Below are 57671 nucleotides of genomic sequence, written 5' to 3'. Positions count from 1 at the left end.
GTCCCTCGTTGTACGCGCGAACGAGAAGCAGAATCGCCGCTACGCAGGCCGCGGTGAGAGTACTCATGGCCGCTCGCCGGCGTTCAGAGAGCCAAGAGTGCACTCAGTACATTCCTCTCATGCGATGATCGCGATAGGGGAGTGGACGCGGATAGGGAGCAGTGGTGTCTGTGGCGAAGCCGTCGAATTCCGCGGCTCTCCCTGTGTCGACGATGCGTCAGGTCGATGCATTGCGGATCGGTGCATTGCAGATCGGTGCATTGCGCTCAGTGTAGGGAAAACGCGGTATCGGGATCGCCTGATAGTGATCGGATCGTCCCCCTGGTTTTGCTCAGTACGAACCGTCGGCCAGCGCCGCCGAGATATCCCGGGCGGCGATCGCGCCGGATTCCATGGCGCCTTCGATCCCCCCGACGTTCATCGGCGCGATATCGCCTCCGGCGAAGTGGAGCCGCCCGTGCGGCTCGCGCATCCGGGGAACGGCCGTGGTGAGGCACCCCGGCCGGTGATGGGCCCAGGCCCCCTGGGAGAACTCGTCCCCGACCCAGTCGTGGCCCGCGGTTTCGAGCACCTCGATACCAGGGACGAACGTCCGCAGCGCCGCCTGCACGCCCTCGCGGTCCGCCGCGCTGATGGCCGCGGCGTCGGACGCGAAGCACACGACGAGCGTGTCGCCGCCGTGCCGGTGCTCCACCCTGACCGTGTTGAGAGGGTTCTTGCCGACCGGCGCGAAGGCGCAGAAGGGCTCGACCTCGCCCCTGACCCTCGCCCAGAGCTTGGCCGACCGTACGGGGTGCTTCCGCTCGATCATGCCGCGCACGGGCTCGGCGAGCGCGGGGCTGATGCTGACGTCGGCCAGCGTGTTGAGGGGCAGCGCGACGACGGCGGAACGCGCGCGGACGCGCTCGCCGTCGCGAGTGGTCACGGTGACGCCGGAGCCCTCGTCCTCGATGGCGCTGACGGGCGTGGACAGGCGGAGCTCCGCCCTCGATTCGCCGAGGACGGCGTCGAGGAGCCGCTTGGTGCCGCCCTCGATCGGCCAGAAGCCCGCGGTTTCGAAGAACGCGCCCCAGTCGCCGAATTTCGAGGCCGCCCAGAAGACCATCTGCGCCAGGCCCTGCTCGCTGTGGGAATGGACCAGCGTGGACCAGCTTCCGTCGAGCACGTCCCGGTCGTACGCGGACAGGTTCAGCGAATCGAGCCGGTCCCCGATCGTCTCCTTCTCGATCTCGGAGTTGTCGACCGCGCGAACGTCGAAGGGGAGCGGGAAGCGCGCCCGCGCATCGGCGAAGCAGCGGGCGGCCAGGGGCGCGAGGGCACGCTGGTACTCCTCCAGGCTGCCGGCGTGCACGGCGCCGTCGGCCAGCCAGTACGCCTTCTCGATGCCGAGCGGCACGGCGGGCGGAATGTTGTGGCGCTGGAGCTCGCGCCACACGTGCGGCTGCGTCCAGTGCACATAGGTCCCGCCGAAGTCGACCTCCTGACCGAAGGCGGTGCCCGTGTACGTACGGCCGCCGGCCCTGTCACGCGCTTCGAGGAGGACCACCGAGTACCCCTCGACGCTGAGGTCCCGTGCCGCCGTGACTCCGGCGAAGCCGGCGCCGATCACCACGACATCACAACTGTTGGCCATGACCACTCCGTCCTGTCGTATTCGCCGCACGAGCCCGATGCCGAGCCCGATCCCGATGACGATGCCGATCCCGAGCCCGGTCCCGATGACGATGCCGATCTCGGTGCCTGGTATCGATGCCAGTATCGAACTCGAATCGAGTTCGAGTCTAGGTCGGGTTGACCGCCTGTCAACTCGCGTGACGCGGCTTCTTCAGGGGACGCTGCTACGATCTCGAATCGTGTTCGAGAAAAAATCGGCGGCTCAGGGGCCGACTCGCCGGGGCGTGGTGCAGCGGCGCGGGGTGGAGCGCAGACGGGCCATCGTCGATGCCGCGGAGGCCCTGCTCGCCGAGCGGGGCTACGAGGCCGCCACCCTCAAGGCGATCGGTGAGCGCGCGGGCATCCCCATCGCCTCCGTCTACCACTACTTCTCCGACCGGCATCAAGTCGACGCCGAGATCCTGCGCCGCCATGTGGACGAGCTCGGCAAGGTCTTCACCGCCGTACTGCACAGCTCCGCGCCAACCCCACGCACGCTGCGCGAGGCGGTCGACGCCCTCGTCGACCCCGTGCTGGCCCACTTCCGCCGGCATCCGAGCTGTACCGAGCTGTGGTTCGCGGGACGCCACGACATGCTCGTGGAACTGGTCCGCGCGTTCGACGAGGAGCAGGCGAGGAGGGCCTGGGAGTACCTCGTCGAGCGGAACCTCGTCGCCGCCGACACGCCCCGGCTCGTACTCCTGCTCGCCTTCGAGGTCGGCAACCGGTTCCTCGACGTGGCGTTCCGGCGCTCTCCGGCCGGTGACGACGCCGTGATCGATGAGGCGCGCGGATGCCTCGCCGCCTACCTGGGCACGTACGGCACGTAGCGCACGTACGGCACGTAGCGCACGTACCGCATGTAGCGACGTACGGCCGTCAGGAAGCGCGTGTCCGGAGTGTCAGGCGTCCGGCGTGGCCCCGCCCAAGCCCCCGGCCCCGCCCTCACCCTCGTCCCCGCCCCCGCCCTCACCCTCGTCCCCGCCCCCGGCCCCGTTCCCCGGGCCGGGAGCGATCAGAGTGATGGCGGCGTCGACGAGGGCTCGTATGCGCTCCGCGGTGAACCGTTCGGGTTCGAAGGGGTACATCACCATCCAGCCGTCGCCCATGGCGCTGACCTGGTCGGCGAGCAGGTCGGCGGGGATGTCGGCGCGGACGGTGCCTTGGGCCTGTCCGGCTGCGAGGAGTTCGGCGTGTGTCTCGCGGTATCGGGCGTAACGCCGCTCGATGACGGCGGCGAAGGCCGGCTCGTACCGGGCGTGGGCGAGGAGTTGGGACATCACGGACCAGAAGTCGGGGTCGCCGGTGACCAGGCGGAGCCACCGCTCCAGGATTCCCCGGAGGTCGGTCCGGTCGGGGTCCCGGTCCCGGTCGGCGGCGAGCATCGCGTCGTAGGTGTCGAAGCGGCTTTCGGCCAGCGCGGTGACGAGTTCCTGCTTGTTCGCGAAGTAGTAGGTCACCGATCCGGTCGTGCACCCCGCGCGCTGGGCCACCTTGCGCAGCGAGGCGTTGGCGTAGCCCTCCCGCGCGATCACCGACGCCGCCGCTTCCAGGAGTTCCGCTCGTTTCGCGGCGTGATCGCCCGTGGGGCGCCCGCGCCGTACGGCCTGCTCGCCGCTCCGGCCCCCGCCCCGTACGGTCTCCTCGCCGTTCCGGCCTCCGGGCCGTACGGCCTGCTCGGTCGCGCTGTCACCGCTGAGTCGCACTGGCCGAACCCCCTCTCCAGTGGCCGCGATTCTGCCACACCTTTTTCGTAACAGGTGTTGTGTAAAAGACAGTCGTCTTCTAGCGTGCTCCCATCTCCCATCTCCCATCTCCATCTCCCAACCTGAAGGTCTGAAGGAGAGTCACCGATGGATGAGTCAGTCCGGAAAGCATTCAGGGAAGACGGCGCCGTCCTCATCGAGAACTGCCTGGACGAGGCGGAATCGGGGTGGTGCCGCGAGGCGTTCGACTGGGCCGTGGCGAACCCGGGCCCCCACGCGACATCCATGTACGACGGGACCGAGCGGCGCTCGCACGTGGACAACGCCAACCCGCTCGCCAAGGAGCGGCTGGACGCGCTGATGCCGTCACTGCCCTTCGGCGAACTGTTCGCGGAGCTGTGGGGCTCCGAGCACGTCTGGTACTTCGCCGAGGAGGTCTTCCTCAAGTCCGGCGGCCGGAGCGCCCGAAGCTGCTGGCACCAGGACACCGCGTACCTGCCCTGGGCGGGCGAGCACTGGGGCAACGCGTGGATCAGCCTCCAGCACGTACCGAAGCGGAACTCGCTGGAGATCGTGCGGGGTTCGCACCGCGGCGTCCAGTACGACGGGACCACGTTCAAGCTCGACGACCCGACCGATCCGCTGCACGGCGGCGGCGTCCTGCCCCGCCTCCCGGACATCGATGCCGAGCTCGCGGCCGACCGCGGCGCCCACGACGTGGTCTCGTGGGCCATCGACCCCGGCGACGTACTCGTACTGCATCCCCGCTCGCTGCACGGCGGGGCCGGGGTCGACGCCGAGGCGCCGGAACGCCACACCCTGGTCCTGCGCTTCTTCGGCGACGACGCGACGTTCCGCCCCCTGCCGACTGTGAACGAGCGCTACGCCCGTAACGGCATCCTCTTCGTGGACGAGATGGCGAAGCTGGACCCAGGGGACCCCTTCCGTTCGCCCGTCTTCCGCCAACTCCTCTGACCGCACCGGCGAAAGGGATTCCGCGCCATGCAACGCCAACTCATCAACCCGCCCCGCACCCGGGCGCTCTACGACCGGCTGCACTTCTCGCAGGCGATCCGGGTCGGCGACCTGATCTGGGTCTCCGGCCAAGTGGGAATCGACCCCGACACCCTGCGGCCCGCCGTCGGCATGGCCGCCCAGGCCCGGCTCGCGTTCGACGGCGTACGGAACGTCCTGGAAGCCGCGGGGGCCGGCCTGGCCGACACCGTCGAGCTGACGACGTTCCACACCGATCTCCGGGGCGACATGGGGGAGTTCACCCAGGTCAAGGACGAGTGCTTCCCCGACCGGTACCCCGCCTGGACCGCGGTCGGCGTCACCCAACTGGCCCGCCCCGAACTGCTGGTCGAGATCCGGGTCGTCGCCATGGCCGGCAGCGGTGACGGCTGAACCGGCCTCCCCGCCCCGCCGCCCCCGTGCCCGTGCCGCACGCGACGCGGGCGCGGGGGCGGAGCGCGGACCGAGGGGCGGGACGGGCGTGACCACGGCCGCCGCTCCGGGATACGCGGCGGCCGAATATGGCGCGGTCAGCGTGCTCCTCGGCGCGGAACGCGGCGCCTACCCGTACGGAAACTCACTGCTCGTACGGGGCGCGGAGGCCACGCTGGTCGTCGATCCCTCGCTGTCGCTCGTGGCGGCGCCGCCGGCGGCCGACGCGGTCCTCGTCAGCCACGCGCACGAGGACCACATCGCGGGCCTCGGCGGTTACGACGTACCGGTCCATATCCACTCCGCCGACCTCGACGCCCTGCGTTCCCGCGAGGCGATGGTCGCCGGGTACGGGCTGTCGCGGGACGCGGCGGCCGAGGCCGACAGGGCGCTGCTGGACCACTTTCACGTGCGGGGGCGTCCGGACGCGACGGGGTTCGACGACGGCGCCGTGTTCGACCTCGGCGAGCGCACCGTGACCGTCGTGCACCTCCCCGGCCACACCGCGGGCCACAGCGGCTTCCTGATCGAACCGGACGGGTTCCTGTTCATCGCGGACATCGATCTCACGTCGTTCGGCCCGTACTACGGGGATGTCGGCAGCAGCCTCGCCGACTTCGAGGCGTCGATGCGCCGGTGCCGCGAGATCGACGCGCGCTGGTACGGAACGTTTCACCAGAAGGGCGTGATCGAGGGCGGCGCGGAGTTCCGGCGCCGGATCGACGCGTTCGCGGGCGTGGTGGAGAAGCGGGAAGCGGAACTCCTCGGATTCCTCCGCGAGCCACGGAGCGTCGAGGAAATCGTCGAGCACCGGCTGGTCTACCGCTCCCACATCGAAGGTCCGCAGGTGAGGCCCGTAGAGCGCAGGACGGCGGCGCAGCACCTGGACCGGTTGACGAGTGAGGGCCGGGTCGTCGAGGTGGAGGAGGGGCGGTTTCGTGCGACGTAGGCTCCGGGCTCCCCCATACGGCCCGGTCAGGACGCCCTCTGCCACGAGAACGTGCAGGCTGGAGCCACGTGGCCAGGCCGAGAGGGCGAGCATGACGTGGAAGAACGACACAGCCGGAACCCGGTGACGGAGCCCACCGGCAGCGCGGCGGCGCGGCTGCTGGCGCGCTGCGCGCTGCTGGCGGCGGTCGGCACCCTGGTGGTACTGCTGCTCGCGCTCACGGAGGGCGGGCTGCTGATCGTGGCGGCCGAACTCCTAGGGCTGATCGTCTGCGCCGTCGGTGTGTGGTGGTTCCTGGCGCACCGCGGTGCGGCGCGGCTGGTCGGCGCCCTCGTCGCGGTCGCCGCCCCCGCCGCCGTCGTGCTGCTCTACATCCACGACGGCCTGTGGCGGACGGCGCTGGTACTGGGCCTGTGCTGGGGCGCCACGCTGGCCTTCGGCCACGCGGCGCTGCGCGACTCGCTTCCGAAACGGTCGCACCGGGCGGCCGCCGCGCGCCGGCCGAAGCGGCCGGTCCTCATCATGAACCCGAAGTCCGGGGGCGGAAAGGTCGGCCGCTTCGGGCTCGTGGAACGGGCCGAGCGACTCGGCGCCCAGGTGATCCTCCTCGACCCCGCTGTCCAGAGCGATGTGGCCGAGCTGGCCCGCCGGGCCGTGGCCGAGGGCGCGGACCTGCTCGGCGTCGCGGGCGGCGACGGCACCCAGGCGCTGGTCGCGGCGGTCGCCGCCGAGCACGACCTGCCCTTCCTCGTGGTCTCCGCCGGCACCCGCAACCACTTCGCCATGGACCTCGGCCTCGACCGCGCCGACCCGTCCCGCTGCCTCGACGCGCTGACCGACGGCGAGGAGATCCGAGTCGACCTCGGCGACGTCGACGGCCGGGCCTTCGTCAACACCGTGTCGTTCGGTGTGTACGCCGACATCGTGCAGCGCCCCGAGTACCGCGACGCCAAGACCGGCACCGCGCTTACCCTCATGCCGGACCTGCTGACCGGCGAGGACGTGCGGTGGACCGAGGCGCGGCTCGACGGGGCCGCGATCTCGCCCCAGCAGGCGCTGCTGATCAGCAACAACCCGTATGCCTCTCCCGACGGCCTCAGCGGCGGCGACCGCCGCCCCCGCCTGGACACCGGCGAACTGGGCGTACTCGGCATCCGCGTGGAGGACGCGGCGCAGGCCGCGGACCTGGCCGTACGAGGCTCCCAGTCCATGGGACTGACCGTCACGACCGCCCAGTACGTCGAAGTGACTTCCTCCGAGGCCGCTGAGATCCCCGTGGCGGTGGACGGCGAATCGCTGCGGATGCCGACGCCGATCGTGTGCTCACTACGCCCGGCCGCTCTCCGCGTCCTCCTCCCACGCGACCGCCCGGACAACGCAGCCCCCGTACCACCCGTAACCCTGCGCCGCCTCATCGACCTCGCGTTCAACCGCCCGGCGCGAGCCCCCAGAGGAGGGAGGCACCGCGCCTGACAGGAGCGTCACCGATCCCGCCCCGAAGGGACCAGGATCCCCTGACGCGCACGCAAAAACTCCCGACCCGCGTATCCGCTGGTCGGGAGTGATTTCCGGAGTGCCCCCGGCAGGATTCGAACCTGCGCACACGGCTCCGGAGGCCGTTGCTCTATCCCCTGAGCTACGGGGGCGTGTCGCCCGTTTGCCTGGCGACGGGTAGAACACTACCAGCTCTCGCGGGGTGCCCAGGAACAGGTATTTGCGGGGGTCGGGGCGGTTGGTGGGGAGGGTGGGGGAGCGGGGAGGAGGGGTGGGAGGCGACCAGGGGGTTAGGGGCGTTCTGTGTTGGTTGTCTTGAATGGTTGGTTTCTGTCAATACGCACTCCCTCACATGGCGGAAGTGGGGAAAACCCGGACGCAGCAGGAGGTGCGCGCCTACTCTCTAGTTGTGCCGGGCGCGACCGGCCGGGTCCTTGTCGTCGATGACAACAAGGTGATCCGGCAGCTGATCAGGGTCAACCTCGAACTCGAAGGGTTCGAGGTCGTGACCGCGGCCGATGGTGCCGAATGTCTGGAGATCGTCCATCGCGTACGGCCCGACGTCGTGACGCTGGACGTCGTCATGCCCCGGCTCGACGGGCTGCGTACCGCCGCCCGGCTGCGGGCCGATCCGCGGACGAGTCGGCTGCCGATCGCGATCATCAGCGCCTGCACCCAGCCCGAAGTCGAGAGCGGGCGTGCGGTCGGGGTCGACGCGTTTCTCGCCAAGCCGTTCGAGCCCGCCGAGATGGTGCGGCTGGTGCGGCGGCTCATGGGGCAGGGCGGGGACGACGACGGTGAGGACGCCGGGCTCCCGGAGCTGCCGGAGCTGCCGGACTCGGCCGAGCCCGGTGGCGCGGACGCGGAGTCGGTGGGGCGTCCCGCGGGGTGAATCCGCGCCCGGCGCGGGTGCCGACCGTCGTCTGTCGTGTGGGGCAACCGGTTCGCGGGAGTGGCGTCCGTCCGTCCCACGACGTGAAACCTGTTCGCGGAGACGCCCCCGTTCTCCCATACGCTTGTCCCGTGACCCCAGCTGAGCTCTCGCGCACCGTGGTGCGTGCCGTGCGCTGTGCCGTCGAGGCCGGCGAGCTGAGCGCGCCCGTGCCCGAGCGGGTCACTGTGCGGACCCCGCCTCGTCCCGGCTGCGGTGACTTCGCCACCAACGTCGCCCTCCGCCTCGCCAAGGACGCCGGACGGTCCGCCCATGACGTCGCCGAAGTGCTGCGGCGTCGGCTCCTCCGCGAACCCGGCGTCCAGTGCGTCGATGTCGCCGGGGCCGGGTTCCTGAACATCACTCTCGACGGCGCCGGCCATGCCGCGCTCATCGAGGAACTCCGCGCCATCACCCCTTCCCCGGCGCTGCCGCTCGCGCCCCCCGACGACCTCGTCCGGCGGCTGGGCCCGGACGCCGCCCGCTGGAGCCTCGTCACCGCCCCCGGCTTCGACCGGGATCTGTTGCTCGTACAGCGGGACGCCAACCCGCTCTTCCGCGTGCGGTACGCCCACGCCCGTACCCAGGCACTGCTCCGTAACGCCCGTGACCTCGGGTTCGGTCCCCAGGCCGGGGACATCGGGGCGGATGACAGTGCTGTGCTGCTCGGGGTGCTCGGTGATCGGGAGCGGATCGTCGGCGCCTCCGACCCCGTCCGCCTCGCTCGCTATCTTGAGCGCCTCGCCGACGCCTTCCTCCACTGGCACCACAAGTGCCCGGTCCTGCCCCGCGGTGACGAGAAACCCTCGGCCGTCCACCGCGCCCGACTGGCCCTCGCCGAGGCCACCGGGGCCGTGCTGGCAGACGGCCTCCACCAGCTCGGCATCACCGCACCCGCGCATGTGTGACCTCGCCCATGTCCGACTCGTGCATGTGTGACTCGCCCATGTCCGACTCGCGTACCCCTGACCCCGCGCATCTCTGACGCCCCCATCTCCCCGAGGGAAACTCCAGAAACCATGAGCCGTTCCGCCCACCCCGCCGGACCCCGCCACGCCGATGTGCTCCCCGAAGGGCACTACACCGCTCCGGCCGCCGACCTCAACGCCCTCGATCCGCGGGTCTGGGCCCGTACGGTCGCGCGCGGCGCCGACGGTGTCGTCAGCGTCGGCGGGATCAGCGTGAAGGAGCTCGCCGAGGAGTTCGGCAGCCCCGCCTACATCCTCGACGAGGACGACTTCCGCGCCCGCTGCCGCGCCTGGCGGCAGGCGTTCGGCGCCGGCGCCGACGTCTTCTACGCGGGCAAGGCGTTCCTCTCCCGCGCCGTCGTGCGCTGGCTGACCGAGGAGGGGCTGAATCTCGACGTCTGCTCCGGCGGCGAGCTCGTCACCGCCCTCGCCGCCGGGATGCCCGCCGAGCGGATCGCGCTGCACGGCAACAACAAGTCCGTGGACGAGATCACCCGTGCCGTCGAGGCCGGCGTCGGGCGGATCGTGCTCGACTCCTTCCAGGAGATCGTGCGCGTCGCGCACATCGCGGAGCGGCTCGGCAAGCGGCAGCGCGTGCAGATCCGGGTGACCGTCGGCGTCGAGGCGCACACCCACGAGTTCATCGCCACCGCGCACGAGGACCAGAAGTTCGGCATCGCGCTCGCCGGCGGGCAGGCCGCCGAGGCCGTGCGCCGGGTGCTCAAGCTGGACGGGCTGGAGCTCATCGGCATCCACTCGCACATCGGCTCGCAGATCTTCGACATGGCCGGCTTCGAGGTCTCCGCCCGCCGTGTCGTGCAGCTCCTCGCCGAGGTGCGCGACGAGCACGGCGTCGAGCTGCCCGAGATCGACCTCGGCGGCGGTCTCGGCATCGCCTACACCTCCGAGGACGACCCGCGCGAGCCGCACGAGATCGCCAAGGCGCTCGGCGACATCGTCGGCCGCGAGTGCGAGGCCGCCGGGCTCGCCGTGCCGCGGCTCTCCGTCGAGCCCGGCCGGGCCATTGTCGGCCCCACCGCCTTTACGCTGTATGAGGTCGGTACGGTCAAGGAACTGACCGGGCTGCGCACCTATGTCTCCGTCGACGGCGGCATGTCCGACAACATTCGTACGGCCCTTTACGACGCCGACTACACCGTCGCGCTGGTCTCCCGCTCCTCCGACGCCGAGCCCATGCTCTCCCGCGTCGTCGGCAAGCACTGTGAATCCGGCGACATCGTCGTGCGCGATGCCTTCCTGCCCGCCGATCTCGCCCCCGGCGACCTCCTCGCGGTCCCCGCCACCGGCGCGTACTGCCGGTCCATGGCCAGCAACTACAACCACGCCCTGCGCCCGCCGGTCGTCGCGGTGAAGAATGGCGAGGCGCGCGTCATCGTCCGGCGGGAAACGGAAGAAGACCTTCTGCGGCTCGACGTCGGTTAGCCGGGATACGTAAGGCGGAGACGCCGGCCGGCCGCCGTGTCGGCCCGCGGAAAAAACAATCTCGGATACTGGACGGGGGACGGAATCCCCCGTCCGGTGAGTGAGACTGGTGTACCACCGAAGATGTATGAGAGACGAGGTCGGATGATGCGTACGCGTCCGCTGAAAGTGGCGCTGCTGGGCTGTGGTGTTGTCGGCTCAGAGGTGGCGCGCATCATGACGACGCACGCGGACGACCTCACGGCGCGCATCGGCGCCCCGGTCGAGCTCGCCGGGATCGCGGTCCGCCGCCCCGGCCGGGTGCGCGACGGCGTGCCCGCCGAGCTGATCACCACCGACGCCACCGCGCTCGTCAAACGCGGCGACATCGACGTGGTCGTCGAGGTCATCGGCGGCATCGAGCCCGCCCGGACCCTGATCACCACCGCCTTCGAGCACGGCGCGAGCGTCGTCTCCGCCAACAAGGCGCTGCTCGCCGAGGACGGCGCCGCGCTGCACGCCGCCGCCGAGAAGCAGAGCGCCGACCTCTATTACGAGGCCGCCGTCGCCGGCGCGATCCCGCTGGTACGGCCGCTGCGCGAGTCGCTCGCGGGCGACAAGGTCAACCGGGTGCTGGGCATCGTCAACGGCACGACCAACTTCATCCTCGACCGGATGGACTCCAGCGGAGCCGGCTACTCCGAGGCGCTCGACGAGGCCACCGCCCTCGGGTACGCGGAGGCCGACCCGACCGCCGACGTCGAGGGGTTCGACGCCGCCGCGAAGGCCGCGATCCTGGCCGGAATCGCCTTCCACACGCGCGTACGCCTCGACGACGTGCACCGCGAGGGCCTCACCGAGGTCACCTCCGCCGACATCGCGTCCGCGAAGCGCATGGGCTGCACGGTCAAGCTCCTCGCCATCTGCGAGCGGGCCGCCGACGGCAAGTCGGTCACCGCCCGCGTGCACCCGGCGATGATCCCGCTGACCCACCCGCTGGCCTCCGTGCGCGAGGCGTACAACGCCGTCTTCGTCGAGGCCGAGGCGGCCGGGCAGCTGATGTTCTACGGGCCCGGCGCCGGCGGCTCGCCGACCGCCTCCGCCGTCCTCGGCGACCTCGTCGTGGCCTGCCGCAACCGGCTGGCGGACACCACCGGACCGGGTGAGTCCGCCTATACGCGGCTGCCTGTGAGCCCGATGGGCGACGTGGTCACGCGCTACCACATCAGCCTCGACGTCGCCGACAAGCCGGGCGTGCTCGCCCAGGTCGCCACGGTCTTCGCCGAGCACGACGTGTCGATCGACACGGTCCGCCAGCAGGGCAAGGACGGCGAGGCGTCGCTGGTCGTCGTCACCCACCGGGCGGCCGACGCCGCCCTGTCGGCGACGGTCGAGGCGCTGCGCAGGCTCGACACCGTGCGGGGTGTCGCGAGCATCATGCGGGTCGAAGGGGAGTAACGGAAGCAATGTCTGCAATCACCAGTCCGCGGATGTCGGGCACCCACCAGTGGCGCGGCATCATCGAGGAGTACCGGGACCGGCTGCCGGTCCACGCGCACACCCCGGTCGTCTCGCTCCGCGAGGGCGGCACGCCGCTCGTGCCCGCCCAGGTGCTCTCCGAGCGCACCGGCTGCGAGGTGCACCTCAAGGTCGAGGGCGCGAACCCCACCGGGTCCTTCAAGGACCGCGGCATGACCATGGCCATCACGCAGGCCAAGGAGGAGGGCGCGAAGGCCGTCATCTGCGCCTCCACCGGCAACACCTCCGCGTCGGCGGCGGCCTACGCCGTACGGGCCGGGATGGTCTGCGCCGTGCTGGTGCCGCAGGGCAAGATCGCGCTCGGCAAGATGGGCCAGGCGCTGGTCCACGGCGCGCGCATCCTCCAGGTCGACGGCAACTTCGACGACTGCCTCACGCTGGCCCGCGGCCTCTCCGAGAACTACCCGGTGGCGCTGGTCAACTCGGTCAACCCGGCCCGTATCGAGGGGCAGAAGACCGCGGCGTTCGAGATCGTCGACGCGCTCGGCGACGCGCCCGACATCCACGTCCTGCCCGTCGGCAACGCCGGCAACATCACCGCGTACTGGCGCGGCTACCGCGAATACGCGGCCGACGCGATCGCCTCGCGTACGCCCCGGATGTGGGGATTCCAGGCGTCCGGTTCCGCGCCGATCGTGCGCGGCGAGGTCGTCAAGGACCCGCACACCATCGCGACCGCCATTCGCATCGGCAATCCGGCCTCCTGGAACTTCGCCGAGCAGGCGCGCGACGAGTCGGGCGGCCTGATCGACGCGGTGACCGACCGACAGATCCTGGCCGCCTACCGGCTGTTGGCCTCGCAGGAGGGCGTGTTCGTCGAGCCCGCCTCCGCGGCGAGCGTCGCCGGGCTGCTGAGCGCCGCCGAGCAGGGCAAGGTCGACCCCGGCCAGCGCATCGTCTGCACGGTGACGGGGAACGGGCTCAAGGACCCGGACTGGGCGGTGGCCGGCGCGCCGCAGCCCGTGACGGTCCCGGTGGACGCGGACGCGGCGGCGCAGCGGCTCGGCCTCGCCTGACCCTGGAGCCGGGCTCAGGCTTCGGAGCCCGGCCCCGGAGCCCGGTCTCGTGGCCTGATTCCGTCGGGCCGGCTCCGGCTCGTACGGTTCGCGGCTCGTACGGCTCGCGTAGCGCGGGCTCGTACAACCGGCGGGGGCGGCCTCGTATATCTCTGATTACGGGGCACAACCTGTCGTAACGTCAGCAATGGAGCACGGGACGGCGTGCGACACGCATCGTGCGCCTCCTGTGCGCCCTATGTCGCCGCAGAACCTTCCTTCGATAGGCTGTACTCAATCCGCCCCGCCGCAGACCCCCGCCGCCGCCGTGCGTCATCGTGGTCGTGGCCCCTTGAGGGCGCTCGTACCTTCTCCGCCCCACATTGCCACTGAGTCACACCAGTCACACCCGACCCCCCAGTCACCGGACTGTCATACCAAGGAGAGTCATCGAGCGATGGCCGGTCCCGCCTTCCGCGCCGCCGCCGTCCGAGTGCGCGTCCCCGCGACCAGCGCCAATCTCGGTCCCGGCTTCGACGCCCTCGGCCTGTCCCTCGGGCTCTACGACGACGTCGTGGTCAGGGTGGCCGACTCCGGGCTGCACATCGACATCGCCGGCGAGGGCGCGGACACGCTGCCGCGCGACGAGGGCCACCTGCTCGTACGGGCCCTGCGCACGGCCTTCGACCTGCTCGGCGGGCAGCCGCGCGGCCTGGAGGTGGTCTGCGCCAACCGCATCCCGCACGGCCGCGGACTCGGCTCCTCCTCCGCGGCGATCTGCGCCGGAATCGTCGCCGCCAGGGCCGTGACCATAGGCGGGGCCGAGCGGCTCGACGACGCGGCGCTGCTGGAGCTGGCCACCGAGATCGAGGGCCACCCGGACAACGTCGCCGCCTGCCTGCTCGGCGGCTTCACCCTGGCCTGGACGGAGTCCGGGGCCGCGCGGGCGGTCCGGACACAGCCGTCGGATTCCATCGTTCCGGTGGTCTTCGTGCCCGCCAAGGCGGTGCTCACCGAGACCGCGCGGGGGCTGCTGCCGCGCACCGTGCCGCATGTGGACGCGGCGGCCAACGCGGGCCGCGCGGCGCTCCTGGTCGAGGCCATGACCAGGCGGCCCGAGCTGCTGCTGGCGGCCACCGAGGACCGGCTCCACCAGGAGTACCGCGCGCCGGCGATGCCGGACAGCGTGGCCCTGGTCAACCGACTGCGCGCGGACGGCGTCCCAGCAGTCATCTCCGGCGCGGGCCCCACGGTGCTCGCGCTGACCGAGGACGGTGCGGCCGACAAGGTCGCACGGCTGGCGGGCGAGGGGTGGGCGGCCAACCGGCTGGCCCTCGACGCCCAAGGGGCGAGCGTTCTGCCGCTCGGCACCTGACGACACACGGTTGTGGGTCTTGGAGAGGGGGAATATTTGTTGGACCCGGTAGTGTTAACCTCAAGTCTGCACTCGACGCCATACCGGCGCGGTGCTCTGTGTCCCGATCAGGGACCGCATTTCTTCCGGGAGCCTCCCCAACTGCCTGAGCAGCCTGCCTGAGCAGTTTCGAGCACGCTCCGGAATCGGCGTGAGCGACATGGGTGATGCGTCACTTCTGATCTCCTTCACGCCGGAACCATGAATTGATCTTTCCGCCGTACCGGCGGACCACCGCCCCGGCCCGGTCCGCAAGCCAAGGACCGCAGCCGGACAGCACAACCGGTCGCCGAGCCAGACAGGCCGACGCCCGCTCCAGGGAAGGACCCCTTCGTGAGCGACACCACCGATCTGATGGGCGTGACCGCCGACGGTTCCGTCGGCAATGCCTCCGCGCCCGCCACGGACGCTCCCGCCGCGCCTGCCACCGGTGCTGCCCCTGCCAGTGCCTCCCGGCGGCGCCGTTCGGGCACGGGCCTCGACGCCATGGTCCTGGCGGAGCTCCAGCAGCTCGCCTCCAGCCTCGGCATCAAGGGCACCGCGCGGATGCGCAAAGGCCAATTGATCGAGGTCATCAAGGAGAAGCAGGGCCAAGGCCCGGGCTCCGAGAAGCCCGCCGAGGCCCCCGCCGCCGAGACCAAGCCGAAGCGCCGTACGACCTCCAAGGCCCGTACGGGCGAGAGCGAGACCGCCGCCGGGACCGGCAAGGCCCCCAAGGCCGAGAAGGCCGAGCAGCCCGAGAAGCCCGAGAGGGCGGCCAAGAGCGCGCCGTCCGCCGAGAAGGCCGCGGGCCAGCAGCAGATCGAGATTCCGGGCCAGCCGAACAGCGACGAGCAGCCGGCCGGTGAGCGCCGCCGCCGTCGGGCCACCGCCCCGTCGGGCAGCCCCGAGGGCGCCGAGACCAAGGCCGAGGCGAAGGCGGACGTCAAGGTCGAGGAGAAGACCGACATCAAGACCGACACCAAGGCCGAGACCGCCGCGTCGGCGCCCGCTCAGGACACCGCCGAGGGCCGGTCCGGCAAGGGCGGCGGCGACCGTCAGCAGGACCGCGGCCAGAAGAACGACCGCCGGGACCGACAGGACCGCGGCGACCGCGGCGACCGTCAGGACCGCGGCAACCAGCGCGACCGCCAGGACCGCCGCAACAAGAACGACGACGGCGGCGGCCAGCAGGGCGGCGGCAACCGCCAGCAGCGCGACAACCGCGGCGGCCAGCAGGACGACGGCTACGACGACGAGGCGGGCGGCCGGCGCGGCCGGCGCGGGCGCTACCGCGACCGCCGCGGGCGCCGGGGCCGCGACGACTTCGGCAACGAGCCGCAGGTCAGCGAGGACGATGTGCTGATCCCCGTCGCGGGCATCCTCGACATCCTCGACAACTACGCCTTCATCCGGACCTCCGGCTACCTGCCCGGCCCCAACGACGTGTACGTCTCCCTCGCCCAGGTCCGCAAGAACGGCCTGCGCAAGGGCGACCACATCACCGGCGCCGTGCGGCAGCCCAAGGACGGCGAGCGCCGCGAGAAGTTCAACGCGCTCGTCCGCCTCGACTCGGCCAACGGCATGGCGGCCGAATCCGGGCGCGGACGGCCGGAGTTCGGCAAGCTCACCCCGCTCTACCCGCAGGACCGGCTGCGCCTGGAGACCGACCCGGGCGTGCTGACGACCCGGATCATCGACCTGGTCGCGCCGATCGGCAAGGGCCAGCGCGGGCTGATCGTGGCGCCGCCGAAGACCGGCAAGACCATGATCCTGCAGGCGATCGCCAACGCCATCACGGTCAACAGCCCCGAGTGCCACCTGATGGTCGTCCTGGTCGACGAGCGTCCGGAAGAGGTCACCGACATGCAGCGGTCGGTCAAGGGCGAGGTCATCTCCTCGACCTTCGACCGCCCGGCCGAGGACCACACCACCGTCGCCGAGCTGGCCATCGAGCGCGCCAAGCGCCTCGTCGAGCTCGGTCACGACGTGGTCGTCCTGCTGGACTCCATCACCCGCCTGGGACGCGCGTACAACCTCGCCGCGCCCGCCTCCGGACGCATCCTCTCCGGCGGTGTCGACTCGACCGCGCTCTACCCGCCGAAGAAGTTCTTCGGCGCCGCGCGCAACATCGAGGACGGCGGCTCGCTGACCATCCTGGCCACCGCGCTGGTCGACACCGGCTCGCGGATGGACGAGGTGATCTTCGAGGAGTTCAAGGGCACCGGCAACATGGAGCTCAAGCTCGACCGGAAGCTCTCCGACAAGCGCATCTTCCCGGCGGTGGACGTGGACGCGTCCAGCACCCGCAAGGAGGAGATCCTGCTCAACTCGGAGGAGCTCGCGATCGTCTGGAAGCTCCGCCGGGTGCTGCACGCGCTCGACTCGCAGCAGGCCATCGAGCTGCTCCTGGACAAGATGAAGCAGACGAAGTCGAATGCCGAGTTCCTGATGCAGATCGCCAAGACGACGCCGAACGGCAACGACTAGCCCGTATCGGAACACGCTTCGCGTTTAATCCAGCAGGCCCCCGCCACAACCGTGGCGGGGGCCTGTCGGCTTGAGATCTACAACACAGGAATCACCGGCACCGCCCCTCGGAACGGTCTCCCGGATTCCGCTTGAAATCGCAGGTCGAAGACGCGCAGGCGTATCCGCCGGTCAGTCGGGACAAGCGGTTTCTAAGAAAGTCCTTAAAGGCCGCTGTGCAACCCTGGCGCTTGCCTCGGCGTCTGACAGACCACCGAGAAACCGCGCCTGACCAATACGGCAGGGGGTACCCGAGCACAGCGGAGGATTGAGGAGCGGATGGCACAGGAGAGCAAGAGCGGGCAAGGGGCGGGCCACCGCCGCCGCGCCCGTGGCCGCCGCCGCAAGGCGCGCAGCCCGCGCCGCAAGGCGCTGCTGATCACCGCCTGGATAGCCGCCGGCCTGGTGCTGCTGGGCGGTGGCGGTCTCGGCTTTCTCTACTTCAAGTTCAATGGGAATCTGACCGGCGTCGACATCAACGCCGCACTCGGTACGAACCGCCCCGAGAACGTGGACAACGGCTCGCAGGACATACTCGTGCTCGGCTCCGACTCGCGGGCCGGCGCGAATGGCAAATACGGCAAGGACGAGGGCAGCGCCCGCTCCGACACCGCCATGATCGTGCATGTGTACAAGGGCCATAAGACGGCCAGCGTCGTATCCATACCGCGCGACACGCTCGTATCCCGACCGGAATGCAAGGCGCCGGACGGCAAGACCGCTCCGCCGGTCAAGAGCGCCATGTTCAATGACTCCTACTCCGTCGGCGGACCGGCCTGTGCGGTCAAGACCGTCGAGGCGATGACCGGCATCCGCATGGACCACTACCTGGAGGTCGACTTCGCCGGCTTCCAGAAGCTCATCGACGAGCTCGGCGGCGTCAAGATCACCACCACCAAGCCGATACACGACAAGGACAGCCACCTCGACCTCGCGGCGGGCACCCACACGCTCCACGGCGAGCAGGCGCTCGGGCTCGTACGGACCCGGCACGGCGTCGGCGACGGCAGCGACCTCGGCCGCATCAAGCTCCAGCAGGCGTTCATCAAGGCGCTGCTCGACCAGATGAAGTCGATCGGCCTGTTCACCAGCCCCGGCAAGCTGTACGGGATCGCCGACACCGCCACTTCGGCGCTCACCACCGACTCCGACCTGTCCTCCGTCAACAAGCTGCTGGACTTCGCGAACGGCCTCAAGTCCATCGGGTCCGGCGACATGCGGATGGTGACCCTGCCGGTCACCTACGACGCCGGCGACCCGAACCGGGTCGTGCCGCTGGACTCCAAGGCGAGCCGGATCTGGCAGGCGCTCCACGACGACCGGCCGATCCCCGAGGACGCCGTCAAGGGCTCCGCGGGCGACAAGACCGGCGCGGACGACGTGGTCAAGTGAGGCCCCGGCGCACGGGCCCGGCGCGGGTGCGGGCGCGTCGACGGCACGGCCCGTACGCCCTCGACCGCGGCCCGGCGGGGCTCCGGGAATATCCGGCCCCGCACCCCGGTTTTGGGGTATGCGGGCAGTACTGGCAAACTGGTCCGCTGGCCCCGGTTCACGTAAGGCAATCCCGCCTCTACGACCCGGCGCCCTCCCGAACCTAGGAGTACCCCTTGAAGCGCGACATCCACCCGGAGTACATCGAGACCCAGGTCAGCTGCACCTGCGGCGCCTCCTTCACCACTCGTAGCACCGCGGTCACGGGCGGCAACATCCGTGCCGACATCTGCTCCGAGTGCCACCCGTTCTACACGGGCAAGCAGAAGATCCTCGACACCGGTGGCCGTGTGGCGCGGTTCGAGGCCCGCTTCGGCAAGAACGCCGGGTCCGCCAAGAAGTAGCGACCCGCAGGCGCCGGTCCTCGGTCGCCTCTCGACTTCGAGGGGCGACCGGACCGGCGCTTTGTCGTCCAGCAGGCCCGTCACCTCCAGCTAGGGAAACTTGATGTTCGAGGCAGTCGAGGAACTGATCGGCGAGCACGCCGACCTCGAGAAGCGGCTCGCCGACCCCGCCGTCCACGCGGACCAGGCCAACGCCCGCAAGCTCAACAAGCGCTACGCCGAGCTGACCCCGATCATCGGCGCCTACCGCTCCTGGAAGCGGACCGGCGACGACATCGAGACCGCCCGCGAGCTGGCCCAGGACGACCCCGACTTCGCCGCCGAGGTCAAGGAGCTGGAGCGGCAGCGCGAGGAGCTGACCGAGCGGCTGCGGCTGCTGCTGGTCCCCCGCGACCCCAGCGACGACAAGGACGTGATCCTGGAGGTCAAGGCCGGCGAGGGCGGCGAGGAGTCCGCCCTGTTCGCCGGCGACCTGCTGCGGATGTACCTGCGCTACGCCGAGCGCGTCGGCTGGAAGACCGAGATCCTGGAGGCCAACGAGTCCGATCTCGGCGGCTACAAGGACGTACAGGTGGCCGTGAAGACCAAGGGCGGGGGCGGCGCCACCGAGCCCGGCCAGGGCGTCTGGGCGCGCCTGAAGTACGAGGGCGGGGTGCACCGCGTGCAGCGCGTGCCCGCCACCGAGTCGCAGGGCCGCATCCACACCTCCGCCGCGGGCGTGCTCGTCACCCCCGAAGCCGAGGAGGTCGAGGTCGAGATCGGCCCCAACGACCTGCGCATCGACGTCTACCGCTCCTCCGGCCCCGGCGGCCAGTCCGTCAACACCACCGACTCCGCCGTGCGCATCACCCACCTGCCCACCGGCATCGTGGTCTCCTGCCAGAACGAGAAGAGCCAGCTCCAGAACAAGGAGCAGGCGCTGCGCATCCTGCGCTCGCGGCTGCTGGCCGCGGCCCAGGAGGAGGCCGAGCGCGAGGCGTCCGACGCCCGGCGCAGCCAGGTCCGTACGGTGGACCGGTCCGAGCGCATCCGGACGTACAACTTCCCCGAAAACCGCATCTCCGACCACCGGGTCGGCTTCAAGGCGTACAACTTGGATCAGGTCCTCGACGGCGAGCTGGACCCGGTGATCCAGGCGTGCGTCGACGCCGACTCGGCGGCCAAGCTGGCGGCCGCCCAGTAAGCTCCGCGGACCCGGCGGGCCCGCCCGCCCGCGGGTCGCGGCCAGTCCAGTCCCAACGTTCTCGCAAGTTCGCAAGCCGGAGGAACAGCGTGCAGCAATCTGCCGGGGGGCGACCCCCGCACCCCCGATCCGTGCTGCTCGCCGAGGTGGCCCAGGCGACCCAGCGGCTGGCCGACGCGGGCGTCCCCTCGCCCCGCTTCGACGCCGAGGAGCTGGCCGCGTTCGTGCACGGCGTCAAGCGCGGCGAACTGCACAACGTCGCCGACGCCGAGTTCGACGCCCGCTACTGGGAGGCCGTCGCCCGCCGCGAGGCCCGCGAACCGCTCCAGCACATCACCGGCCGCGCCTTCTTCCGCTACCTCGAACTCCAGGTCGGCCCGGGGGTGTTCGTGCCCCGCCCGGAGACCGAGTCCGTCGTCGGCTGGGCCATAGACGCCGTACGGGCCATGGACGTCGTCGAGCCGCTCATCGTCGATCTGTGCACCGGCTCCGGCGCCATCGCCCTCGCCCTCGCCCAGGAGGTGCCGCGCTCGCGCGTGCACGCCGTCGAGCTCGACGAGGCCGCCCTGACATGGGCCCGCAAGAACGTCGAGGGGTCCCGCGTCGTTCTCCACCACGGGAACGCGCTGACCGCGCTGCCCGAGCTCGACGGCCAGGTGGACCTGCTCGTCAGCAACCCGCCGTACATCCCGCTGACCGAGTGGGAGTACGTCGCACCGGAGGCCCGCGACCACGACCCCGAGCTCGCGCTCTTCTCCGGCGAGGACGGCCTGGACACCATCCGGGGCATCGAGCGCACCGCCCACCGGCTGCTGCGCCCCGGCGGCGTGGTGGTGATCGAGCACGCCGACACCCAGGGCGGCCAGGTGCCGTGGATCTTCACCGAGGAGCGGGGCTGGGCGGACGCCGCCGACCACCCGGACCTCAACAACCGCCCGCGGTTCGCGACGGCCCGCAGGGCGACGCCGTGACCGCGGCACCCCGCACGCTCGACCCCAGTACCCGCTTCGCGAAGGAGATGTGATGGCACGGCGATACGACTGCAGCGACGCGACCGACCGCAAGACCGGCCTGCGCGAGGCGACGGCGGCGGTCCGCCGCGGCGAACTGGTCGTGCTGCCCACCGACACCGTCTACGGGATCGGCGCGGACGCCTTCAGCGCCGAGGCCGTCGGCGACCTGCTGGAGGCCAAGGGGCGCGGCCGGACCATGCCCTCGCCGGTGCTCGTCGGCTCGCCGAACACCCTGCACGGGCTCGTCACCGACTTCTCCGAGCAGGCGTGGGAGCTCGTCGACGCGTTCTGGCCCGGCGCGCTCACCATCGTCGCCAACCACCAGCCGTCGCTGACCTGGGACCTGGGGGAGACCCGCGGCACCGTGGCGGTCCGGATGCCGCTGCACCCGGTCGCCATCGAGCTGCTCACCGAGTTCGGCCCGATGGCCGTCTCCAGCGCCAACCTGACCGGCCACCCCTCGCCGCAGGACTGCGACGCGGCCCAGGAGATGCTCGGCGACGCCGTCTCCGTCTACCTCGACGGCGGGCCCACCCCGGCCGCCGTCCCCTCCTCCATCGTCGATGTCACCCGCGGCACCCCGGTGCTGCTGCGGGCGGGCGCGCTCAGCGCCGAGCAGCTGCGCGAGGTCGTACCCGATCTCGAGGTGGCCAATTGATCGCCCCGCAGGGGCGTGGCATAGCGGGACCGGACCTCACCGTCGACACCTTCCGCATCCTCCACGTCAGCACCGGCAACGTCTGCCGCTCGCCCATCACCGAGCGGCTGACCCGCTATGCCCTCACCGACCGGCTCGGCGACCCCTTCGCCGGCGGCCTCGTCGTGGAGAGCGCCGGCACCTGGGGCCACGAGGGCGCGCCCATGGAGGCGCACGCCGCGACCGTCCTCGCCGACTTCGGCGCCGACCCGGACGGGTTCATCGGCCGCGAGCTCCTCGACGAGCACGTCATCCGCGCCGACCTGGTGCTGACCGCCACCCGCGACCACCGCGCGCAGGTCATCTCCATGGGGCACTCGGCGGGGCTGCGCACCTTCACGCTCAAGGAGTTCACCCGGCTCGTACGGGCCATAGACCCGGCCACGCTGCCCGACCCCGTGCACGGCGGCGTCGTCGGGCGCGCCCGCGCGCTGGTGCAGGCGGCCGCCGCGCTGCGCGGCTGGCTGCTCGCCCCGAACGCCGAGGCCGACGAGGTCCACGACCCGTACGGCGCCCCCATCACCTTCTTCCGCTCCATCGGCGACGAGATCAACCAGGCCCTGGACCCGGTCGTCACCGCGCTCACCGGAGTCCCCACCCGGACCTGACCGGCTGCGGGCGCCGGGGAGCGGGCCTACATTGGGGTGCACCACCCCTCGAGGTCCGGAGCCAGTGCCATGCCGGTCGCCGCAGTAGCACCCCACACCCACTGGGGCCCCGATTTCGACGCGCTGCGCCGTACGGACCCGGAGCTGGCGGGGCTGCTCCTCGCCGAGCTCGGCCGGCAGTCCGCCGGGCTCCAGCTCATCGCCGCCGAGAACTTCACCTCGCCCGCCGTCCTCGCGGCCCTCGGCTCGCCGCTCGCCAACAAGTACGCGGAGGGCTATCCGGGCGCCCGCCACCACGGCGGCTGCGAGCTGGTGGACCTCGCCGAGCGGATCGCCGTCGACCGGGCCAAGGCGCTGTTCGGCGCCGAGCACGCCAATGTCCAGCCGCACTCCGGCTCCTCCGCCGTCCTCGCCGCGTACGCCGCGCTGCTGCGCCCCGGCGACACGGTGCTGGCGATGGCGCTCCCCCAGGGCGGGCATCTCACGCACGGGTCGCCCGCCAATTTCTCCGGCCGCTGGTTCGACTTCGCCGGCTACGGCGTCGCGCCGGACACCGGCCTGATCGACTACGGGCAGGTGCGCGAGCTGGCCCGTACGCACCGTCCCAAGGCGATCGTCTGCGGCTCGATCTCGTACTCGCGCCATGTGGACTACGCGGCCTTCCGGGAGATCGCCGACGAGGTCGGCGCGTATCTGATCGCGGACGCGGCGCACCCGATCGGGCTGGTCGCGGGGGGTGCGGCGCCGAGTCCGGTGCCGTACGCGGACGTGGTGTGCGCCACCACGCACAAGGTGCTGCGGGGGCCGCGCGGCGGGCTGATCCTGTGCGGCGCGGAGCTGGCGGACCGGATCGACCGGGCGGTCTTCCCGTTCACGCAGGGCGGCGCGCAGATGCATACGGTCGCGGCGAAGGCGGTGGCCTTCGGCGAGGCGGCGACCCCGGCCTTCACGGCGTACGCGCACCAGTGCGTGGCCAACGCGCGGGTGCTGGCGGCGGCGCTCGAGGCGGAGGGGCTCGCGGTGAGCACGGGCGGCACCGACACGCATCTGATCACCGCGGACGTCGCGCCGCTGGGCATCGACGCGAGGACCGCCAGCGGCCGTCTGACGGCCTCCGGCATCATCCTGGACACCTGTGGTCTCCCGTGCGCCGACGGGCGGGCCAGGGGCGTCAGGCTGGGCAGCGCGGCCGTCTCCACGCAGGGGATGGGGGAGGCGGAGATGGCGCGCGTCGGGGCGCTGGTGGGCGCGGCGCTGCGGCAGGACGCGGGGGCCCGTGCGGAAGTGGCGGAATTGGCCGGAAGATTCCCTCCTTATCCCGATCACACCTGAGGGCTGGAACCATCCGCCAACGGGGCACGTCCTCAACCGCATTCACGATTCGGGGGTGGACGCGAATATGGTGTGGGGCTGTGATGGCCAGCGAAACCTCTGGGGCAGCCTGTGCGTGAATATCTGCTGACGCTGTGCGTCACCGCCGCGATCACCTATCTGCTGACGGGACCGGTGCGGAAGTTCGCGATGGTGGCCGGCGCGGTGCCGGAGATCCGCGCGCGCGACGTGCACCGCGAACCGACGCCGAGGCTCGGCGGTATCGCGATGTTCGGCGGGTTGTGCGCGGGGCTGCTGGTCGCGGCCCATATGCAGAACCTCAAGGGCGTCTTCGAGCTGTCGAACGAGCCGCGGGCGCTGCTGTCGGGGGCGGGGCTGATCTGGCTGCTGGGCGTGCTGGACGACAAGTTCGGCGTGGACGCGCTGGTCAAGCTCGGCGGGCAGATGATCGCGGCGGGCGTGATGGTCCTCCAGGGCTTGACCATTCTGTGGATTCCGGTGCCCGGCGTCGGCACGGTCGCGCTGACCCCCATGCAGGGCACGCTGCTGACGGTCGCCCTGGTCGTCCTCACCATCAACGCGGTCAACTTCGTCGACGGGCTGGACGGGCTGGCCGCCGGAATGGTGTGCATCGCCTCGGCCGCCTTCTTCATGTACGCGTACCGGATCTGGTTCGGCTACGGCATCGAGGCGGCGGCCCCGGCCACGCTGTTCGCCGCGATCCTGATGGGCATGTGCCTGGGCTTCCTGCCGCACAACATGCATCCGGCGCGGATCTTCATGGGCGACTCCGGGTCGATGCTGATCGGGCTGGTGCTGGCGGCGGGCGCGATCTCCATCACCGGGCAGGTGGACCCGGACGCGATGCGGCTGTTCGCGGGGTCGGAGCGGGCCGCGGTGCACGGCACGGTGCCGGTCTACATTCCGCTGCTGCTGCCGCTGACCGTCGTGATGGTGCCGGTCGCCGACCTGATCCTGGCCATCGTGCGGCGCACCTGGAACGGCCAGTCGCCGTTCGCGGCCGACCGCGGCCACCTGCACCACCGGCTGCTGGAGATCGGCCACTCGCACAGCCGGGCCGTGCTGATCATGTACTTCTGGTCCGGGCTGATCGCCTTCGGCGCGGTCGCCTACTCGGTGAACTCCGCCAGCATGTGGATCGTGCTGCTGATCGTGCTGCTCAGCGCCGTCGGACTGGTGCTGCTGCTCCTGCCGCGCTTCACGCCGCGCGCCCCGCTCTGGGCCCAGCGCCTGGTGCCGCCGCGCTACCGTCGCCGGGCCTTCCTGGAGATGACGGCCAGGAAGAAGGCCGCGAGGGCGGCGGCCGCGGGGGCCGGCGCCGAAGCCCGTACGGACGCCGAAGGGGCCGGCGAAGGGGCCGACGAAGCGGAACGCGAGCCGGTGCCGTCCGGGGCCAACGGTGCGACGGCGGTCGGCGACCGCTCGCGATTCACCCATACCAGGAAGATCAGCAGCCATCGCTGATTTGGTGCAGTCCGCCGTATACCAGACATCGATCGTCCTGTCCGGTGGACATGCCGGGATTAACTCTCTCGTGTGATGGGCAGCACACGATGTAGGTAAAGACCTCATCAAATAGTTTGTGATACCGTTCACTAAACCCGGTGCTAGAGCCGAAGGACCGTAGTGCGTGCGGTCCTTCGTCGCGAGGTCCATCTCACCTCCGGGGATACGCTCGTCCACGACGAATCGTTGCTTCCGACTCCCGCCGGAGAAACCCTTCATGCAGTCCAACGACGCCCGAACACTCCTGCTCTGCGCCGTACCGGCCGCCGTCACCGGCGGTGTCGCCGCCGTGACCAGCGCCGTGCTCGCCGGTGGCAAGGGTGCGATCGGCGCGGTCGTCGGCACGCTGCTGTCGGTCTGCATCATGGCGATGGGTTACTACGTCCTTCAGCGGACCGCGCGACAACTCCCGCACCTGTTCCAGGCCATGGGCCTGATGCTGTACGCGACGCAGTTCCTGTTGGTCGGAATCTTCCTCGCGGTGTTCAAACACACGACGCTGTTCAACACCAAGGCGTTCGCGCTGACCCTGCTTGTTGTGACTTTGGTGTGGATCGCCGCGCAGACGCGCGCCCACCTGAAGGCCAAGATTCTCTACGTGGAACCGGAACCCGACGACGCGAAGAAGTCCGCGCCCGCCGGGTCTCCGTCATGACCGGTAGGGCCGCGATAAACACCGCCACGCTCACCTGCTATCGTCCGGTGCCATCTGAGGCACAGCACGCGACGGCAGCTGAACTCCCGAGTTTCCCGGGACGGAATCGGCAGTCCACGTGGCTGATGCCCGCTATGCCATTCGGCCCCGCGCCGACCAGCCGCCCCCAAATCCGTAAGACCAGTCCAGTGCCGCTCCGTGGCTGTGCGCCGCGCCGACACAACGAGGTTGCCGTACCTATGCGCCACGCTGAAGGAGCTCGCGGTGAGTGCTGACCAGATGCTCGCCTTCGAGACCGATTGCCACCTCTTCGACGGGTGTGGCTTTCCCGCTCCGGGCCTCCACTCGTTCATGTTCGAACCGCTCTTCACCGTCGGCGGCTATGACGTCAACAAGCCAATGCTGCTGGCGTTGTTGAGCACGGTCGTCATCATCGGGTTCTTCTGGGCGGCTTTCGGCCGGGCCAAGGTGGTGCCGGGCAAGCTCCAGATGATCGGCGAGTCCGGCTACGACTTCGTGCGCAAGAGCATCGTCTACGAGTCCCTCGGCAAGAAGGTGGGCGACAAGTACGTCCCCTTCATGGTCTCGCTGTTCTTCTTCGTCTGGATCATGAACCTGTGGTCGATCATTCCGGTCGCCCAGTTCCCGGTGACGTCGATCATCGCCTTCCCGGCGGGGCTCGCCCTGATCGTCTACGTCCTCTGGATGTACCTGACGTTCAAGAAGCACGGCTTCGTCGGCGGCCTGAAGAACATCACCGGCTACGACAAGTCGCTGGGCGGCATTCTGCCGATGGTCGTCGTGCTGGAGTTCTTCTCCAACGTGCTCGTGAGGCCGTTCACGCACGCGGTCCGGCTCTTCGCCAACATGTTCGCCGGCCACCTGCTGATCCTGATGTTCACCATCGCCAGCTGGTACTTGCTGAACGGCGTCGGGATCGCGTACTCCGGTGTCTCGTTCGTGATGACCATCCTGCTGACGGCCTTCGAGCTGTTCATCCAGGCCGTCCAGGCGTACATCTTCGTCCTCCTGGCCTGCACCTATGTGCAGGGAGCGCTCGCCGAGCACCACTGAGCCCCCTGCCCCTCAGCCCCATCAGACGTCCGGTGGCCAACCCCCGCCGGTCCGTGAAAGAGAAGGAAGAACGAGCATGTCTGCTGCTCTCGAAACCCTCGCCGCAGTTTCCATCAAGGGCAACCTCGGCGCCATCGGCTACGGCCTGGCGGCCATCGGCCCCGGCGTCGGCGTCGGCATCGTCTTCGGCAACGGCACCCAGGCCCTGGCCCGTCAGCCCGAGGCCGCCGGCCTCATCCGCGCTAACCAGATCATGGGCTTCGCCTTCTGTGAGGCGCTCGCCCTGATCGGCATCGTTATGCCGTTCGTTTACCCGAGCTAATTGCGGCTGACGACCACTTCTTTCAACGGAAGGCACTGATGTGAACGCCCTGGTACAGATGGCGGCCGAGGAGGCGGAAAACCCCCTCATCCCGCCGATCCCAGAGCTCGTCATCGGCCTTATCGCCTTCTTCATCGTCTTCGGCTTCCTCGCCAAGAAGCTCCTCCCGAACATCAACAAGGTTCTGGACGAGCGCCGTGAGGCCATCGAGGGCGGCATGGAGAAGGCCGAGGCCGCCGAGGCCGAGGCTCAGCAGGTCCTTGAGGACTACCGGGCCCAGCTCGCCGACGCCCGCCACGAGGCCGCGCGGATGCGCCAGGAGGCGCAGGAACAGGGCGTCGCACTCATCGCCGAGATGAGGGCCGAGGGCCAGCGGCAGCGTGAGGAGATCATCGCTGCCGGCCACGCCCAGATCGCCGCCGACCGCAAGGCCGCAGCGGCCTCGCTCCGCCAGGACGTGGGCAAGCTCGCCACCGACCTGGCGAGCAAGCTCGTCGGCGAGTCCCTTGAGGACAGCGCCCGGCAGAGCCGCACCATCGACCGCTTCCTCGACGGACTCGAGGAGAGCGCGACGACGGCCGAGGCCAAGCGATGACGGCAGCGGCAGAGATGCACGGCGCGAGCCGTGAGGCACTGGGCGCCGCGCGCGAGCGCCTCGACGCGCTGGCGGACAACACGTCCGTCGACGCGGCGAAGCTCGCCGAGGACCTGGCCGCCGTCACCGCGCTGCTCGACCGCGAGGTGTCGCTGCGCCGGGTCCTGACCGACCCGGCGCAGAGCGCCGAGTCCAAGGCACAGCTGGCGGGCCGGCTGCTCGGCGGCCAGGTGGGCGGCGAGGCCGCGGACCTGGTCTCCGGCATGGTCCGCTCGCGCTGGTCGCGCTCGCGCGACCTGGTCGACTCGATCGAGGAGCTGGCGGACTCCGCCGACCTCATCGCGGCGCAGCGGTCCGGCGCCCTCGACGCGGTCGAGGACGAGATCTTCCGGTTCGGCCGGATCGTCTCCTCCTCGACGGAGCTGCGGGCCGCGCTGACCGACAAGCTGGCGACCACCGCGGCCAAGGCGGAGCTGCTGCGCAGCCTGCTCGGCGGTCGGGCGCACCAGGTCACCGAGCGGCTCGTAGTCCGCCTTGTCGCCCAGCCGCGAGGCCGTAGCCTGGAGGGAGGGCTCACCGCCCTCTCCAGGCTGGCCGCGGAACGGCGCGACCGCATGGTCGCCGAGGTCCGCTCCGCGGTGCCGCTGAGCGACGGGCAGAAGCAGCGCCTGGGCGCCGCACTGGCCAAGCTGTACGGACGGCAGGTGCACCTCAACCTCGATGTGGACCCCGAGGTCCTCGGCGGGGTGTCGGTGCGCGTGGGCGACGAGATCGTCAACGGGACCATCGCGGACCGCCTCGAAGAGGCGACCCGGCGGATGGCCGGCTGACCGGCCACCACCAACTCAAGAGCAAGACCGCGGCCCGAGTTGGGCCGTAGCGGAAAAACCAGGGGGCCGTGACAGGAGCGGCGCACGCCGCGTGGCCCCCCGGCCCCGCAAGAAACTTCGGGCCCAACAAGGAGAGCAGGGAACCCAGATGGCGGAGCTCACGATCCGGCCGGAGGAGATCCGGGACGCGCTGGAGAACTTTGTCCAGGCGTACAAGCCGGACGCGGCCTCGCGCGAGGAGGTCGGTACGGTCAGCGTTGCCGGCGACGGCATCGCGAAGGTCGAGGGACTTCCCTCGGCCATGGCGAACGAACTGCTGAAGTTCGAGGACGGCACCCTCGGCCTCGCCCTCAACCTTGAGGAGCGCGAGATCGGTGCGGTCGTCCTCGGCGAGTTCAGCGGCATCGAGGAGGGCCAGCCGGTGCAGCGCACCGGCGAGGTGCTCTCCGTCGCGGTGGGCGAGGGCTACCTCGGCCGCGTCGTCGACCCGCTCGGCAACCCGATCGACGGCCTCGGCGAGATCGAGACGGAAGGCCGCCGCGCCCTGGAGCTCCAGGCGCCCGGCGTCATGGTCCGCAAGTCCGTGCACGAGCCGATGCAGACCGGCCTCAAGGCCGTCGACTCGATGGTGCCGATCGGCCGCGGCCAGCGCCAGCTGATCATCGGCGACCGCCAGACGGGCAAGACCGCCCTGGCCGTCGACACGATCATCAACCAGCGCGACAACTGGCGTTCCGGCGACCCGAAGAAGCAGGTCCGCTGCATCTACGTCGCCGTCGGTCAGAAGGGCTCCACCATCGCGTCCGTGCGCGGCGCGCTGGAGGAGGCCGGCGCCCTGGAGTACACGACGATCGTCGCGGCTCCGGCGTCCGACCCGGCCGGCTTCAAGTACATCGCCCCGTACACCGGCTCGGCCATCGGCCAGCACTGGATGTACCAGGGCAAGCACGTCCTGATCGTCTTCGACGACCTGTCGAAGCAGGCCGACGCCTACCGTGCCGTCTCCCTGCTGCTGCGCCGCCCGCCGGGCCGCGAGGCGTACCCGGGCGACGTCTTCTACCTGCACTCCCGTCTGCTGGAGCGCTGCGCGAAGCTCTCCGACGACATGGGCGCGGGTTCGATGACCGGTCTGCCGATCGTCGAGACCAAGGCCAACGACGTCTCGGCGTTCATCCCGACCAACGTCATCTCCATCACCGACGGCCAGTGCTTCCTGGAGTCCGACCTGTTCAACGCGGGCCAGCGGCCGGCGCTGAACGTCGGTATCTCGGTCTCCCGCGTCGGCGGCTCCGCCCAGCACAAGGCGATGCGCCAGGTCTCGGGCCGACTGCGCGTGGACCTCGCCCAGTACCGCGAGCTGGAGGCGTTCGCCGCCTTCGGTTCCGACCTGGACGCGGCCTCCAAGGCGCAGCTGGAGCGCGGCAAGCGGATGACCGAGCTGCTCAAGCAGGGCCAGTACGCGCCGTACGCGATCGAGGACCAGATCGTCTCCGTCTGGGCCGGCACCACCGGCAAGATGGACGACGTGCCGGTCGAGGACATCCAGCGCTTCGAGCGCGAGCTGCTCGACTACATGGGCCGTGAGCACAAGGGCCTCATGAACAGCATCGTCGAGGGCGCGAAGATGTCCGACGACACCATTCAGGCGCTCGCCGACGCCGTCGCCACCTTCAAGAAGCAGTTCGAGACCTCGAGCGGCGATCTTCTCGGTGACGACGCACCGGCCGGTACCTCGAAGTGACGACGACGGAAGGGACCTGATCCATGGGAGCCCAGCTCCGGGTCTACAAGCGTCGCATCCGCTCCGTCACCGCGACCAAGAAGATCACCAAGGCGATGGAGATGATCGCCGCCTCGCGCATCGTCAAGGCGCAGCGCCAGGTGGCGGCATCGACGCCGTACGCGAGTGAGCTCACCCGCGCGGTGACGGCGGTTGCCACCGGTTCGAACACCAAGCACGCCCTGACCACCGAGGCGGCGAACCCGGTACGGGCCGCGGTGCTGCTCATCACGAGCGACCGCGGTCTGGCCGGCGGCTACTCGTCCAACGCCATCAAGGCGGCGGACAAGCTCACCGAGCGGCTGCGCTCGGAGGGCAAGGAGGTCACGACCTACATCATCGGCCGCAAGGGCGTCGCGTACTACGACTTCCGGGAGCGCCCGGTCACCCAGTCGTGGACCGGTTTCACCGACAGCCCGACGTACGCGGACGCCAAGATGGTCGCGGCGCCGCTGATCGAGGCCGTACAGCAGGACACCGCCGAGGGCGGCGTGGACGAACTCCACATCGTCTTCACGGAGTTCGTGTCGATGATGACGCAGCAGCCGGTGGACGACCGCCTGCTGCCGCTGAGTCTCGCGGCGGACGGGCAGGAGGCGTCGGACGGCGCCGCGGCCGGCAAGGCCGAGATCCTTCCGCTCTACGACTTCGAGCCGTCGGCGGAGGGCGTTCTCGACGCCCTGCTGCCGCGGTACGTCGAGAGCCGCATCTACAACGCGCTGCTGCAGTCGGCCGCTTCCAAGCACGCCGCCACCCGCCGCGCGATGAAGTCGGCTACCGACAACGCCGGAGAGCTCATCAAGACGCTCTCGCGGCTTGCCAACGCGGCCCGCCAGGCCGAAATCACCCAGGAAATCAGCGAGATCGTCGGCGGTGCGAGCGCCATGGCCGACGCGACCGCGGGGAGTGACCGATAACCATGACCACCACTGTTGAGACGGCCGCAGCGGCCGGCGTGGCCACGGGCCGCGTCGCGCGGGTCATCGGGCCGGTCGTCGACGTGGAGTTCCCCGTCGACGCGATGCCGGAGATCTACAACGCGCTGCACGTAGAGGTCGACGACCCGGCCGAGGGCGGTCAGCGCAAGACGCTGACCCTCGAGGTCGCCCAGCACCTGGGCGACGGCGTGGTCCGCGCGATCTCGATGCAGCCCACCGACGGCCTGGTCCGCCAGGCCACGGTGGTCGACACCGGCGAGGGCATCACCGTCCCGGTCGGCGAGGTGACCAAGGGCAAGGTGTTCAACACCCTCGGCGCCATCCTGAACAAGCCCGAGGCGGAGTCCGAGGTCACCGAGCGGTGGCCGATCCACCGCAAGGCGCCCAGCTTCGACCAGCTCGAGTCGAAGACCGAGATGTTCGAGACCGGCGTCAAGGTCATCGACCTGCTGACCCCGTACGTCAAGGGCGGCAAGATCGGTCTGTTCGGCGGCGCCGGCGTCGGCAAGACGGTGCTCATCCAGGAGATGATCTACCGCGTCGCCAACAACCACGACGGTGTCTCGGTGTTCGCCGGCGTCGGTGAGCGCACCCGTGAGGGCAACGACCTCATCGAGGAGATGACGGACTCCGGCGTCATCGACAAGACGGCGCTCGTCTTCGGCCAGATGGACGAGCCGCCGGGCACCCGGCTGCGCGTCGCCCTGGCCGGTCTGACCATGGCGGAGTACTTCCGCGATGTGCAGAAGCAGGACGTGCTCTTCTTCATCGACAACATCTTCCGGTACACCCAGGCCGGTTCCGAGGTGTCCACGCTGCTCGGCCGCATGCCGTCCGCGGTGGGCTACCAGCCGAACCTCGCGGACGAGATGGGCCTCCTCCAGGAGCGCATCACCTCGACCCGCGGCCACTCGATCACCTCGATGCAGGCGATCTACGTGCCGGCGGACGACCTCACCGACCCGGCCCCGGCCACGACCTTCGCGCACCTCGACGCGACGACCGTGCTCTCGCGCCCGATCTCGGAGAAGGGCATCTACCCGGCGGTGGACCCGCTGGACTCGACGTCCCGCATCCTGGACCCGCGCTACATCTCGCAGGACCACTACGACTGCGCCTCGCGCGTCAAGACGATCCTGCAGAAGTACAAGGACCTCCAGGACATCATCGCGATCCTCGGCATCGACGAGCTCGGCGAGGAGGACAAGCTCACCGTCTTCCGCGCCCGCCGGGTGGAGCGCTTCCTGTCGCAGAACACCCACGTCGCCAAGCAGTTCACCGGCGTCGACGGTTCGGACGTCTCGCTCGACGAGTCGATCGCCGCGTTCAACGCGATCTGCGACGGGGACTACGACCACTTCCCCGAGCAGGCGTTCTTCATGTGCGGCGGCATCGAGGACCTGAAGGCCAACGCCAAGGAGCTGGGCGTCTCCTGACCCCGTGCTGACCGGCCGGGGGCGGCGCCCACCGCCCCCGGCCGCCTTGGCCACTAGTATTCGTAGTATTCGACCCCACATCTGCCATGTCCGGCAGGTGGAGACCCGAGGAGCCACGTTGGCTGCTGAGCTGCACGTCGAGCTGGTCGCGGCGGACCGAAGCGTCTGGTCCGGCGAGGCCACTCTGGTCATCGCGCGGACCCCGTCGGGTGACATCGGCGTCATGCCCGGCCACCAGCCGCTGCTCGGTGTGCTGGAGTCCGGCCCGGTGACCATCCGTACGAGCGACGGCGGGACCGTCGTCGCCGCGGTGCACGGCGGGTTCGTGTCGTTCGCGGACGACAAGCTCTCGCTGCTCGCCGAGATCGTCGAGCTGTCGGACGAGATCGACGTCCAGCGCGCGGAGCGGGCGCTGGAGCGCGCGAAGGCGGAGACGGACGCGGCCGCCGAGCGGCGCGCGGACGTCCGGCTGCGCGCGGTCGCGGGTGTGCACTGAACCCACGGCCCATAAGAACGTACTGTGGGGTTCCGGGAGCTGTCCCGGAGACCCGCGGAATCCTCAGCCGCGGACGGCACTGGATCACTCCAGGGCAGTCCGCGGCTGAGGCGATGCAGGTGCGGTTGGACTAGATGACGCGAGGAGGTCGGTGAAGATGGTCCTCGCTCTGCTCGTGAGCGGCAGCGTCGTCCTGCTGGTCCTGGTGGGACTCTTCGTCTTCGGGCTGCGCAGACGGCTCATCCAGCGCTCCGGGGGCACCTTCGACTGCTCCCTGCGCTGGAATGTGACCGAGCCGGAGGCGGAGCCCAGCGGCAAGGGCTGGGTGTACGGGGTGGCCCGCTACAACGGCGACCGGATCGAGTGGTTCCGGGTCTTCTCGTACGCGCCCCGGCCGCGCCGCGTCCTGGAGCGCGCCTCCATCGAGGTCCTGGACCGCCGCACCCCGCGCGGAGAGGAGGAGCTGGCGCTGCTCTCCGACGCCGTCGTCCTGGTCTGCGTGCACCGCGGTACGCGGCTGGAGCTGGCGATGAGCGAGGACGCCCTGACCGGCTTTCTGGCCTGGCTGGAGGCGGCGCCGCCCGGCCAGCGGGTCAACGTGGCGTAGCCCGATCGCGCGGTCCCCGCACACGCGGAGACCGGGGGCAGCGGGCGACTCGCTGCCCCCGGCCGTTCTATGCGGCCCGGTTACTTCAGGCCGTTGTCCACCGCGGTCATCAGGGTGCCGCTGTCACCGGTCATCTCCCAGATCATCACGCCGCCGAGCTTCTTCGTCTTGAGCCAGGCGGTCTTCTTGTTGATGGACCAGACGTCGTCGAAGGTCCACCACTGTCCGTTCGCGCCGGTGTAGCCGTACGTCGCCACCGCCGCCTCGTCGTGGTAGACCTTCAGATTCGGTACGGACGCGATCAGGTTGTCGTAGCCGCGGGTGCCGGCCTCCTCCGGGAACTGGCCGGGGGCCGCGCCGCTCGCGCTCTGCCACGCGCCGTTCGCGCCGCCGTCCGCGACCTGCTGCCAGCCGCGCCCGTAGAAGGCGAGGCCCAGGGCGACCTGGCTCGGTTTGACGCCCGCGTCGAGATAGGCGTTCACGGTCTTCTCGACGCTGAACTTGGTCTCGTACGGGTCCTTGGCGTCCTGGTAGAGGTTGCCCTGGTGGCCGGTGCGCTTGGGCTCCCAGCTGTCGTCGCTGCCCGAGCCGTGGAAGTCGTAGCCCTGGACGTTGGCGAAGTCCATGTAGTCGAAGACGCCGGGGTTGCCGTCCTTGGTGGTGATGTCCCAGCCGGCGTCGAGCTTGGCGGGGTCGGCCGGGGTGAAGGCGGTCAGCAGGTACTTCTTGCCGGTCTCCGAGGACAGCGCGTTGAGCTGCTTGCGGAACTCGGCGAAGAGCAGCGTGTTGTTGGCCTTGTCGTCCTTGGAGACGTGGTTGCCCGCGTGCCCCTCGGCGCCCGGCCACTCCCAGTCGATGTCGAAGCCGTCGAAGATCCCGGCCGCCGCGCCCTTGCCGCCGCGCCCGTTGGTGACCGGCAGGTCGCCCTTGATGTACATGTCGATGCAGGACTTCACGAACTTCTGCCGGGACGCGTCGGTCTTGGCGACGTCCGAGAAGTACTTGCTGTACGTCCAGCCGCCGATCGACATGAGGGCCTTGAGCTTCGGGTTCTTGGCCTTGACCTTCTTGAGCTGGTTGAAGTTGCCGGCCAGCGGCTGGTCCCAGGTGTCGCCGACCCCGTCGACCGACTCGCCCGCGCCGAAGCCCTTCTCGTAGTCGGCCCAGGAGTCGCCCGCGCCGTCGCCCTGGTTGGGGTCCTGCGGGTTGGGGGTGGTGGCCTTGGTGACGCCGTTGAGGCAGGTGAGGTTGTTCGGGTCGATGTTGGAGAAGGAGTAGTTGAGGTGGGTGAGCTTGGCGGCGGCGCCCGTCGTCACCAGGTTCTTCATGGTGTAGGCGCGGCCGTAGATGCCCCACTGCACGAAGTAGCCGGCCTTGATGCGGTCGGTCGGCTGCTGGTCGCCGCCGGTGGTCCGTACGGTCAGCGGCTGGGAGGCGGGCCCGACCTGGTCGGAGGTGTCGCGGGCGACGACCGTGTAGGTGTAGTCGGTGCCCGGCGTCAGACCGGTGTCGGTGTAGGCGAGCTTGCCGACGGTCGCGGCCTTCACGGTGCCGCGGTAGACGTCGTAGTTCTTGATGCCCTTGTCGTCCGTGGCCGCGGGCCACTTGAGCGCGATCGTGGTGTCCGTGGTCGCGGTCGCCTTGGGGGCGCCGGGCGCCGAGGGCGGGTTGTCGGTGCCGCCGCCGGTGCTCGTACGGAAGGTGGCCGGAGGCGACTCCGGGCCGGTCTGCCCGGCGGTGTCGCGAGCCACGATCTTGTACGTGTACTCGGTGTCGGCGCTCAGCCCGGTGTCGGTGTAGGAGGTGTCGCCGACCGTGCCGACCACGGTGTCGCCGCGGTAGACGTCGTAGTTCTTGACGCCCTTGTCATCCGTGGCGGCGGCCCAGGTCAGCGAGATCGTGCCGGCCGTCACCCCGGTGGAGGTGGGCTGTCCGGGGGCGGTCGGCGGGGTGTCGGTGGGCGAGGAGCCGTCGCACGGGCCGCCGTCGAGCTTGCAGCCGCTCGGCTCGCCGTTGCCTGACGCCACGAAGCCGAAGGAGACGCTGGCGCCGGGCTCGATGGTGCCGTTGTACTCCCGGTTCTTCGCGGTGTAGTGCGTGCCGGAACTGGTGATCAGGGAGTCCCAGTACGCGCCCACGGTGGTGCCGGAGGGGAAGTCCCACTCGACGGTCCAACCGCTGATGCTGGAGGAGCCGGTGTTCTTGACGGTCCATTCGCCCTGAAAGCCGGTGCCCCAGTCGGAGGTCTTGACGAACGCCGCCGTGGCGTCGGTGGCCGCCTGCGCGGGTGTCGCGGTCAGGCCGACGAGCGCGGCGATGGGGAGGAGCAGCGCGGCGAGGGCCGCGCCGAGCCTGGTGACGGTACGTCTGGAGCGTTTGGTGCGTCCTAAGGTTCCTGTGCTCAAGGAGTGCTCCTCGAAGAGGTCCGATGGGGAACCTGTGCCGCCAGGTGAGGTGTGCGTTTTCTGAACACGCTCACCACAGTTGTGAGGGGAGAGTAAGAAGGTCTGGACCAGCGGTCAAGAGGTCTGTACCAACGTCAAGAGGGCCGGATCAGCCCCAACTCCTGTGCCAAAACCGCCGCTTGCACCCGGCTGCGCAGCTCCAGCTTGGCGAGCAGGCGGCTGACATGCGTCTTGACGGTCGCCTCCGCCATATCGAGGCGCTGGGCGATCTCCGCGTTGGAACGCCCCTCGCCCAGACGGACGAGCACCTCGCGCTCGCGGCGCGTCAGCGCCTCCAGCACGGCTGGATCCGGCGCGTCGGGCGACGGCGCCGGCGCGGGGCGCGCGAACTCCGCGATCAGCCGGCGGGTCACGGCCGGGGCGATCATCCCCTCGCCGCGCGCCACCGTCCGTACGGCCGCGACCAGTTCGGCCGCCTCGCTGTCCTTGAGCAGAAACCCCGCCGCGCCGGCCCGCAGTGCCCCGAAGACGTACTCGTCCAGGTCGAAGGTGGTCAGCACGAGGACGTCCGCCAGCCGCTCCTCGGTGATCAGCCGGGTGGCCGAGACACCGTCGAGCCGGGGCATCTGCACGTCCATCAGCACGACGTCCGGGCGCAGTTCGCGGGCGAGCCGCACGGCCTCCTCGCCGTCGCCCGCCTCCCCGGCCACCTCGATGCCCGGCGCCGAGCCGAGGATGAGGACGAGCCCGGCCCGTACCGCCGACTGGTCCTCCGCGACCAGCACCCGCACCGGCCCTGCCGGGGTTTCCACGCTCACTGCGATCCTCTCTCGTCCAGCGGCAGCACGGCCCGTACGCGCCATGCCTTGCCGCCCTCGGTCTCGTATCCGTCGTCCGTCGTCACCGGGCCCGCCTCGAACTCCCCGTCCAGCAGCGCGACCCGCTCGCGCATGCCGACCAGCCCCGCCCCCGAGCCGGGCGCGCGCGGCCCCGGCCGGTCCCCGAACCGGCTCGTCACACAGACCTCCAGCGGACCGTCGCCGGCCCGGCCGAGGCGGACCGACACCTCGCCGGGCGCCGCGTGCTTGAGGGCGTTGGTCAGCGACTCCTGGACGATGCGGTAGGCGGCCAGCTCCACGGGGGCCGGCAGCGGGCCCGGCGCGCGCTCGTCGAGCAGGGCGAAGCGCAGGCCGGAGCCCGCGCCGTTGGTACGGGCCTGCTCGATCAGCGCGTCCAGGGCGTCCAGCCGGGGCGCGGCGGCCGGCTCCTGCTCGCCGCCCGCGTCCCGCAGCAGACCGATCAGGCGGCGCATCTCCGCCAGCCCCTGGACGCTGTTCGCGCGGATCACGGCGAGCGCGTCTGCGGCCGCCTTCGGCTCGCCTATCGACAGGGCCGCCGTCGAGTGGATGGCGATGGCCGAAAGGTGGTTGGCCACCATGTCGTGCAGCTCCCGCGCCATCCGGGCGCGCTCCGCGCCGACCGCCTCGCGCCGGTCCAGCTCCGCCAGCAGCGCGGTGCGCTCCGCCTCCAGCCGGGCCGCCCGCGCGGAGTCGCGGTAGCGCCGGATGCCGACGCCGGTCCAGGCGGGGGTGATGGTGAGCAGGGCCGCCGCGACGCCGATGAGCAGCGCCTCGGGCTTGCGCAGCAGCGCCAGCGACAGCAGCGTCACCACCACCGTGAACAGCTCGGCGGCGCGCGGGACGCGGCGCGCGGCCGCCGGCGACCCGTACAGCACGGCCGCGTACACCAGATCGGTGAACATCACGACGGTGGCGATCAGGGTGCCGGTGCTCAGATCGAGGGCGAGCGCGAGAACGCCGACGGCCAGCGCCGTCCGGGGCGCGGTGCGGCGCAGCAGCTCGGCCCCGGCCATCACGGCGAGCGCCACCAGCGTCAGCGGCTCGGGGAACCCGTCGATCGGCCGCCCGCCGGTCAGCCCGAGGAACCACAGCGTGAGCCCGCCGAGCAGCCCACCGGCCGCGATGAGCACGTCATGGCGGTGCGGGCGACCGGGGAGGCGGAGCGGCATGGGTCCATCACAGCACGTGGGAGGGGCGGAGGCGTCGGCGTGCGGGCGCGCGTACGAACGCGCCGACTACATCGAAGGATGCAGCGGCAGATCGTCACGGGCGACGACGCGCGAGCCCGTACCGGCGGTGAGGCTGGAGGGGAGAGACGGGAGAGAGCCATGATCGTCACACTGGTCGTCGCCTGCGAAGTGGCCTTCTGGGTGCTGCTGGCCGTAGGGCTGGGCCTGCGCTACCTGGCGAAGATGCCGAGGGCGGGGCTCGCGGTGCTGTTGCTGGAGCCGGTCCTGGAGCTGGTCCTGCTCGTCGTCACCGCGATCGACCTGAAGAACGGCGCCGAGCCGGACTGGAAGCACGGCCTCGCCGCCGTCTACATCGGCTTCACGGTGGGCCTCGGCCATCAGACCGTCAAATGGGTCGACGGACACGTGGCCCACCGCTGGGCGGGCGCCCCCAAGCCCGTCAAGCCGCCGAAATACGGCATGGCGCGCGCCGTACACGAGTGGAAGACCGCGGGCCGCTGGATCCTCGCCGCCGCGGTGGCGATGGCGCTGCTCCAGGCCGCCATCTGGTACGTGGGGGACGACGGCGGCACCAGCTCGCTGCGCTCGTGGCAGCTGAAGATGGTGTGGGTGATCGGCATCAACCTGGTCATCGCCGCGGGCTACACCCTCTGGCCGAAGCAGCCGCCGGGCGGCGGCGAGGGGTCCGGCGGGGAGCCGGAACGGCCGCACTCCCTGCTCAAGCGGTGAGGGGCGTCAGCGGGCGGCGGGCGCGGAGCCCCAGCGCCGCCGCGCCCCGTCGATGTCGAGCGGCTTGCGGACGATCGGCTCCTCGTAGGACCAGGAGTCGCGGGGCGTCGGCCACATCACCTCGATCTCGATGCCGTCCGGGTCGGTGCAGTAGACCGACAGGTGCATGCCCTGGTCGTAGGTCTCCTTGACGCGGCCCTCGGCCTCCAGCCGCTCCTTGACCTCGGCCAGCTCGTCCAGGGTGCCGACCTCGAACGCGACGTGCAGCAGGCCCGGCGGCGCGGCGTCGGGGCGTACGGCGTCCGGCGCCTCGGCGCGGATCAGCCCGAGGTCGTGGTGGTTGTCCGACGCCTCCGGGGTGCGCAGGAAGACCATGAACGGGTCGGGGCCGTCCCCGGGGATGCTGTCCACCACCTCCAGCCCCAGGATGTCGCGGTAGAAACGGGTCGAGACGGCTATGTCGGCGACGGACAGGACGATGTGGTTCACCCGGCGGATCGTCATCGGTCTCTCCTGCGTATGAGGTGGCGCGTGACGGGCCCCGGAGTCGGGGCCCCTTCGGTTCGCACGTATGCTCCGGCGGCTGTCAGCGGTCGCCGCCGGGGACCCACAGAACGTCTCCGACCTCCTTGTTGGCCGTCCGGGCCAGGATGAACAGGAGGTCCGAGAGGCGGTTGAGATACGTGGCGGTCAGCGGGTTCATGATGTCGCCGTGCACCTCCAGCGCCGCCCACGTGGAGCGCTCCGCGCGGCGGACCACCGTGCACGCCTGGTGCAGCAGGGCCGCGCCCGCCGTGCCGCCCGGCAGGATGAAGCTGCGCAGCTTCTCCAGCTCCGCCAGGAAGCGGTCGCAGTCGGCCTCCAGCTTGTCGACGTAGGACTGCTCGACGCGCAGCGGCGGGAACTCGGGCTCCTCGACGACCGGGGTCGACAGGTCGGCGCCCACGTCGAAGAGGTCGTTCTGGACCCGTACGAGCACCTTCACGACCTCCTCGGACAGCTGCCCGAGCGCGACGGCCACCCCGATCGCGGCGTTCGCCTCGTTCGCGTCGGCGTACGCCGCGATGCGGGTGTCGGTCTTCACGGTGCGGCTCATGTCGCCGAGGGCGGTGGTGCCGTCGTCGCCGGTGCGGGTGTAGATGCGCGTCAGATTGACCATGAGTACGAGCCTAGCTACGCGACGGGACTTTGTGAGCCGGGCGTCAGGGCGGGGTCCGCCGTGCCCGGCCCGGCGGACGGGGCGTCAACTACGCGGCCGATATGCGGCGAAGAACACACAGTGACGCGTACCTCTTACTGCTGCCACGAGGGGTGAACGGGCGTTAAGGTCCGGCAAACAGCGTCGAGGAGAGGTGTGTGTCGTGGCGAAGAAGCTCGCCGTCATCGGAGCCGGCCTGATGGGTTCCGGCATCGCCCAGGTCTCCGCCCAGGCGGGCTGGGACGTCGTGCTGCGCGATGTGACCGACGCGGCGCTGACCCGCGGGACGGACGCGATCAAGACGTCGTACGACCGGTTCGTCGCCAAGGGCAAGCTGGACGCCGGCGCCGCCGAGGCCGCGCTCGGCCGTATCACCACCACCACCGACCTCGACGGGGCCGCCGACGCCGACATCGTCGTCGAAGCCGTCTTCGAGAACATCGACACCAAGCGGGAGATCTTCCGCACGCTCGACGGGCTGGTCGGGGAGCGGACCGTGCTCGCCTCCAACACCTCCGCCATCCCGATCACCAAGATCGCGGCCGCCACGACGCGTCCCGAGCGGGTCGTCGGCGCGCATTTCTTCTCGCCCGTGCCCATGATGCAGTTGTGCGAGCTCGTCCGGGGGTACAAGACCAGTGACGAAACCCTCGCCGCCGCGCGGGAGTTCGCCGAAGGCGTCGGCAAGACCTGCATCGTCGTCAACCGGGACGTGGCCGGGTTCGTGACCACCCGCCTCATCTCGGCCCTGGTCGTCGAGGCGGCCAAGCTGTACGAGTCCGGGGTGGCCACCGCGGAGGACATCGACGTCGCCTGCAAGCTCGGCTTCGGGCACGCGATGGGCCCGCTGGCCACGGCCGACCTCACGGGCGTCGACATCCTGCTGCACGCCGCGGACAACATCTACACGGAGTCCCAGGACGAGAAGTTCGCCCCGCCGGAGATCATGCGCCGCATGGTCGACGCGGGGGACATCGGCCGCAAGAGCGGCCAGGGCTTCTACGAGCACTGACGCCGGCGCTGATATCGGCATTGACATCAGCGTCGACAGCAGCGCCGACAGCAGCGCTGACGCCGGCACCGATGCCGGCGCTGGTATCGGCACCGAGGAGGCGGTTGCGCGGACCATCCACATCGGGATCACTCCGAGGAGTGAATTCGGTATCGGTTCGCTTACAGACGGCAACTTCACGGCATGAGAGGCAGTCAGTTCTGTAGACACGGAGGCAACATCACGTACCGGATCCGGGGAGCGCATATGCATATCAGGGGCGACCACGCCGAGCTGGTCGTCGGGGGCCGCCTCGACGTCCGCAGCGCGGCGGACGCCCGTACGGCCCTGCACGCCGCCGTCGACTCGGGCCGCGGCGATCTGTTCCTGGACCTCACCGAGCTGGACTCCTGGGACGCCACAGGGCTCGGCGTCATCATGGGCGCGCACCGCCGCGCGGGGCGCACGGGCCGGCGGCTCGTGCTGCGCGGCGTGCCGCCGCAGATGCAGCGCCTCCTGGTCGCCACGCGGCTGCACCGCATCCTCGCCATCGAGGGCGGCATCGAGGCGGAGTCGCTGCCGCGCGTCTGACGCCGGCCGCGGGCCGCCGCGGCCCGCCGCGCGGCGCCGCGGCCGGCCGATCCGCCGCCGGACTGTGACGTCCCGCGCGGCGCGACACCCCTCAGGTGCGGGGATACTGTGGGAAGGTTTAGGGTTCGATGTCCCCGCCGCTTTCCGAAAGCCTACGGCGGGCACCGGACCAGAAGCGACGGCGAGCGTGCGGACAGGCCGGGAGGGCAATACGGCACGCCACGCATCTGGGGGGCTTGACCATGGACCCGATGGACCGGGGACCGGAAGACCACGAGGGCCGCGACGGCGACGGGCGCCGCGACGGCCGCACACCGGCGGACGGCACCGCCTCGCAGGCGTCGGACCACGAGCGGAGCACGCCCGGCTCCGGCGGCGACGCCCCGGCGCTCGCCCGTACCGTACAGCTCGTCACCGGCGACTACCTGCTCACGATCAACCCCGTGGACGGCAGCGAGATCGAGGTCTGCCAGCCGGCCGAGCGCCCCGGCCGCCCGGAGAAGCACCTGCCCGAGGAGCGCGCCGAACTCCGCCGGGCGGCCGCGCCGCCGCCCCTCGACCGGAGCGCCGGGTCCGAACTGCCCTTCCTGGGACGCGACGAGGAGCGCGAGCGGCTCGTACGGCTGCTGGCCCGCGGCCGGTCCGTACGGCTCACGGGCCCGCCCGGCGCGGGCCGCACCAGCCTCCTCGACGCCGTCGCCGAGGACTGCGCGGACCTCGCGCCCGACGGCGTCGTGCGCCTCTCCGGCTACCGGCGCACCTCCACCGACCTCCTGTACGACCTCTTCGCCGCCGTCCACCGCGCCCCGCTGCACCGCCCCGACCGCGACCAACTGGCCGCGCTGGTGGCCGACATCGGCGCCGTCGTCGTCCTCGACGACCTGGAGTTCGGCGGCGCCGCGCTCGACGACCTCCTCGACGCGACCCCCGAGTGCGCCTTCCTGATCGCGGCCACCCCCGACGTCGCCGCGCCCTCCGCCGACTCGCACCTCGAAGAGGTCTTCCTCGGCGGGCTCGGCCGCGACGCCTGGCTGGAGCTGCTGGCGCGGGCCGTGCGGCGGCCCCCGGCCGCGGACGAGGCGGGCTGGGCGGCGGAGCTGTGGTTCGAGTCCGAGGGGCTGCCGCTGCGGTACGTACAGGCCGGGGCGCTGCTGCGGCAGCGCGACGAACTGCGCGCCGGCCCCGCCCTCGGGTCCGCCGAAGAGCGCGACGAGTACAGCGTCTTCACGGAACGGCCCGTGGACGCGGCCTTCGACGGGGGCGAGGGGCACGACGTGCCGCTGCCCACCGCCGCCGAGGCCGCCGAGCCCGCCGCGCTGATCGCCTCCCGCATCAGCGAGGCCGGCCGCGCCACCCTGCGCCTCGCCGTGGCGCTCGGCGGCGAACTCCCGCACCAGGCGCACCTTCCCGCGCTCGTCGGGGACGCCCACGCCGACGCCGCGCTCGGCGAGCTGATCGCCTGCGGGCTGGTCACGCCCGCCGGGGCCCACTACCGGCTGGCGGGCGGCGTCCTGGCCCAGCTCCAGGCCGCCGGGTACGGCACCGACGCGGCCACCCACGCGCAGCTCGCGGCCCAGCACTACGCCTGGTGGGCCGGGCACCCCTCGGTCACCCCCGAGCGCACCGCCGTCGAGTCCGACGCGATCCTCGCCGCGATGGGCGTCCTCGTGGCCAGCCGGGAGGCCGGGCACCCGGCGGCGGCCGTGCTGCTGGCCCGTACGGCGGCGCCCGCGTTCGCTGCGGCGCTGCACTGGAGCGCCTGGGAGCGGAGCCTGCGGTTCGGGCAGGAGGCCGCCCGGATCGCCGGTGAGGTCGCCGAAGAGGCGTACTTCCACCACGAGTTGGGCATCCTCGCGCTCTGCACCGGCAACCTGGACCGGGCCCGCGCCGAGCTGGAGGCGTCCATCGGGCTGCGCGGCGTGCTCGCCGACCGGCGCGGCACGGTCGCGGGCCGCAGGGCGCTCGCCCTGGTCGCGGACCGCTCCGGGCGGCCCGCCGCGGGCGCGCCGCCGACGCCCGACGGGTACACGCCCGCGGGGGAGGAGGTCCCGGCCGCGCAGTCCGAGGAGTCGGCCTCGCCGCCGGGCGGCGTCGCCGCGCCGCTCGCCGCCGCGGGCCCCGACGACAACACGACCACGCTCATCACCCGGCTCGCCGCCGACGGGGGAGCGGGTGCGAGCGCGGGTGCGGGCATGGGCACGGCCACGCCGCCGCCCCCGGCCCGTAAGACGGTCTTCGGCGGCGCCCGGCGCAACCTGGTCGCGGCGGGCGCGGGCGCGCTCCTCGCGGCCGTACTGGGCACCGTGGTCACCCTCGGCGCCACCTCCGGCGACGACAAGGACCCCTCCGACAAGGTCAAGCCGGGCCAGTCGGCGTCCCAGCAGGACGGCGACGACGGCCTGACCGCCGACCAGCCGGGCGACGGCCGGAACAACCCCGGCGGGGCGCCGGGGCGCCAGGGGACCACCGGGCACCCCGGGCCGACGACCAGCCCGGACGGCCCCTCCGGCTCCCCGACCCCCTCGGACAGCGCTTCGCCGGGCGACCCGACCGGCAGCGGGGAGCCCTCGCGCACGCCGTCCTCCCCGTCGGATCCGACGGGCGGCCCCACCGAGCCGACCCACTCGCCGACGCACAAGCCGACGACGGCGCCGACGCACACCCCGACCCACAAGCCGACGACGACGCCGACAGGCGGCCCGGACCCGACCGGACCGACGACGCCCGAGTCTCCGACCACCGGCCCGACGTCCAGCCAGACCGTGACGCAGTCGGCTTCCCAGTCGGCTTCGGGGTCGGCCTCCCAGCCGGGTCCGGACGGGTCGCGGACCGCCTAGCCGAGGGCCGCCCGTACGCACACGGCGTGACGGAAGCGGAAACGGAACGGGCCGTACGGGAGATCCCCGTACGGCCCGTAACACTCACGGCGCGGTCTGAAAAGAGCGGTTAGTACTCAAAAGTGGCCCAGAAGGGCGAAGCACCGTTCAGAAGAGCCGGAGCTTGTCGTCCTCGATGCCGCGCAGCGCGTCGTAGTCCAGGACGACGCAGCCGATGCCGCGGTCGGTGGCCAGCACCCGCGCCTGCGGCTTGATCTCCTGGGCCGCGAAGACGCCCTTGACCGGCGCGAGGTGCGGATCCCGGTTGAGGAGTTCGAGATAGCGCGTGAGCTGCTCGACGCCGTCGATCTCGCCGCGCCGCTTGAGCTCCACGGCCACCGTCGCGCCCTCCGAGTCCCGGCAGAGGATGTCCACCGGGCCGATGGCGGTGGGGTATTCGCGCCGGATCAGCGTCCAGCCCTCGCCAAGTGTCTCGATCCGATCGGCGAGCAGCTCCTGCAGGTGTGCTTCCACGCCGTCCTTGATGAGGCCCGGATCGACGCCGAGTTCGTGCGAGGAGTCGTGCAGGATCTCCTCCATGGTGATGATGAGCTTCTCGCCCGCCTTGTTCACCACGGTCCACACATCGCCGTCGCCCTCCTTGAGGGTGCAGGGCGGCGACATCCAGTTGAGGGGCTTGTAGGCCCTGTCGTCAGCGTGAATGGAGACGCTGCCGTCGGCCTTCACGAGGATGAGACGCGGGGCCGAGGGGAGATGGGCGGTGAGCCGGCCCGCGTAGTCCACGGAGCAACGGGCGATGACGAGACGCATGGTCGGTCACGCTACTCGACGCCGGGCCGTCCACGCGATTCGCCCCGGATGGGCCCAAACGCCGATGGCCGGTTGTGTGCGCATTCTCCTGGTGCGTCGGCAGTGGCCGAATTACCGTTGAATGGGGCGGTCGCCGTACGGGCACTCTCCGTTGTCGACCGTCCGCCCATCCCTTAGACCCCGCTCGCGGGGTCGCGAGAGGAGAACCCATGTCGCTCGACGTCTCACCGGCCCTCCTCGAACAGGCCGAGCGAGGCGAGGTCGACGAAGCCGAATTCGTCGACTGCGTCCGGACCTCCCTGCCCTACGCATGGGAGATGGTCAGCTCCCTGGTGGCTCAGCTCAAGGTGGACGGTGGCGAGTTCGCCGACAACCAGACGCCTCCTCCGAACGAGCAGGCGCGCGGCCAACTGCTGCGCGCGCTGGCGAGTGACGCGATCCGCGGTGCGCTCCAGCGGCACTTCGGGGTCCGCCTGGCGTTCCAGAACTGCCACCGGGTTGCGGTCTTCCCGCTCGACCCGGCGGTCGACGACCGTCTCGCCCGTTTCACCTCGATCCGCGGCCAGCTGCTGAACCAGTCTCCGGAGCTTCGGGACTGCTGATGTGATCCGGCTGCCGCCCCGCCTGCGGGAGGTGCGTCCAGGGGCGGCAGCATCCCGGCCCGGTCAGCCGAGCAGCGGGAGCACCTCGGCGCCGAGCCGGCGGATGTTCTCCTCCGTCGCCGCCAGATCGCCCGAGCCCTCCGTCAGGAGGGCGAACCGCCGGATGCCGGTCCGCTCGGACAGGGCCGCCAGGCGGTCCGCGCACAGCCGCGGCGGGCCGACCGGGTGCAGGCCGCACAGCAACTCCGTGTAGGCCGCCGGGTCGCGCATCGCGCGCTCGCGCCCGTCGGCCGTGACATGGGCGGCCAGCCCCTGGCGCAGCCAGCCGGGCATCGACTTCATCAGGGTCTCCGCCGCGGCGCCCTCGCCGTCCTCGATCTGTACGACACCGGCCGATACGTGCCCGGCCGCCGCGACCTCCTCGGGCGGGCGGCCCGAGGCGAGGGCGTGCTCCCGCCACAGGGCCACCATCTCCGCCTTCTCCTCGTCGCCGCAGTGCATGCCCAGCAGCATGGGCAGGCCGCGCTCGGCCGCGAGCCGGGCCGTCTTCGGCGAGGTGCAGGCGACGATCACGGGCGGCTCGGCGAGCTCCGGCAGTTCGTCCGCGCGCGGCACGACGTCCACCTCGCGAAAGGCGTACCGCTCCCCGCACGCCCCCACTCTCGGCTCCCGCAGCCAGCGCGTCAGCAATTCGAGGGATTCCGGGAACCCGGATTCGTACGCACCGATCCCCGATCCGAACACCTCCAGATCCACCCACGGCCCGCCGCGCCCCACCCCGAGGGTGAACCGCCCGCCGGAGACGAGGTGCAGCAGCGCCGCCTGCTCGCCCAGGGCGACCGGGTGCGCGGTCGGCAGCACGCTGACGGCGGTGCCGACGCCGATCCGGCGGGTGCGGCCGAGCAGCAGCCCGGCGAGGGTGACGGCGGACGGGCAGACGCCGTACGGGACGAAGTGGTGTTCGGCGAGCCAGACGTCGTCCAGCCCCGCCTCCTCGGCGACTTCCGCGGTCCGTACGGCGCGGTGCAGCGCCTCCCCCTGTCCCTGGCCGGGGAACTGCGCTGCCAGGACGAAAGCTCCAACGCGCATCGCTCTTATGCCTCCTAGCGACCGACGCGACATCCCCCTGTAGGCAACAACGTGTGACACGTGCCAAGGGCACGGCTTCGCATAAACTTTCATGATGATCAGAGGGAGGCCAGAGGAGCGGCTGCCCTACATGTACCCGGGGCGGTGACCCTGACGCGTAATCTGGTGACGCCCCGTAGCTCTCCAGATCCCCATGAGGTGTCCTGTGTCCCCGCGCCGAAACCGCCCGCGAGGCGGCGCCGACAAATACGCCGCGCGAGATGAGGGCGGCGTCCCCAGCGAGCGCTACGGTCTGGAGCGCTCGGAGGACTGGCGGGGCGAGCCGTGGATCGTGCGCATGGTCGGCGGCGGCGCCGCGGCCAAGCACTACCGGTGCCCCGGCTGCGACCAGGAGATCCCGCCCGGCGTCCCGCACGTCGTCGCCTGGCCCGACCACGGCGGCGTGGACGACCGGCGGCACTGGCACAAGGCGTGCTGGAACGCGCGGGACCGCCGGAGCGCGCGGCTCCAGCGGTCCCGTAACGCGCCGCGGTACTGACCCCGGCGTCATTCCTCTGCTTACACGTCGCGCTTGGACAGGGCGGCGTAGGCGCCGGCCATCACGACCGCCGTCAACCCCAGCATGATCCACAGCGGGGTCCAGCCGGTGGGGCCGTCGTCCCCCATCCCGGCGCCGTACATGCCGCCGAGCTGGCTGGGGATCGAGTACAGGAAGAGGAACTCGCGGACCTTCTGCAGGCTCTCCGAGACCATGAACAGGCCCAGCACCAGCGGCAGCAGCACCACGCCCAGCATGACCGTGACGGCGCCCGCGGAGTGCCGCAGCAGTGTGCCGACGGCCATCGCCAGCAGGCCCAGCGTCGCGACGTACAGGCTCACGCCGATCGTCGCCCGCACCCAGTCGCCGCCCGTCGCCCCGCCGTCGGCGGCGTTGCTGCTGAGCAGCGCGGACTGGATCAGCGCGACGAGCACCGTGGCGACGGCGGTGATCACGAACGCCACCGCGAAGAAGACCATGCCCTTCGCGGCGAGCACCCGCCCCCGGCTCGGGCAGGCGGTCAGCGTCGTACGGATCATTCCGGTGCCGTACTCCGAGGTCATCGTGAGCGCGCCCAGCGTGATCACGCACATCGAGCCGAGCAGTACGCCGAAGAAGCCGAAGCTCGGCAGCGGGGTGGGGGTCTCGCCCTGGGAGCTGACGGCCACGGCTACGAGCAGGCCGATGCCGAGGACGAGGGCGACCATCACGCCGAGCGTCCACATCGTGGACCGCACCGACTTGATCTTGGTCCACTCGGAGGCGAGGGCGTCGCTGAGGTTCGCCTGGCGGACGGGGATCGGCGAGGCGTAGCCGTAGAGCTGGCCGTGGCCCCTCTGATGCTGGTACTGACCCTGGCCGTACGCGCCGCCCTGCCACTGCTGCGGCGGACCCGCGTGGGCCGTCGGCTGCTGCCCGTACGGGGTCTGCTGCGGGGCGTTCGCGTGGGGCCCCTGCGGCGGCACGGGTCCCTGGGGGGCCTGCTGCTGGTTCGGGGTCGTCATCGGGCGTCCTTGTGCTCGGGGTGCTCGCGGTTGTCGCGCTTGTCCAGGTCGGCGGGGGCGGGGGCGGCCTGCGGAGCTGCGGCGGGCGGCGCCTGCGGGGGCTGCTGAGGCGCCTGCTGCGGCATCGGCTGCGGGGCCGCGTACGGATTCGGCTGTGCGCCGGGCTGTCCGTACCCGCCCTGCTGGGGCGCGGCGGGCCCCTGCGCGCCCCAGCTGTCGGCCGGGTTGTAGCCGACCGGGGTGTACCCGGCGGGCACCTGCTGGTGCAGGCCGATCCGCTGGTCGGCCGTGGAGCGGTAGTCGACGGCGCCCTGCGTGAGGCGCATGTACGCCTCCTCCAGCGACGCCTGGTGCGGCGAGAGCTCCCACAGCCGTACGTCCACGCCGTGCGCGACATCGCTGATCCGCGGCAGCGGCAGCCCGGTGACCCGCAGCCCGCCGTCCTGCTCCGGCAGCACCTGGCCGCCGGCCTCGATGAGCGCGGCGGTGAGCTTCTCGCGCAGCTCGGGCTCGGTGTCGGGGGTGCGGACGCGCGCGAAGTCCGCCGAGTTCTGCGAGATGAAGTCCTTGACGCTCATGTCGGACAGCAGCTGGCCGCGGCCGATGACGATCAGGTGCTCCGCGGTGAGAGCCATCTCACTCATCAGGTGGCTGGAGACGAAGACCGTGCGGCCCTCGGCGGCCAGCGACTTCATGAGGTTGCGGACCCACAGGATGCCCTCGGGGTCCAGACCGTTGACGGGCTCGTCGAACAGCAGCACCTGCGGGTCGCCGAGCAGCGCCGCCGCGATGCCGAGCCGCTGGCCCATGCCGAGCGAGAACCCCTTGGAGCGGCGCCGGGCGACGTCCTGGAGGCCGACGACCCCCAGCACCTCGTCCACGCGGCGCGCGGGGATGCCGGAGAGCTGGGCGAGGCAGAGCAGGTGCTGCCGGGCGCTGCGCCCGCCGTGCACCGCCTTGGCGTCGAGCAGGGCGCCGACCTGGCGCGGGGCGTTGGGCAGCTCGCGGAAGGGGTGGCCGCCGACGGTGACGCGCCCGGCGGTCGGCTGGTCCAGACCGAGGATCATGCGCATGGTCGTCGACTTGCCGGAGCCGTTGGGCCCCAGAAAGCCGGTGACGGTCCCCGGCCGCACCTGGAACGACAGGTTGTACACGGCCGTCTTGGCGCCGTAGCGCTTCGTCAGGCCGGTCGCCTCGATCATTCTCCGCCCCTCACGAGATGGTCGGGGCGCGTGCCCCCGTAAGCGTTAGGAGGATAACCACGCGTTGACGGTTCCCGTTAAATGAGAATTCGGCGGGGGCCGGGGTGACGGCATTTCGCCCTCGGGATTCGGGGAACCCTTGTAGGGGCGGCGGGGACGCGGGGAGGCCCCGCGCGGTGCGGCTGTGCCCTGTGGGGGCGCGGGGAACTGCGCGACCAGCCACGACGCTCCCGCACCGGGCGCGCCGGGCCGCATCCTGGCGGAGCGTCTACGCGTCGCGCGGGGGGGGCGGGGAGGTCCCGCGCGGGGCGGCTGTGCCCTGTGGGGGCGCGGGGAACTGCGCACCCGGCGCACCGGGCCGCATCCTGGCGGAGCGTCTACGCGTCGCGCGGGGGAGCGGGGAGGCCCCGCGCGGTGCGGCCGTGCCCTGTAGAGGCGCGGGGAACTGCGCGACCAGCCACGACGCTCCCGCACCGGGCACGCCGGGCCGCACCCGACGTACGGAGCCGGCCCCTGGCTGGGCCCGGCTGGGCCCGGCTGGGCCCGGCGGAGCCTCGACGCACCCGCAGGCGCGCGTACCTACCAAACCCCAGCGGAGCGCCTAGGCATCGCGCCGCTTCAGCGACAAATAGCCGAAGAACAGCGCCGCCGCCACCCACAGCACCATGATCGCCAACCCGCCCCACGGCCCGTACGGCGCGTCGTCGCTCGTCGGAACCACCTGCATGATCTTCCCGCCGGCCTGGTCCGGAAAGTACTGGCCGACCTTCTTGGTGGCGGAGACGCTGCCGAGGATGTTCGTGACCAGGAAGAAGAACGGCATCAGGACGCCCAGCGACAGCACGGGGCTGCGCAGCACCGCCGTGATGCCCATCGAGAACATCGTGATGAGCGTCATGTAGAGCCCGCCGCCGACCACCGCCCGCAGCACCCCCGGATCGCCGAGGGACGCGCTGTGGCCGCCGAGCATCGCCTGGCCGACGAAGAACGTCACGAACGACGTCACCATGCCGACGACGAGGGCGAGCAGCGTGGCGATGGCGGCCTTGCCGAAGAAGAACGTGCCGCGCTGCGGTACGGCCGCCAGCGAGGTGCGGATCATGCCGGTGCTGTACTCGTTGGAGACCACCAGCACCCCGAAGACGATCATCGCGAGCTGGCCGAGCCCCATGCCCGCGAAGCTGGTGAGCGTCGGGTCGAAGGTGAGCTGGTTCTCCTGCGACAGGTCCTTGAACCCGTTCTTGGACACGGCGCTGATCAGCGCGCCGAGCGCGATCGTCACCACGGCGGCCAGGCCGAGCGTCCAGGCCGTGGACCGCACCGATTTGATCTTGGTCCATTCCGACCGCAGGACCTGTTGCGCCACGGCCATCGTCAGGAGCCCTTCTTCCGGTTCTTGCGGTTCCGCTGACTTTGCTGCTGCCAGTCCGCGCCCCACTGCGGCGCCGGCGCGCCCGCCGTGCCGCCCGCCGCGACCCCGGCGCCGCCTGCCGGAGCCCCCGCGCCGTCCGCCGCCGCGTCCGGCGCCGCCGCCTCGGCCGCGAGCCCGGTCGACGACGAGTGCGCGTGGTACTCCACCGATCCGGCGGTCAGCTGCATGAAGGCCTCTTCCAGGGACGCCTGCTGCGGGCTCAGTTCGTGGAGTACGAGCCGGTGTTCGGCCGCCAGCTCGCCGAGGGCCGGGGCGGCCACGCCGTCCACTTCCAGACGGCCGTCCGCGACGGTCACCGCGGTGATTCCGGCGCCTGCCAGGACATCGCGCAGCCGCTCTTGTTCGGGCGAACTGATTCGTACGTATGACCGAGAATTCTCGCGAATGAAGTCGGCCATCGATGTGTCCGCCATCAACCGCCCCTGGCCGATGACGACCAAATGCTCCGCGGTGAGCGCCATTTCACTCATCAAGTGGCTGGAGACGAAGACCGTACGGCCCTGTGCGGCCAGCGACTTCATCAAATTGCGAATCCAGTGGATGCCCTCGGGATCGAGCCCGTTGACCGGCTCGTCGAACATCAGGATCTCCGGGTCGCCCAACAGCGCGCCCGCGATCCCCAGCCGCTGCCCCATGCCGAGCGAGAAACCTTTGGAGCGCTTCCTGGCCACCTCCGACAGCCCGACCATTTCCAGCACCTCGCCGACCCGCGCGGTGGGGATGCCATTGCTCTGCGCCAGACACAGCAGATGGTTGTACGCGGTCCGGCCGCCGTGCATCGCCTTCGCGTCGAGCAGCGCCCCGATGGACCGCAGCGGGTCCGTCAGCTGCCGGTAGTGCCTGCCGTCGATCCGCACGTCGCCGCTGGTCGGGTTGTCCAGATCCAGCATCATCCGCATCGTCGTGGACTTTCCCGCGCCATTGGGCCCCAGGAAGCCGGTGACCATTCCGGGCCGTACGGTGAACGTGAGATCGTCCACGGCGAGCTTGTCGCCGTATCGCTTGCTCAGCCCCTCAAGCTCGATCATGCGGCCACGCTAAGGGGGTATCCGGGCCTCCGCCACCCCTGGCCGGATACGGGCCGAAGAACGCCCCGCACAGGCCCCGCACGCCCCGCAGGACACAGCAGAGCGCCCCCGCCACCGCCTCAAGGGCGGAGCGGGGGCGCTCCCCGGTCCATCGAGGGCCGGACGGCCGCGCGGCCGGGCCTCAGCGGGTCTGCTGGGCCGGGACGCCGCGCGAGACCTCGTCGTCGCCGGGCGTGCCGGCCGCGGCCACCGCGGCGCCGGTCAGCGTCGCCAGCATCTCGCGGACGTTGGTCAGCTGGGCGTTGATGGAGTCGCGGCGGTTGGTGAGCGCCGCCAGCTCCCGCTCCGACTCGCTGCGGATACGGTCCGCCTTGGCGTTCGCGTCGGCCACGATGTCCTCGGCCTGGCGCTGCGCGGTCTCCACCGTCTGACGGGCCCGGCGCTCCGCGTCCGTACGCAGCTTCTCGGCCTCCAGGCGCAGCTGCTCGGCGCGGTGCTCGATCTCCGCGAGCCGCTTCTCCGCCTTGGCCTGACGCGACGCCAGGTCCCGCTCGGACTGCTCGCGGCGCTTGGCCAGGTTCGTCTCGAAGTCGGCGGCGGCCTGGGCGGCCTTGGCGCGGGTCTCCTCGAAGAGGGAGTCCGCCTCCTCGCGCTTGGACTGCGCGTCCTTCTGCGCCTCGGCGCGCAGCGTGGAGGCGTCGCTCTTCGCCTTCTCGACGATACGGGCGCCCTCGTCCTCCGCCTTCGACTTCCGCTCGGCGGCGAACGCCTCGGCGTCGTTGCGGACTTGCTGGGCGGCCGACTCGGCCAGCTCACGGTGCTGCTCGGCGGCGCGGCGGGCCTCCTCGCGCAGATCCTTGGCCTCTTCCTCGGCCAGCCGAAGGATCTTCTCGACGCGGGCGCCGAGCCCGGCGTAGGACGGCTCCGCGTCGTTGACCTGGGCCTGGGCGTTCTGCGTTTCGAGGTGCAGCTCCTCGATCCGCTTTTCCAGAGAGGTGATACGGGCCAGTGCACTGTCACGGTCGGCGACGAGCTTGGTAATGCGGTCGTCCACCTGGCCGCGGTCGTATCCACGCCGCACGAGCTCGAAGCCGAAGGGGGAGGAAGTGTCGCTCATGGGGTTCCTGTCGAAAGAGACCGGTGAGGTGATAGAGGGAATCCTAGGGGTGCGAACGGCGTGTCATCGAGTCAACGTCCGATTGGTCTGGAGAATGTCCCCTCATTCGAGTGGCTAGTTATCGGACTGCTTGCCACTCGTACGGGTGGAACCTGCTCCGGCCGCCGCCTTGACCCCGCCGCTGTCCTTACCCCCGGCGGCGGTCGGCGACTCGAATGACTCCAACGCCTCCAACACGTCCTGAACGCGGGAAATCTCTGTATTGATGTCCTTGCGGCGACGTACCAGCACCTCCAGTTCCTGTTTGCCCTCGTCCACGATCCGCTGGGCCTCCGCGACGGCCTCGGCGCGCACGCGCTCCGCCTCCCGGATCGAATCGGCCTTCTTCTGCTCGGCCTCCTTGAGCAGCCCCTCCGCCTTGCGCACCGCGGCGATACGGACCTTGCTCGCCTCGCTGCCGGCGTCCGAGACCAGCTTCTCCGCCTTCTCCTTGGCCTCCGCGAGCTGCTCGGTCGCGGCCGCCACCAGCTTGTCGCAGCGCTCGCCCGCCGACTGCATCGCCTCCGACGCCTCGCGCCGCGCCCGGTCGTGCAGCTCCTCGACCTCGCCCTCGATCCGGGACCGCAGCTCCTCCGCCCGGTCCCTTATGGCCGTCGCGTCCCCGCGCGCCTCGGCCAGCAGCGTGTTCGCGTCCGTACGGGCCTGCTCGACCAGGACGTTGCCCTCGCCGGTGGCCTCCGTGACGATCCGCTCGGCCTCCTTGCGGGCCGCGCCGACCATCGTGTCGGCCTGCTCCTCGGCGGCCGTCGCCGCCCGTACGGCCTCCTCCTGGGCCTTGGCGACCAGCTGGTCCGCCTGCTGGGCGGCGTCGTTGCGGCGCTTGGACGCCTCCTGGCGCGCCTCGTCCAGGGCCTCCTGCGCCTGCGCCCGCGCCTCGGCCAGCAGCCGCTCCGCCTCCGCCTCGGCGTCCGCCTTGACCTGCTCGGACTCGGCGCGGGTACGGGTCGCGTGCTCCTGCGCGGAGGTGACGGTCTCGGCAGCCTCGGCGCGCAGCCGGTCCGCCTCCTGCGTCGCCTCGGCGATCAGCGCGTCGGCCTGCTCGGCCGCCTCGCTGCGGCACGCGCCCGCCGCCTCGCGGGCCTCGTCGAGCGTACGGGCCGCCTCTTCCTGCGCGCTGCGCAGCGCCTCGGCCGCGTCCGCGCCCAGCTTCTCCGACTTCTCCGTGGCGTCGGCCACCAGCGCCTCGGCCTCGGTCAGCGCCTCCGACATCAGCCGGTCGGCCTGCTCGGCGGCCTCCGAGCGGCGGGCGTTCGCCGCCTCCCGCGCCTCGTCGAGGATGCGGTCCGCGTCCTCCTGCGCCGAAGAGGTCAGCTCCGTGGCCTCGTTGATGATGCGCTCGGCCTCGGCGCGGCCCTCCGCGCGCACCCCCTCCGCCTGCTGGGCGGCGTCGGCGCGCATCTTGTTCGCGTCGTCGCGGGCCTCGGCACGGGTGCGGTTCGCGTCCTGCTCCGAGGAGGCGAGCGCGTCCGAGGCGTCCGTCCGCAGCTGCTGGGCCTTGGCGGAGGCGTCCGACACCATCCGCTCGGCCCGCGCCGTCGCGTCGGCCACGAGCTTCTCGGCGTGCTCGGCCGCCTCCGACCGCTGCGTCTCGGCGGCCTCGCGCGCCTCCTCCAGCGCCGTCGTCGCCTCGGCGCGCAGCCGCTCGGCCTCCGCCGTGGCGTCCTCGACCAACTGGTCGCCGTACGCCGTGGCCTGCGCGCGGTGCTCCGTCGCCGACGCGCGGGCCTCCTCCAGCGCCGCCGCGGCCTCGGCGCGCAGCCGCTCCGCCTCCGCCGTCGCCTCCGCGACCAGCGCGTCGGCCTGCCCGGCCGCCTCCGCGCGCCGGGCGTCGCCGGCCTCGCGCGCCTCGTCGAGCAGCCGCTCCGCCTCCGTACGGGCCTGCTCGACGGTCTCGGCGGCCGCCGCGCGCTGCTGCTCGGCCTCCTCCGTCGCCATCGCCATCAGCTCGTCGGCCTGCTCGGCGGCCTCCGTGCGGCGGGCGTTCGCCGCCTCGCGGGCCTCGTCGAGCACCGAGGTCGCCTCGGCGGTCAGCCGCTCGGCCTCGGCCGTGGCCTCCGCGACCGTCTGCTCCGCGGCGGACTCGGCGGCCTCCGCGGTCTCCTTCGCCTCCTGGCGGACCCGCGCGGCGTCCTCGGCGGCCCGCTCCCGCTCGGCGTACGCGTCGGAGCGGACCCGGTCCGCCTCCTCCTGCGCCTCCGTGCGGGTGCGCTCCGCGTTGTGCTCGGCGGCCGAACGCAGCCCGGAGATCTCCTCCTCGGCCTGCTCGTGCAGGCCCGCGACGGCGTCCCGCACCTGCTGGGCCGTCTGCTCCGCCGTGGAGACGAGTTCGCTCGCCCGCTGCTCGGCCTCCGCCGACAGCCGCGCGGCCTCCTCCTGCGCCTCCGTGACCCGCTTACGGGCCGAGGCGAGCAGCTCCTCGCTCTGCTCATGGGCCTGTTCGCGCTCCGCCTGCGCCTCGGAGCGGGCGTCGCCGAGCAGTTGCTCGGCCTCCCGGCGCCGCCGGGCCGCCTCCTCCTGAGCCGCCGCCAGCGCCTCGGCGGCCTCGGCCTCCGTGCGCTCCGCCGCGGCGTTCGCCTCGGCCCGCACCCGGTCGGCGGCCTCCTTGGCCTCCGCGCGCAGCCGCTCCGTCTCCTCGGCGGCCCGCTCCCGCAGCCGTACGGCCGCGGCCTCGCCCTCGGAACGGGCGCTCGCCGCCTCCTCGACCGCCTCGGCGCGCACCCGCTCCGCCTCGGCCTCCGCCTGCTGCTGGAGCGTGCGCTGCCGCTCCGCGGCCTCCGCGCGCAGCCGCTCCGTCTCCTCCGCCGCCTCCTTGCGCAGCCGCTTCGCCTCGGCGCGGGCCTCCTCCAGCGCCGACTCGGCCGCCGCGACCCGCGTCTCGGCCTCCTCGCGCAGCCGCGTCAGCTCCGCCTCGGCCTCCTCGCGCAGCGCCTCGGCGCCCCGCTCGGCCTCCTCGCGCACCTGGCGGGCCGTCTCCTCGGCCTCCGCGCGCGTCAGTTCGGCCTGGTTCGCGGCCTCGGAGCGCGTCTCCTCGGCCTCCGCACGGGCCTTCTCGACGCTGTCCTCGGCCTGCTTGCGCAGCGCCGCCGCGCGCTCGGCGGCCTCGGTCCGCACCCGCTCGCTCTCGGCGCTCGCGCTGCCGCGGGTCTCCTCCGCGTCCGACTTGGCCTTCGTCAGCAGCTCCTCGGCGGTACGGGCCGCCTCCTCGATCTGCTGAACCGCCTCGCGCCGCGCCTCCGTGCGCAGCCGCTCGCCCTCGGCGACGGCCTCCGAGCGCAGCTGCTCGGCCTCCCCGCGCAGCCGCCGGGCCTCCTCCTGGAGCTCGACGGTCTTGGCGCGGTACTCCTTCGTGTCGTCCTTCGCCGCGCCCTTGAGCTGCTCGGCGGACTCGGCGGCCTGCTCGCGCAGCCGGTCGGCCTCCGCCTCGGCCTCCCGGCGGATGCGCTCCGCCTCGGCCGCCGCGGACTTCGTCGTGGCCTGCGCGTCCTCGGACGCCTTGGTCAGCACCTCCTCGGCCTGCCGCGCGGCCTTCGCGAGCTGCGCCGCCGAGTCCTCCGCGGCGGCGCTGCGGGCGTCCTCGGCGGCCTCCGCGACCAGCCGCTCCGCCTTGGCCCGCGCGTCGTCCCGCTCCTGCTCGGCCTCGGCCCGCAGCGCCTCGGCCTGCTTGGTGGCCTCCGCGACCAGCCGGGCGATCTCCGCCTTGGCCGTACGGGTGCGCTGCTCGTTCTCCGACTCGGCGCCGGCCAGCCGCTTGGCCGCGGCCTCCTTCGCCTCCGTGACGAGCTTCTCCGACTCGGCCCGCGCCTCGCGCAGCGCCGTCTCGGCCTCCTGCATCGCCGTCTCGGCGGCCCGCGTCAGCTCCGCGGCCCGCCGGCGGGCCTCCTCGGACTCGCCGGCCGCGCCGGTGCGCAGCTGCTCGGCGTGGTCGGTGGCCTCCTGCGCCTGCGTGGAGGCGGCGGTCAGCAGCCGCTCGGCGTCCGTACGGGCCCGCCGCAGTATGGCCTCGGCCTCGGCACGGGCGTCCTCGGCGGCCGAGTT

Annotated in this window: 52 protein-coding genes and 1 tRNA gene (2 of these 53 running past the window's edge); 36 read left to right on the top strand and 17 right to left on the bottom strand. The window is 71.4% G+C overall.

Translation table 11 applies throughout. From position 1 onward, the window contains the following. Positions 1–67: the start of a DUF1345 domain-containing protein gene (locus tag AB0I49_RS25140; protein ID WP_363229323.1), read on the bottom strand. Its footprint begins 572 nt before the window's first position; 67 of the gene's 639 nt are visible here — the first part of the coding sequence; its start codon is at positions 65–67; the stop codon falls past the left edge of the window. Between the two features lie 264 nt (positions 68–331). Continuing rightward, positions 332–1633, bottom strand: a complete 1302-nt coding sequence (locus AB0I49_RS25135; protein WP_363229322.1) for an NAD(P)/FAD-dependent oxidoreductase — start codon at positions 1631–1633, stop codon at positions 332–334. Between the two features lie 220 nt (positions 1634–1853). On the opposite strand from AB0I49_RS25135, the gene AB0I49_RS25130 reads away from it, so the two are divergent. Next, complete coding sequence (locus tag AB0I49_RS25130) at positions 1854–2483, top strand: TetR/AcrR family transcriptional regulator (RefSeq protein WP_363229321.1); 630 nt, start codon at positions 1854–1856, stop codon at positions 2481–2483. 72 nt (positions 2484–2555) lie between these two features. On the opposite strand, the gene AB0I49_RS25125 is transcribed toward AB0I49_RS25130, so the two are convergent. Beyond that, positions 2556–3359 carry a TetR/AcrR family transcriptional regulator gene (locus tag AB0I49_RS25125; RefSeq protein ID WP_363229320.1) on the bottom strand — a complete coding sequence of 268 codons (804 nt, stop codon included), beginning with the start codon at positions 3357–3359 and terminating at the stop codon, positions 2556–2558. A gap of 147 nt (positions 3360–3506) precedes the next feature. Between AB0I49_RS25125 and AB0I49_RS25120 the strand changes: the two genes are divergently transcribed. The 4 genes from AB0I49_RS25120 to AB0I49_RS25105 all read left to right on the top strand — a co-directional run bounded on the left by AB0I49_RS25120 (position 3507) and on the right by AB0I49_RS25105 (position 7227). Then, the gene (locus tag AB0I49_RS25120) at positions 3507–4334 is read left to right on the top strand and encodes a phytanoyl-CoA dioxygenase family protein (RefSeq protein WP_363229319.1); all 828 of its coding nucleotides are present in this window, start codon (positions 3507–3509) and stop codon (positions 4332–4334) included. 27 nt (positions 4335–4361) lie between these two features. After that, a complete protein-coding gene (locus AB0I49_RS25115) occupies positions 4362–4766 on the top strand; it encodes a RidA family protein (RefSeq protein WP_363229318.1) in 405 nt (134 codons plus the stop codon). 88 nt (positions 4767–4854) lie between these two features. After that, positions 4855–5754 carry an MBL fold metallo-hydrolase gene (locus AB0I49_RS25110; RefSeq protein WP_363229317.1) on the top strand — a complete coding sequence of 300 codons (900 nt, stop codon included), beginning with the start codon at positions 4855–4857 and terminating at the stop codon, positions 5752–5754. 123 nt (positions 5755–5877) lie between these two features. Then, entirely contained in the window at positions 5878–7227 is a 1350-nt protein-coding gene (locus tag AB0I49_RS25105) for a diacylglycerol kinase family protein (protein WP_363229316.1), read from the top strand. Between the two features lie 101 nt (positions 7228–7328). On the opposite strand, the gene AB0I49_RS25100 is transcribed toward AB0I49_RS25105, so the two are convergent. After that, positions 7329–7400, bottom strand: a tRNA-Arg gene (locus AB0I49_RS25100). A gap of 200 nt (positions 7401–7600) precedes the next feature. Here AB0I49_RS25100 and AB0I49_RS25095 point away from each other — a divergent pair. The 25 genes from AB0I49_RS25095 to AB0I49_RS24975 all read left to right on the top strand — a co-directional run bounded on the left by AB0I49_RS25095 (position 7601) and on the right by AB0I49_RS24975 (position 33953). After that, positions 7601–8140, top strand: a complete 540-nt coding sequence (locus AB0I49_RS25095) for a response regulator (protein WP_363229315.1) — start codon at positions 7601–7603, stop codon at positions 8138–8140. A 131-nt stretch (positions 8141–8271) separates the two neighbouring features. Continuing rightward, positions 8272–9087: an ArgS-related anticodon-binding protein NrtL gene (gene nrtL, locus AB0I49_RS25090; RefSeq protein ID WP_363229314.1), complete on the top strand. Its 816-nt coding sequence runs from the start codon at positions 8272–8274 to the stop codon at positions 9085–9087. A gap of 111 nt (positions 9088–9198) precedes the next feature. Next, positions 9199–10590 (top strand): diaminopimelate decarboxylase, encoded by a 1392-nt coding sequence (gene lysA, locus AB0I49_RS25085; RefSeq protein WP_363229313.1) that lies wholly within the window; start codon positions 9199–9201, stop codon positions 10588–10590. Positions 10591–10734: 144 nt separating this feature from the next. After that, positions 10735–12027, top strand: a complete 1293-nt coding sequence (locus AB0I49_RS25080) for a homoserine dehydrogenase (RefSeq protein WP_363229312.1) — start codon at positions 10735–10737, stop codon at positions 12025–12027. Between the two features lie 32 nt (positions 12028–12059). Then, positions 12060–13124 carry a threonine synthase gene (gene thrC, locus AB0I49_RS25075; protein WP_363229371.1) on the top strand — a complete coding sequence of 355 codons (1065 nt, stop codon included), beginning with the start codon at positions 12060–12062 and terminating at the stop codon, positions 13122–13124. A 436-nt stretch (positions 13125–13560) separates the two neighbouring features. Then, a complete protein-coding gene (gene thrB / locus AB0I49_RS25070) occupies positions 13561–14478 on the top strand; it encodes a homoserine kinase (RefSeq protein ID WP_363229311.1) in 918 nt (305 codons plus the stop codon). Between the two features lie 372 nt (positions 14479–14850). Next, the gene (gene rho / locus AB0I49_RS25065; RefSeq protein WP_363229310.1) at positions 14851–16986 is read left to right on the top strand and encodes a transcription termination factor Rho; all 2136 of its coding nucleotides are present in this window, start codon (positions 14851–14853) and stop codon (positions 16984–16986) included. Positions 16987–17304: 318 nt separating this feature from the next. Next, the gene (locus AB0I49_RS25060) at positions 17305–18417 is read left to right on the top strand and encodes an LCP family protein (RefSeq protein ID WP_363229309.1); all 1113 of its coding nucleotides are present in this window, start codon (positions 17305–17307) and stop codon (positions 18415–18417) included. 215 nt (positions 18418–18632) lie between these two features. Continuing rightward, entirely contained in the window at positions 18633–18860 is a 228-nt protein-coding gene (rpmE, locus tag AB0I49_RS25055) for a 50S ribosomal protein L31 (RefSeq protein WP_363229308.1), read from the top strand. A gap of 103 nt (positions 18861–18963) precedes the next feature. Then, complete coding sequence (prfA, locus tag AB0I49_RS25050; protein WP_363229307.1) at positions 18964–20043, top strand: peptide chain release factor 1; 1080 nt, start codon at positions 18964–18966, stop codon at positions 20041–20043. An 89-nt stretch (positions 20044–20132) separates the two neighbouring features. Continuing rightward, the gene (gene prmC, locus AB0I49_RS25045) at positions 20133–21014 is read left to right on the top strand and encodes a peptide chain release factor N(5)-glutamine methyltransferase (protein WP_363229306.1); all 882 of its coding nucleotides are present in this window, start codon (positions 20133–20135) and stop codon (positions 21012–21014) included. A 52-nt stretch (positions 21015–21066) separates the two neighbouring features. Further along, on the top strand, positions 21067–21714 hold the full coding sequence (locus AB0I49_RS25040) for an L-threonylcarbamoyladenylate synthase (protein WP_030889654.1): 648 nt from the start codon (positions 21067–21069) through the stop codon (positions 21712–21714). Further along, a complete protein-coding gene (locus AB0I49_RS25035; RefSeq protein WP_363229305.1) occupies positions 21711–22361 on the top strand; it encodes a protein-tyrosine-phosphatase in 651 nt (216 codons plus the stop codon). Before AB0I49_RS25040 ends, AB0I49_RS25035 begins: the two co-directional genes overlap by 4 nt. 69 nt (positions 22362–22430) lie before the next feature. Further along, on the top strand, positions 22431–23693 hold the full coding sequence (glyA, locus tag AB0I49_RS25030; RefSeq protein ID WP_363229304.1) for a serine hydroxymethyltransferase: 1263 nt from the start codon (positions 22431–22433) through the stop codon (positions 23691–23693). Positions 23694–23804: 111 nt separating this feature from the next. Further along, positions 23805–25178: an MraY family glycosyltransferase gene (locus AB0I49_RS25025; RefSeq protein WP_363229303.1), complete on the top strand. Its 1374-nt coding sequence runs from the start codon at positions 23805–23807 to the stop codon at positions 25176–25178. 259 nt (positions 25179–25437) lie between these two features. Further along, the gene (locus AB0I49_RS25020; protein WP_363229302.1) at positions 25438–25875 is read left to right on the top strand and encodes a hypothetical protein; all 438 of its coding nucleotides are present in this window, start codon (positions 25438–25440) and stop codon (positions 25873–25875) included. Positions 25876–26154: 279 nt separating this feature from the next. Continuing rightward, on the top strand, positions 26155–26949 hold the full coding sequence (gene atpB, locus AB0I49_RS25015; RefSeq protein WP_363229370.1) for a F0F1 ATP synthase subunit A: 795 nt from the start codon (positions 26155–26157) through the stop codon (positions 26947–26949). A 76-nt stretch (positions 26950–27025) separates the two neighbouring features. Beyond that, positions 27026–27271, top strand: a complete 246-nt coding sequence (locus tag AB0I49_RS25010; RefSeq protein ID WP_363229300.1) for a F0F1 ATP synthase subunit C — start codon at positions 27026–27028, stop codon at positions 27269–27271. A 40-nt stretch (positions 27272–27311) separates the two neighbouring features. Beyond that, positions 27312–27866: a F0F1 ATP synthase subunit B gene (locus tag AB0I49_RS25005; protein ID WP_363229299.1), complete on the top strand. Its 555-nt coding sequence runs from the start codon at positions 27312–27314 to the stop codon at positions 27864–27866. A 14-nt stretch (positions 27867–27880) separates the two neighbouring features. Further along, complete coding sequence (locus AB0I49_RS25000; protein WP_363229369.1) at positions 27881–28696, top strand: F0F1 ATP synthase subunit delta; 816 nt, start codon at positions 27881–27883, stop codon at positions 28694–28696. 148 nt (positions 28697–28844) lie between these two features. Then, on the top strand, positions 28845–30437 hold the full coding sequence (atpA, locus tag AB0I49_RS24995) for a F0F1 ATP synthase subunit alpha (protein WP_363229298.1): 1593 nt from the start codon (positions 28845–28847) through the stop codon (positions 30435–30437). A 23-nt stretch (positions 30438–30460) separates the two neighbouring features. Beyond that, the gene (locus tag AB0I49_RS24990; RefSeq protein ID WP_363229297.1) at positions 30461–31393 is read left to right on the top strand and encodes a F0F1 ATP synthase subunit gamma; all 933 of its coding nucleotides are present in this window, start codon (positions 30461–30463) and stop codon (positions 31391–31393) included. 2 nt (positions 31394–31395) lie between these two features. Then, on the top strand, positions 31396–32850 hold the full coding sequence (atpD, locus tag AB0I49_RS24985; RefSeq protein ID WP_363229296.1) for a F0F1 ATP synthase subunit beta: 1455 nt from the start codon (positions 31396–31398) through the stop codon (positions 32848–32850). Between the two features lie 118 nt (positions 32851–32968). Continuing rightward, positions 32969–33346, top strand: coding sequence for a F0F1 ATP synthase subunit epsilon (locus AB0I49_RS24980; protein ID WP_363229295.1), 378 nt, complete (start codon positions 32969–32971; stop codon positions 33344–33346). Between the two features lie 157 nt (positions 33347–33503). Further along, positions 33504–33953: a DUF2550 domain-containing protein gene (locus tag AB0I49_RS24975; RefSeq protein ID WP_363132686.1), complete on the top strand. Its 450-nt coding sequence runs from the start codon at positions 33504–33506 to the stop codon at positions 33951–33953. Between the two features lie 80 nt (positions 33954–34033). Here AB0I49_RS24975 and AB0I49_RS24970 read toward each other — a convergent pair whose 3' ends face one another. From AB0I49_RS24970 to AB0I49_RS24960, 3 genes are all read right to left on the bottom strand, one after another. Next, complete coding sequence (locus AB0I49_RS24970; protein WP_363229294.1) at positions 34034–36358, bottom strand: glycoside hydrolase family 18 chitinase; 2325 nt, start codon at positions 36356–36358, stop codon at positions 34034–34036. Positions 36359–36492: 134 nt separating this feature from the next. After that, positions 36493–37170: a response regulator transcription factor gene (locus AB0I49_RS24965; RefSeq protein ID WP_363229293.1), complete on the bottom strand. Its 678-nt coding sequence runs from the start codon at positions 37168–37170 to the stop codon at positions 36493–36495. A 2-nt stretch (positions 37171–37172) separates the two neighbouring features. Next, positions 37173–38387: a histidine kinase gene (locus AB0I49_RS24960; RefSeq protein ID WP_363229292.1), complete on the bottom strand. Its 1215-nt coding sequence runs from the start codon at positions 38385–38387 to the stop codon at positions 37173–37175. Between the two features lie 159 nt (positions 38388–38546). On the opposite strand from AB0I49_RS24960, the gene AB0I49_RS24955 reads away from it, so the two are divergent. Continuing rightward, complete coding sequence (locus AB0I49_RS24955) at positions 38547–39137, top strand: hypothetical protein (protein ID WP_363229291.1); 591 nt, start codon at positions 38547–38549, stop codon at positions 39135–39137. A gap of 6 nt (positions 39138–39143) precedes the next feature. Here AB0I49_RS24955 and AB0I49_RS24950 read toward each other — a convergent pair whose 3' ends face one another. Further along, positions 39144–39641, bottom strand: coding sequence for a VOC family protein (locus AB0I49_RS24950; RefSeq protein WP_363229290.1), 498 nt, complete (start codon positions 39639–39641; stop codon positions 39144–39146). A gap of 82 nt (positions 39642–39723) precedes the next feature. After that, positions 39724–40296, bottom strand: a complete 573-nt coding sequence (locus AB0I49_RS24945) for a cob(I)yrinic acid a,c-diamide adenosyltransferase (protein WP_363229289.1) — start codon at positions 40294–40296, stop codon at positions 39724–39726. A gap of 202 nt (positions 40297–40498) precedes the next feature. Between AB0I49_RS24945 and AB0I49_RS24940 the strand changes: the two genes are divergently transcribed. The 3 genes from AB0I49_RS24940 to AB0I49_RS24930 all read left to right on the top strand — a co-directional run bounded on the left by AB0I49_RS24940 (position 40499) and on the right by AB0I49_RS24930 (position 44754). Next, the gene (locus AB0I49_RS24940; protein WP_363229288.1) at positions 40499–41347 is read left to right on the top strand and encodes a 3-hydroxyacyl-CoA dehydrogenase family protein; all 849 of its coding nucleotides are present in this window, start codon (positions 40499–40501) and stop codon (positions 41345–41347) included. 246 nt (positions 41348–41593) lie between these two features. Next, positions 41594–41917, top strand: a complete 324-nt coding sequence (locus AB0I49_RS24935; RefSeq protein WP_363229287.1) for an STAS domain-containing protein — start codon at positions 41594–41596, stop codon at positions 41915–41917. A 251-nt stretch (positions 41918–42168) separates the two neighbouring features. Next, positions 42169–44754 carry an ATP-binding protein gene (locus AB0I49_RS24930; protein WP_363229286.1) on the top strand — a complete coding sequence of 862 codons (2586 nt, stop codon included), beginning with the start codon at positions 42169–42171 and terminating at the stop codon, positions 44752–44754. 147 nt (positions 44755–44901) lie between these two features. Here the strand turns inward: AB0I49_RS24930 and nucS are convergent, their stop codons facing one another. After that, positions 44902–45564 (bottom strand): endonuclease NucS, encoded by a 663-nt coding sequence (nucS, locus tag AB0I49_RS24925; protein WP_363229285.1) that lies wholly within the window; start codon positions 45562–45564, stop codon positions 44902–44904. A 209-nt stretch (positions 45565–45773) separates the two neighbouring features. On the opposite strand from nucS, the gene AB0I49_RS24920 reads away from it, so the two are divergent. Beyond that, positions 45774–46166: an SCO5389 family protein gene (locus AB0I49_RS24920; protein WP_363132677.1), complete on the top strand. Its 393-nt coding sequence runs from the start codon at positions 45774–45776 to the stop codon at positions 46164–46166. A 63-nt stretch (positions 46167–46229) separates the two neighbouring features. On the opposite strand, the gene AB0I49_RS24915 is transcribed toward AB0I49_RS24920, so the two are convergent. After that, complete coding sequence (locus AB0I49_RS24915) at positions 46230–47255, bottom strand: LLM class flavin-dependent oxidoreductase (RefSeq protein ID WP_363229284.1); 1026 nt, start codon at positions 47253–47255, stop codon at positions 46230–46232. Between the two features lie 205 nt (positions 47256–47460). Between AB0I49_RS24915 and AB0I49_RS24910 the strand changes: the two genes are divergently transcribed. Further along, positions 47461–47793 (top strand): ATP/GTP-binding protein, encoded by a 333-nt coding sequence (locus AB0I49_RS24910; RefSeq protein WP_363229283.1) that lies wholly within the window; start codon positions 47461–47463, stop codon positions 47791–47793. Positions 47794–47813: 20 nt separating this feature from the next. Here the strand turns inward: AB0I49_RS24910 and AB0I49_RS24905 are convergent, their stop codons facing one another. The 6 genes from AB0I49_RS24905 to scy all read right to left on the bottom strand — a co-directional run. After that, positions 47814–48797: an ABC transporter permease subunit gene (locus tag AB0I49_RS24905; protein WP_363229282.1), complete on the bottom strand. Its 984-nt coding sequence runs from the start codon at positions 48795–48797 to the stop codon at positions 47814–47816. Continuing rightward, the gene (locus tag AB0I49_RS24900; protein WP_363229281.1) at positions 48794–49999 is read right to left on the bottom strand and encodes an ABC transporter ATP-binding protein; all 1206 of its coding nucleotides are present in this window, start codon (positions 49997–49999) and stop codon (positions 48794–48796) included. Before AB0I49_RS24900 ends, AB0I49_RS24905 begins: the two co-directional genes overlap by 4 nt. Positions 50000–50600: 601 nt before the next feature. Beyond that, complete coding sequence (locus AB0I49_RS24895; RefSeq protein ID WP_363229279.1) at positions 50601–51371, bottom strand: ABC transporter permease; 771 nt, start codon at positions 51369–51371, stop codon at positions 50601–50603. A 2-nt stretch (positions 51372–51373) separates the two neighbouring features. Beyond that, the gene (locus AB0I49_RS24890; RefSeq protein WP_363229278.1) at positions 51374–52459 is read right to left on the bottom strand and encodes an ATP-binding cassette domain-containing protein; all 1086 of its coding nucleotides are present in this window, start codon (positions 52457–52459) and stop codon (positions 51374–51376) included. Positions 52460–52640: 181 nt separating this feature from the next. Continuing rightward, on the bottom strand, positions 52641–53576 hold the full coding sequence (locus AB0I49_RS24885; RefSeq protein ID WP_363229277.1) for a cellulose-binding protein: 936 nt from the start codon (positions 53574–53576) through the stop codon (positions 52641–52643). A gap of 114 nt (positions 53577–53690) precedes the next feature. Then, positions 53691–57671, bottom strand: the 3' portion of a protein-coding gene (scy, locus tag AB0I49_RS24880) for a polarized growth protein Scy (RefSeq protein ID WP_363229276.1). The gene runs 594 nt beyond the window's last position; only the last 3981 of its 4575 coding nucleotides appear in the window; its start codon lies beyond the right edge, outside the window; the stop codon is at positions 53691–53693.

Source organism: Streptomyces sp. NPDC050617 (assembly GCF_040654795.1).
Lineage (GTDB): Bacteria > Actinomycetota > Actinomycetes > Streptomycetales > Streptomycetaceae > Streptomyces.
This window is presented reverse-complemented; position numbering and strand designations above follow the sequence as displayed.

Bases quoted from the DNA above. Each gene is read 5' to 3' on its own strand.
- AB0I49_RS25135 (WP_363229322.1), bottom strand. From the start codon at position 1,633: ATGGCCAACAGTTGTGATGTCGTGGTGATCGGCGCCGGCTTCGCCGGA.
- AB0I49_RS25120 (WP_363229319.1), top strand. From the start codon at position 3,507: ATGGATGAGTCAGTCCGGAAAGCATTCAGGGAAGACGGCGCCGTCCTC.
- AB0I49_RS25115 (WP_363229318.1), top strand. From the start codon at position 4,362: ATGCAACGCCAACTCATCAACCCGCCCCGCACCCGGGCGCTCTACGAC.
- AB0I49_RS25095 (WP_363229315.1), top strand. From the start codon at position 7,601: ATGGCGGAAGTGGGGAAAACCCGGACGCAGCAGGAGGTGCGCGCCTAC.
- lysA (WP_363229313.1), top strand. From the start codon at position 9,199: ATGAGCCGTTCCGCCCACCCCGCCGGACCCCGCCACGCCGATGTGCTC.
- AB0I49_RS25080 (WP_363229312.1), top strand. From the start codon at position 10,735: ATGATGCGTACGCGTCCGCTGAAAGTGGCGCTGCTGGGCTGTGGTGTT.
- thrC (WP_363229371.1), top strand. From the start codon at position 12,060: ATGTCGGGCACCCACCAGTGGCGCGGCATCATCGAGGAGTACCGGGAC.
- thrB (WP_363229311.1), top strand. From the start codon at position 13,561: ATGGCCGGTCCCGCCTTCCGCGCCGCCGCCGTCCGAGTGCGCGTCCCC.
- AB0I49_RS25060 (WP_363229309.1), top strand. From the start codon at position 17,305: ATGGCACAGGAGAGCAAGAGCGGGCAAGGGGCGGGCCACCGCCGCCGC.
- prfA (WP_363229307.1), top strand. From the start codon at position 18,964: ATGTTCGAGGCAGTCGAGGAACTGATCGGCGAGCACGCCGACCTCGAG.
- AB0I49_RS25040 (WP_030889654.1), top strand. From the start codon at position 21,067: ATGGCACGGCGATACGACTGCAGCGACGCGACCGACCGCAAGACCGGC.
- glyA (WP_363229304.1), top strand. From the start codon at position 22,431: ATGCCGGTCGCCGCAGTAGCACCCCACACCCACTGGGGCCCCGATTTC.
- AB0I49_RS25020 (WP_363229302.1), top strand. From the start codon at position 25,438: ATGCAGTCCAACGACGCCCGAACACTCCTGCTCTGCGCCGTACCGGCC.
- atpB (WP_363229370.1), top strand. From the start codon at position 26,155: ATGCTCGCCTTCGAGACCGATTGCCACCTCTTCGACGGGTGTGGCTTT.
- AB0I49_RS25010 (WP_363229300.1), top strand. From the start codon at position 27,026: ATGTCTGCTGCTCTCGAAACCCTCGCCGCAGTTTCCATCAAGGGCAAC.
- AB0I49_RS25000 (WP_363229369.1), top strand. From the start codon at position 27,881: ATGCACGGCGCGAGCCGTGAGGCACTGGGCGCCGCGCGCGAGCGCCTC.
- atpA (WP_363229298.1), top strand. From the start codon at position 28,845: ATGGCGGAGCTCACGATCCGGCCGGAGGAGATCCGGGACGCGCTGGAG.
- AB0I49_RS24990 (WP_363229297.1), top strand. From the start codon at position 30,461: ATGGGAGCCCAGCTCCGGGTCTACAAGCGTCGCATCCGCTCCGTCACC.
- atpD (WP_363229296.1), top strand. From the start codon at position 31,396: ATGACCACCACTGTTGAGACGGCCGCAGCGGCCGGCGTGGCCACGGGC.
- AB0I49_RS24975 (WP_363132686.1), top strand. From the start codon at position 33,504: ATGGTCCTCGCTCTGCTCGTGAGCGGCAGCGTCGTCCTGCTGGTCCTG.
- AB0I49_RS24960 (WP_363229292.1), bottom strand. From the start codon at position 38,387: ATGCCGCTCCGCCTCCCCGGTCGCCCGCACCGCCATGACGTGCTCATC.
- AB0I49_RS24955 (WP_363229291.1), top strand. From the start codon at position 38,547: ATGATCGTCACACTGGTCGTCGCCTGCGAAGTGGCCTTCTGGGTGCTG.
- AB0I49_RS24950 (WP_363229290.1), bottom strand. From the start codon at position 39,641: ATGACGATCCGCCGGGTGAACCACATCGTCCTGTCCGTCGCCGACATA.
- AB0I49_RS24945 (WP_363229289.1), bottom strand. From the start codon at position 40,296: ATGGTCAATCTGACGCGCATCTACACCCGCACCGGCGACGACGGCACC.
- AB0I49_RS24935 (WP_363229287.1), top strand. From the start codon at position 41,594: ATGCATATCAGGGGCGACCACGCCGAGCTGGTCGTCGGGGGCCGCCTC.
- AB0I49_RS24930 (WP_363229286.1), top strand. From the start codon at position 42,169: ATGGACCGGGGACCGGAAGACCACGAGGGCCGCGACGGCGACGGGCGC.
- nucS (WP_363229285.1), bottom strand. From the start codon at position 45,564: ATGCGTCTCGTCATCGCCCGTTGCTCCGTGGACTACGCGGGCCGGCTC.
- AB0I49_RS24920 (WP_363132677.1), top strand. From the start codon at position 45,774: ATGTCGCTCGACGTCTCACCGGCCCTCCTCGAACAGGCCGAGCGAGGC.
- AB0I49_RS24915 (WP_363229284.1), bottom strand. From the start codon at position 47,255: ATGCGCGTTGGAGCTTTCGTCCTGGCAGCGCAGTTCCCCGGCCAGGGA.
- AB0I49_RS24905 (WP_363229282.1), bottom strand. From the start codon at position 48,797: ATGACGACCCCGAACCAGCAGCAGGCCCCCCAGGGACCCGTGCCGCCG.
- AB0I49_RS24900 (WP_363229281.1), bottom strand. From the start codon at position 49,999: ATGATCGAGGCGACCGGCCTGACGAAGCGCTACGGCGCCAAGACGGCC.
- AB0I49_RS24895 (WP_363229279.1), bottom strand. From the start codon at position 51,371: ATGGCCGTGGCGCAACAGGTCCTGCGGTCGGAATGGACCAAGATCAAA.
- AB0I49_RS24890 (WP_363229278.1), bottom strand. From the start codon at position 52,459: ATGATCGAGCTTGAGGGGCTGAGCAAGCGATACGGCGACAAGCTCGCC.
- AB0I49_RS24885 (WP_363229277.1), bottom strand. From the start codon at position 53,576: ATGAGCGACACTTCCTCCCCCTTCGGCTTCGAGCTCGTGCGGCGTGGA.